Source organism: Actinomadura sp. NBRC 104425, from assembly GCF_030269545.1.
GTDB classification, from domain to species: domain Bacteria; phylum Actinomycetota; class Actinomycetes; order Streptosporangiales; family Streptosporangiaceae; genus Spirillospora; species Spirillospora keratinilytica.
Window position 1 is genome coordinate 131,299 of sequence record NZ_BSTN01000006.1, and the last position, 56,788, is coordinate 188,086.

The following is a 56,788-nucleotide window of genomic DNA, read 5'->3' on the forward strand; positions in this document are numbered from 1 at the left end:
GTGAGTGAGCAGCCGGGCCAGGGCGACGGCGGCAGCGTCCTTCGCCAGGACACCGGCCGGACCCCCGGCGACGACACCGCCCACGGCGGTCCGGCGGGACCGCCCCCCGCGGGCCGTCCCCCGGCGAACGCGCCCGAGGAGCGCACCGGCTGGCGGGCCCTGTGGCTGGGTGTCGGCGCGCTGGTACTGGCGTGGCCGATGTTCCCGGTGGGCCTGGTGCTGGGCGTTGCGTCGCTCGTGGTGGGCGTCAAGGCGCAGCGGCGCGCGCGCCGGCGCAATGTGCTCGCGCCCGGCGCAACCCCCGGCATGGTGCTCGGCGCGGTGGGGCTGGCCATGGCCGCGGCGGCGGCCGCGATGGCGGTGGTGATCGGGCCGGAGACGAGCGGCTACAACGAGTGCATGCTGACGGCCAACACCAGGATCGACGAGGAGGCGTGCCGTGACCGGTACTTCCCCAAGATCGAGGAGAAGCTGAACCTGCCCGAGGGCAGCCTGTCCGGCGCCGTCCTTTCCTGACGCCTCCCCTAGCGGTCCGGTTCGTCCTTCAGGACGTAGATGGCGCCGCCGCGGTTCTCGGTGCGTCCGCGCGGCTCGGACCCGGCGTCGTCGTGGGACGGCCGCCGCTCGTCCTCCTCGGGCTCCGGGGCTCTCGGCTCGGGCGCGTAGGGCCCGGCGGCGTGCCCGTCCCTGTGGCCGTCCGCGTGGCCTTCGCCGTCCCCGCCCCGAGGGGCCAGGTCGGGCAGCGGATCGGCGGTGCGCGGCCTGTTGCGCGGGGTGCGGCGCGGCGCGAGGACGGGTTCGGCCTCCTCGAATTCGAGCGGGTCGGCCGTGTACGGCGACTGCGGGGGCTCGGGCGCGGCGACGGGCCGCGGCGGCTCCTCGTCCGGCACCGGCACGGGCGGCGCCTCCACCGCCTCCACCGCGTCCGGCATCACGGCCGCGGTGGGCTTCGGCCGGCGCCGCACCGCCCGCACCGGCCGCCTGGTGCCGCGGATCTTGCGGCGCCGCTCGGGGCGTCCGGACGACGCCTCGCCGGGGCGGCGCAAAATCAGCCAGTTCGCCGTCCACGCCGCGATCGCCGCCGAGATTCCGATCTCCAGGGCCGCCAGCAGGCCGACCCGCCAGGGCGACGGCCCGACGGTGGCCATCCGGCCGCCGCCGATCGGGCCGCCCGACAGCGCCGCCAGCAGCGCCGCGACCAGGCCCGCCAGCGCCCCGGTCACAAACCCCCACAGCGGCGCCGCCTCGTAGGACCGGCTCGGCATGGACCGCACCGTGAGCACCCCGCCGACGGCGCCCGCGGCGAACGGGGCGGCCAGCACCACCAGGGACGCCAGCGGCGCCGGTCCGGGCTCGGGCAGCGCGGCCAGCGGCGGGAAGGCGGGCATGACGTCCAGGAACACCCCGGTCGGCGACACGCTGGTGCCCGCCCCGACGGAGAAGCCCGGGCCGACGGCGTAGGACATGCCCCAGACCACCGCGTTCGGCAGGAACGCCAGCTCGATCATCAGCAGCAGGACCCCGCCGACGATGCCCGGGGAGAGCATGTCGTACAGCCGGGTCGCCTCGTCGGTGTGCACGGCGAGGGACACGCCGGCCAGCACGGCCCCGGCCGCGAGCAGGACGGCGAGCGCGCCGGCGGCGCCGACCACCAGCGAGCGGGGCCGTTCCGGCAGCAGCCGCAGCAGCGCGCCGAGCCCGGAGCGCACCCGGCGGCCGGCGGCGATGTGGGCGACGGCGGCCCGCGCCGCGCCGAGCCCGCCCGCGATCACGCCGACGACGAAGCAGGCGATCAGGGCCTGCCAGGCGGACGGGCGGATCACCGGCGACCCGGCGGCCAGGGCGAGCAGCCCCGCCAGCAGGGCGTAGGGGACGGCCAGCGCGACCGCGACGTGCGCCACGGCGACGCGCGGGCGGCGCCGCACACCGCCGACCCGGATCATCCAGCCGCCGCTGCGGTACAGCAGCGCGCCCGGGATGACGAGCAGGCCGAGCGGCAGCAGCCCGACGCGGCCGTGCTCGACGGCGACCCCGGCGTGGTGGGACACCAGCCAGAGCGTGACCGCCGTCCGGAACACCCCGGGCATGCCCGCGCCCAGCGCCGTGCGCGGTGCGGCGATCCAGCCGACGAGGGTGACGGTGGTGAGCACGGCGAGCCCGATGCCGATGCACCACAGCGCCCCGACCAGCCCCGTCACATACAGCGGGCGCGACATGGCGGCGTGCGGGGCCGGCCTGCCGGATGCCGACGCCGCCCTGGGCTGCTCGGCGGGCGGGGAGGTCACGCTGCTGTCCGGGCTCACATCGCTCACGGCGTCAATGCTGGCACCCGGGACCCGTGCAGCCGGGGCCTCTCACCCGCCCGGCGTGTCGCCTTGCTGCGGGTTGGTGACGGGCGTGCGCGGGCGTTCGGCCCGCAGGGCGGCGGCCTGCTCGGCGACGGCGAGGTCGTCGGCCGGGACGGCGGCGCGGGCGTCCTCGACGAGCCGCCAGTGGTCGTCTCGGTTCACGGCCCCCATCCTGCCGGACGCCACCGACACAATCCGGCGGCGAGGAGCGGGCGCAAACGGAAGACGCCCGGGCCGCCGGGACGGGCGGCTCGGGCGTCTTTTCCGGAACTGCGACGCGCCCCGTCAGAGGCTCAGAGGCTCTGCATGATCTCGCGCATCAGGCGGGCGGTCTCGCTGGGGGTCTTGCCGACGCGGACGCCGACCTTCTCCAGCGCCTCCTTCTTGGCCTGCGCGGTGCCCGCCGAGCCGGACACGATCGCCCCGGCGTGGCCCATCGTCTTGCCCTCGGGCGCGGTGAACCCGGCGACGTAGCCGACGACCGGCTTGGTGATGTTCTTTTCGATGTACGCGGCGGCGCGCTCCTCGGCGTCCCCGCCGATCTCACCGATCATCACGATGGCGTCGGTCTCGGGGTCGTCCTGGAACGCCTGCAGCGCATCGATGTGGGTGGTGCCGATGACCGGGTCGCCGCCGATGCCGACGCAGGTGGAGAAGCCGATGTCGCGCAGCTCGTACATCATCTGGTACGTCAGCGTGCCCGACTTGGACACCAGCCCGATGCGGCCGGGCGAGGTGATGTCGGCGGGGATGATGCCGGCGTTGGACTTGCCGGGCGAGGCGATGCCCGGGCAGTTGGGGCCGATGATGCGGGTCTTGTTGCCCCTGGACCCGGCGTAGGCCCAGAAGTAGGCGGTGTCGTGCACCGGGATGCCCTCGGTGATCACCACGCACAGCGGGATCTCGGCGTCGATCGCCTCGACCACGGCGTCCTTGGTGAACTTCGGCGGGACGAACACCACCGACACGTCGGCGCCGGTCTCGGCCATCGCCTCGCGGACGGTGCCGAACACCGGCAGCGTGGTGCCGTCGAAGTCGACGCTCTGCCCGGCCTTGCGGGCGTTGACGCCGCCGACGACCTTGGCGCCCGCGGCGAGCATGCGGCGGGAGTGCTTCATGCCCTCCGAGCCGGTCATGCCCTGCACGATGATCTTGCTGTTCTCGGTCAACCAGATGGCCATGCTCATGCACCTGCCGCAGCGAGTTCCGCGGCGAGCCGGGCCGCGTCGTCCATGGTCTCCACCTGCTCGACGCCGGGCAGCGCCGCGTCGCGCAGGATCTTGCGGCCGAGTTCGGCGTTGTTGCCGTCGAGCCGGACCACCAGCGGCCGGTCGACGTTCTCGCCCCGCTCGGACAGCAGCTTGTAGGCGGACACGATGCCGTTGGCCACCGCGTCGCACGCGGTGATGCCGCCGAACACGTTGACGAACACGGCCTTGACGTCGGCGTCCGACAGCACGATCTCCAGACCGTTGGCCATGACCTCGGCGGACGCGCCGCCGCCGATGTCCAGGAAGTTGGCCGGCTTCTGCCCGCCGAACTGCTCGCCCGCGTAGGCGACGACGTCCAGCGTGGACATGACCAGGCCGGCGCCGTTGCCGATGACGCCGACGGTGCCGTCCAGCTTGACGTAGTTGAGGTCCTTGGCCTTGGCGCGCGCCTCCAGCGGGTCGGCGGCGGCCTTGTCCTCCAGGGCCTCGTGCTCGGCCTGCCGGAACCGGGCGTTGTCGTCGAGGGTGACCTTGCCGTCGAGCGCCTTCACCTGGCCGTCGGTGGTGAGGATCATCGGATTGACCTCGACCAGGGTGGCGTCCTCGTCGGTGAACACCGCCCACAGCCGCTCGATGAGGGTGGCGGCGCCCTCCTGGGCCTCGGCCGGCAGCCGGCCCGCCTTGGCGATCTCCAGCGCCTTGGCGCGGTCGACGCCGTCCAGCGCCGACACCGGCACCTTGGCCACGGCGTCGGGGTTGGTCGCGGCGACCTCCTCGATCTCCATGCCGCCCTCGGCGGAGCAGATCGACAGGAAGGTGCGGTTGGCCCGGTCGAGCAGGAAGGAGAAGTAGTACTCCTGCGCGATCGCGCTGCCCTCCTCGACCAGGACCTTGTGGACCGTGTGGCCCTTGATGTCCATGCCGAGGATCTGGCCGGCCAGGGCTTCGGCCTCGTCGGCGTTGTCGGCGAGCTTCACGCCGCCGGCCTTGCCGCGGCCGCCGGTCTTGACCTGGGCCTTGACGACGACCTTCGAGCTTCCCGCGGCGAACAGCTCCTCCGCGGCGGCCCGGGCTTCCTGGGGAGTATGGGCGACCTTGCCGGTAGGCACCGGTACCCCGTACTCGGCGAAGAGTTCTTTCGCCTGATGTTCGAACAGGTCCACGAGGCGTCCCTTGTAACGGATCGACAGCTGATGACCGCGCGAGTGGGGGTGTGCAACACGGGGGTCCGTGGGGCCGCCACACCCTGCGGTCCGCTCCGTCGATGCAGCCTAGCCCCTTACCAGGAGTGACCGGACGCCAGGGGTGAAGGCTCGGCCGGGGCTTCCCGCCCCCGTGTGACGTCAGAGAAGGATGTCCGGTCTCACCGGCCCCCGGAATGTGGCCGGCGTCGCCAGGCCACCGAGACGGCACCTGCGGACGATGCCGCTTTGACCTGCAGGAGGAGGAACCACGGCACGCCCTTTGATGTACTTGTCCTCGCCTTGCGTAATGCGGGGTGAAGAGGGGGAGAACGGGCGGTGGCCGAGGTCCGGGTGGGGGCCGTACTTGACGGCGGTCCGCGCAGGGTGCGACGCGCTGTGGCGCTGCTTCTCGTCGCCGGTCTGGTGGCCACGTGCGGTGCGCGCATGCCCAGCGGCGGCGGGCCCGGGTGGGACAGCCCGGGGCTGGTGGGCGGCGGCGGCTGGCCGTTCGCCGGGGTGCCGCTGGACGCCGAGGAGAAGGACGGCGCCGCGTACCTGCCGGGCAGCTCGGTGGTGCGGCTGCGCGACGGGCGGGTGCGGCTGGTGCCGTTCGGCGCCGAGACGGCGATCACGGTTCCGGCGGACGATCCGCGGGTGGGGCAGGCGGTGCGGTCCGACGGCCTGTGGCTGGCGCACGGCACGGTCCCGGGGCGGACCGCGGCCGAACGGGAGATGGCCGAACGGGCGCTGCTCGACCTGCGCCTGCTGACCCGTCCCAACGGGGCGTCGCTGGCGTCGTGGTACGGGGCGTGGCGGTACGCCTGGCCGCGTGACGCGGCGTTCGCGGCGGCGGCGTTCGCCGTCACCGGGCACGCGTCGGAGGCGCGGCGGGTGCTGCGGTTCCTGGCGCGGGTGCAGACGGACGAGGGCCGGTGGGCGGCCCGGTACCACCCCGACGGCAGCGCGGTGATCGACGGCCGCGCCCCGCAGCTCGACTCGCTGGGCTGGGTGGTGTGGGCGAGCTGGCTCGTCCACACGCACGACCCGGCCGGGGCGGGGCGGCTGCCGGAGCTGTGGCCGATGGTGGTGCGCGCCGCCGACCAGCTGGCCTCCTCGCTGGACTCCGAGGGGCTGCCGCCGCCGTCGTCGGACTACTTCGAACGTTCGCCCGACGCCGAGCAGGACCCGGACCGCCCCACCCTGGGCGTGGTGGGGCCGGTGCTGGCGGGCCTGCGCGCGGCGGCCGACCTGGCGCGCGGCCGCGGCGATCTGGCGCGGGCGTCGCACTGGCGGAACGCCTCGCTGCGGCTGTCGAACGCGCTGGCGCGGCATTTCGCCCCCTACGGCTATCCGCGTTCTCCGATACGGGGCGGCCGCATGGACACCTCTGTGACGTTCGTCGCTCCCCCGTTCGCCCCGCAGGACCCGGGGGTGAGCGCGGCGGTGCTGAACGCGGCCCGGCGGCTCACGCTGCCGAACGGCGGGGTGCTGCCCGGCGAGAAGTGGGCGGGCAACCGGACCGTGGCGTGGACCCCGGAGATGGCGATGTTCGCGTTGTCCGCCGCGTCGTCGGGCCGCGTCCAGGAGGCGCAGGCCCGCCTGGACTGGCTGGCCCGGCACCGCACGTCGCTGGGCGCCCTGCCGGAGAAGGTGGACGCCAAGGGCCGCCCCGCCGGTGTGGCGCCCCTGGGCTGGACGGCGTCCCTGGTGCTGCTGACCCTCACGGCCCTGGAGCGCCCCCTGCCCGTGCCGCCCGCCACCTGACGGAACGTTCCGCGGCGTCCGGGAGGCGAGCAGGACAGCGGTCGCGGCACCCGGCCGCCGAACGGCATTCTTGTAGCCATGACCAAGCCGCTGAACGGAGACTTCTCCACACCGATCGACGACCGCTATTTCGAGGACTACTTGCCGGGCTCGGTGTACGAGTACGGCACCGTGACGGTGAGCGAAGCGGAGATCCTGCAGTTCGCCGAACGCTTCGACCCGCAGCCGATCCACGTGGACCCCGAGTACGCGTCCGGCGGGCCGTTCGGCGGCCTGATCGCCAGCGGCTGGCACAGCGGCGGCATCTTCATGCGGATGTACGCCGACCACTACCTGTCCCGGGTGGCCAGCCTCGCCTCCCCCGGTCTGGACGAGCTCCGCTGGCCCTCGCCGCTGCGTCCCGGCGACACGGTGCGGCTGCGCGCCACCGTCCTGGAGGCCCGGCCGTCGCGGTCCAAGCCCGACCGCGGGATCGTCCGCACCAGGGGCGAGCTGCTCACCGAGGACGGCCGCACCGTGCTCGACCTGGTCGCCGTGAACCTGCTGCTGCGCCGCCCCACCACCGCCTGATCCCGGCCCCGTGCACGTGATCGCCACGCGCTCGGGCCCTGCTGCCGCGGACCGGCCCGGCGCGCCGGGGGCTAGAGCTTCTCGACGGGGGCGTAGCGCAGGACGAGGCGCTTGACCCCGTACTGGCCGCCGAAGTCGATGCTGGCCGCGGCCCGCTCGCCCGCGCCGTCCACCGAGACGACCGTGCCGAGCCCGAACGAGTCGTGGGTGACCTTGTCGCCCGGGGACAGCGACGGGACGGCGCGGTTGCCCGCCGACCGGGTCCCCGGACGGGCCGCCGCCGACGCCAGTGACGAAGACGAGGGGGACGCCGCCGTGCGCTCCCACCGCACCAGGTTCGCCGGCACCTCGGACAGGAACCGGGACGCCGGGTTGACCTGCGGCGCGCCCCACGAGCTGCGCATCGCCGCCCGCGTCAGGTACAGCCGCCGGCGGGCGCGCGTGATGCCGACGTAGGCGAGGCGGCGCTCCTCCTCGAGCTCCTTGGGGTTGCTCATGGCGCGCAGGTGCGGGAAGACGCCGTCCTCCATGCCGGTGAGGAACACCACCGGGAACTCCAGGCCCTTGGCGGTGTGCAGGGTCATCAGGGTGACGACGCCCTGGTCGCCCTCCACGGGCTGCTCGGCGGGCGGCAGCGGGGCGCTCTTGGCGCCGCCGGGGATGGAGTCGGCGTCGGCGACGAGGGCCACCTGCTCCAGGAAGTCGACCAGGCGCCCTTCGGCGGACTCGCCGTCCAGCCGGTCCTCGAACTCGCGGGCGACGGCCTCCAGCTCGTGCAGGTTCTCCACACGGGTCTCGTCCTGGGGGTCCTTGGACGCCTGCAGCTCGGCCAGGTAGCCGCTCTTGCGCAGCACCGACTCGATCATCTCGGCCGGGGTGCGGTCGGGCAGCTCGCCGCGCAGCTCCTCCAGCAGCGCCACGAACTCGCGGACCGCGTTGGCCGAGCGGGTGGCCATGCCCGGCACCTCCTCGGGGCGGCGCAGCGCCCGCCAGAACGAGATCCGCTCGCGGGAGGCGTACGCCTCGACGCAGGCCTCGGCGCGGTCGCCGATGCCGCGTTTGGGCACGTTCAGGATGCGCCGCAGCGAGACGGTGTCCTCGGGGTTGACCAGGACGCGCAGGTAGGCCAGCAGGTCGCGGACCTCCTTGCGCTCGTAGAAGCGGACGCCGCCGACGACCTTGTAGGGCAGGCCGACGCGGATGAACACCTCTTCGAACACGCGCGACTGGGCGTTGGTGCGGTAGAACACCGCCACGTCGCCGGGGCGGGCGTCGCCCGCGTCGGTGAGCCGGTCCACCTCCTGCGCGACGAACGCGGCCTCGTCGTGCTCGTTGTCGGCCACGTAGCCGACGATCGGGTCGCCCTCGCCCTGGTCGGACCACAGCTTCTTGGGCTTGCGGTCGGCGTTGCGCTCGATCACCGCGTTGGCCGCCGACAGGATCGTCTGGGTGGAGCGGTAGTTCTGCTCCAGCAGGATCGTGGTGGCGTTCGGGTAGTCGCGCTCGAACTCCAGGATGTTGCGGATGGTGGCGCCGCGGAAGGCGTAGATCGACTGGTCGGCGTCGCCCACCACGCACAGCTCGGCCGGGCCGAGCCCCTCGTGCCCGCCGTCGGCGGACGCCCCCTCGGGGACGGCGATGGGGGCGGTCAGCTCGCGCACCAGCTCGTACTGGGCGTGGTTGGTGTCCTGGTACTCGTCGACCAGCACATGCCGGAACCGGCGCCGGTAGTGCTCGGCGACCTCCGGGAACGCCTGCAGCAGGTTGACCGTCAGCATGATCAGGTCGTCGAAGTCCATGGCGCCGGCCTGCTGCAGCCGCGCCTGGTACATCTCGTAGGCCTCGGCCAGCGTCTGCTCCATGTGGGTGCCGGCCCGGACCTTGAACGTCTCGTAGTCGATCAGCTCGTTCTTCAGGTTGGACACCTGGGCGCTGAACGAGCGGGGCGGGTAGCGCTTGGGGTCCAGGTCGAGCTCGCGGCAGACCAGGGCCATCAGCCGCTGCGCGTCGGCCTGGTCGTAGATCGTAAAGCCGGAGGGGAAGCCGAGCCGCTTGGCCTCGCGGCGCAGGATCCGCACGCATGCCGAGTGGAAGGTCATCACCCACATCGCGTTGGCCCGCGGCCCCACCAGCGCCGACACGCGCTCGCGCATCTCCGCGGCGGCCTTGTTGGTGAACGTGATCGCCAGGATCTGCCCGGGATGCACGTCCCGCTCGGCCAGCAGGTGGGCGACGCGGTGGGTGAGCACGCGCGTCTTGCCCGACCCGGCGCCCGCGACGATCAGCAGCGGGCTCCCGGAGTGCACGACCGCGGCGCGCTGCTGCGGGTTCAGGCCGTCCAGCAGGGGATTGGCATGCGTGTTCGACATCATGTGCGAGTGTACGGCGCCCGCCCGACGTTCTCGTCCTTTCGCGCGGTCCCGCGGCCCGCGCCGGAAACCCGCGGCCGGCAGCCGTGCGATCAGGTCTTGCGGTGCCCGCGGGCGGCCTCTGCCGCCCGGACGACCGCGCGCAGGTCCGCCCCGGTGGCGGCCATCGACGCGGCGGCGACGGCGCCCTCCACCAGAGGGGCGTCGACGAGGATGACACCGGTCCCGGCGGCCGCCACGAACACCTTGGCCGTCAGAACGGAGCTGCCGAGATCGGCCAGCACCACCACGCCGTCGCCGCCGTCGGCGGTGCGCACCGCCCGTTTCAGCCGCTCCATGCTGGTGCCGAGGCCGCCGTGCTCGTCCCCGCCGGCGGGCTCCACGACGGCCTTGCCGACGCCCATCGCCCGCGCCATCTCGGCGACGCCCTCGGCCAGCTTCCGGCTGTGCGCGAGCACCACGATCCCCACCATCCCGGCCCCCTCAGGCGTGCTCGGACGCCAGGTCGGCGAGCGCCCGGATGAGGAGGGCGGTGGACACGGCGCCCGGGTCCAGGTGCCCGATGCTGCGCTTGCCCAGGTAGCTGGCCCGGCCCTTGCGGGCCTGCATCGGCACCGTGGCCTGCGCGCCGCGTTCGGCGGCGTCCGCCGCGGCCCGGGTGCACTCCGCCAGGTCGCCCCCGGCCGCCAGGGCCTGCTCGTAGGCGGCGACGGCGGGGGCCAGCGCGTCCACCATCGTCTTCTCGCCCTCCTGGGCCTCGCCCAGCTCCTGGACGGTCTCCAGCGCGCCCCGCAGTGCGGCGCCCAGCCTGACCGCGTCCACCACCCCCGCGTCGCCCAGCTCCTTGCCCGCCCGGCGCACCGCCATCCCGTACAGCGGGCCGGACACCCCGCCGGTCGTGGACACGATCGTCCGCCCCGCCACGACCAGCGCGCGGCCGGGCGTGCCGTGCTCGGGCAGCGCCTCCACCGCCGCGGCGAACCCGCGGTCGAGGTTGTGGCCGTGGTCGCCGTCGCCGATCGCCGCGTCCAGCCGGGACAGCCGCTCGGCCTCCGCCGCGATCAATTCGGCCGACCGGCGCACCCAGTCGAGTATGCTCACCGGCCCCACCTCAGGGCTGGGGTCTCGACGGGGGCGTCCCACAGCCGGGTCAGCTCGGGGGTGAGGCGACACACCGTGATCATGCAGCCGGCCATCTCCAGGCTGGTGACGAACGGGCCGACCAGGCACCGCGCCACGGTGGCGCCGTGCCGCGCCAGCCACTCGGCCGCCTCCCCGCAGGCGATGTACTGCTCCATCAGCGGGGTGCCGCCCATGCCGTTGACCAGCAGCGCCACCTCGGCGCCGCGCAGCGGCACGTCCGCGTCGATGGCGGTGAGCGCGGCGTCCACGATCCCGGCGGCCGGGATCTTCGCCACGCGTTCGCGGCCGGGTTCGCCGTGCACGCCGATGCCCAGCTCGATCTCGTTCTCGCCGAGCCGGAACGTCGGCTCCCCGACGACGGGCACCGTGCACGACGACAGCGCCACCCCGAACGAGCGGGTGCGCTCGTTGACCTCCCGCGCCACGTCCGCGACCCGCTCCAGGCGGGCGCCCTCCTCGGCCGCCGCCCCGGCGATCTTCTCGACGAACAGGATGCCGCCGGTGCCGCGCCGCCCGGCGGTGCGTCTGCCGTCGGTCACGGCGACGTCGTCGTCCACCCGCACCGCGGCGACCTCGACGCCCTCCTCCTCGGCCAGCTCGGCGGCCACCCGGAAGTTGAGCACGTCGCCGGTGTAGTTGGCGACGACGTGCAGCACGCCCGCACCGCCGGACGCGGCCAGGGTGGCGGCGAGGATCTGGTCGGGCACCGGCGAGGTGAACACCTCCCCCGGCGCCGCCGCGTCGAGCATGCCGTGCCCGACGAACCCGACCTGCATCGGCTCGTGGCCGGAACCGCCGCCCGAGATCAGCGCGACCTTCCCGGGGCGCGGCGCGTCCGCCCGCACGACCGTCCTGCCCTCCAGGTCCACCCGGAGCGACGGATGCGCGGCGGCCAGGCCGCGCAGCGCGTCGGTGACCACGTCCGCCGGGGCGTTGATGAGTTTGCGCATGTGCGGTTCCCTACCCCTGCGGGCCGGCGCGTCCCAGGTCCGGCCGGTGACCATGGCGGCAGACAGGCGACCTCCGGTTAGGGTGATCTTGTGACGAATGTGCTGGACGACAGTGCGGTACGGCGCGTCCTGGCGGTGATGGCGCATCCGGACGACGTCGACTTCGGCGCGGCCGGGACGGTCGCCGGGTGGACCGCCCGCGGCATCGCGGTGACCTATCTGATCGTCACCGACGGCGACGCCGGAGGGTTGGACCACGGCATGACCCGCGCGGAGATGGGGGCTTTGCGCCGCGACGAGCAGCGCGCCGCGGCCGCCTGCGTCGGCGTCGAGGACGTGCGGTTCCTCGGCTACCCCGACGGGCGGCTGGAGCCGACGCTCGGGCTGCGCCGCGACATCGCCCGGGTGATCCGCCAGGTGCGGCCCGACCGCGTCCTGATGCCCAGCCCGGAACGCAACTACGAGCGGATCCATCCCAGCCACCCCGACCACCGCGCGGTGGGCGCCGCCGCCCTCGACGCGGTGTACCCGGACGCGCGCAACCCCTACGCCTTCCCCGAGCTGCTGGCCGATGAGGGCCTGGAGGCGTGGACGGTGCGGGAGGTGTGGTTGACCGGCGGCCCGGCCGTCAACCACTACGTGGACGTCACCGACGACTTCGACCGTAAGCTGGCGGCGTTGAAGTCCCACGTCTCCCAGACCGCGCACATGGGCGAGGGGCTCGCCGAGGAGCTGCGCGGCTGGCTGGGCGCCAACGCGGCCGCCGCGGGCCTCCCGGACGGCCGCCTGGCCGAGTCCTTCCAGGTGGTCGGCACCGCCTGAACCGACCGCCTGACACGCACAACCCCCGAGGAGTTCCGTGGCCGCCATACTGTTCGACTGCGACACCGGCATCGACGACGCGATCACCCTGCTCTACCTGGCGTCCCTTGTGCGCGCGGGGAAGGCGGAGCTGGTGGGCGTGGGCACCGTGCACGGCAACGTCGACCCCGAGTCCGGCGCCCTGAACTCGCTGCGGGTGCTGGAGCTGGCGGGCCTGCACGAGGTGCCGGTGGCGGTGGGCGCGGCCCGTCCCATGGCGCAGGACGTGCACTACGCGCTGGACTGGCACGGCACCGACGGGCTGGGCGACACCGGGCTGCCCGACCCGGCGGGGCGGCCGGTGGACGAGGCGGCGGCGGCGCGGATCGTGCGGCTGGCCCGGTCGCGGCCCGGCGAGCTGACGCTGCTGGCCACCGGGCCGCTGACCAACCTGGGCGCCGCCCTGCTGCTGGATCCGCAGCTGCCGGCGCTGGTGCGCGAGGTGGTCATCATGGGCGGCGCGTTCGACCACCCGGGCAACGTCACCACGCACGCCGAGGCCAACATCTGGCACGACCCCGAGGCCGCCGACCTGGTGTTCGCCGCGGACTGGCCGATGGTGCTGGTGCCGCTGGACGCCACCCACCCGACCGCGGTCGGCGACGCGTGGCTGGACCGGCTGTCCGCGCACGACTCGGAGGCGGCCCGGTTCGCCACGAAGATCCTGGAGTTCTATGTGGCGGCCTACACGCCGACGCTCAAGCGGCGGGGCGCGGTCATCCACGACGCGCTGGCCGCCATGCTGGCGGTCGATCCGGGGCTCGGCGAGTACGCCGAGCGGCCGGTGCGGGTGGAGCTGCGCGGCGAGCTGACCCGGGGCACGACCGTGTGGGACGCCCGGTCGCTGCCCGCCGAGGACGACCGCCGTCCGGTTCGGGTGGCCGTGGGGTGCGATGTGACGGCCTTCCAGGAACGCCTTCTCGCGTCCATCCTGTCCTTGTGACGGGAGGGCGCATGCAGTACGAGGTCGAGGCCACCGCCACGACCACCGCGGCCGCCGAGACGATCTTCAAGCATCTCAGCGTGGCGGAGGCGTGGAACGAGTGGGGCCGGTTTCCGGCCGCGACGCGGGTCCGCGAGGGCGACGAGGTGCCCAACGGCGTGGGCGCCGTCAGGAAGATCGGATTCGCGCGGGAGAAGGTCGTGGTCTACGACCCGCCCCGGCACTACGCGTACGTCGTGGTGTCGTGGATGCCGCTGCGGGGCTACCGGGCCGATGTGACGCTGGAGCCCAGCGGCCCGTACACGCTCGTCCGGTGGCGTGCGGTGTTCGAGCCGAGGTACCGGATCACGGGGGCGATCGCGCGCCCCGTCATGCGGTGGATCATGGGCTCGTTCGCCCGGCGCCTGGCCTGGCACGCGGGGCATTGCGAGCCGGGCTGCCCGGCCCGCCTGCCCAGCGCGCACTGACCGGTTTCGGCCGCACGGCCGGCCCGTTCCACCGGTAGGGAATACCGGGTTCCGGGCAGGGGTTGACGACTGCCATGACTATCGGTGTCGTGCTGTATCAACCCGCGTCCGGGAACCTTGTCGACGATGTGGTGGCGAAGGCGAAGGAGGCCAAGGCGGCCGGTCTGCGGTCGGCCTGGTTCGCCCAGCAGTTCTCCTACGACGCCATCGGCCTGGCGGGGCTGGTCGGCCGGGAGGTGCCCGGCCTGGCGGTGGGGACGTCCGTGGTGCCGATTTTCGCCCGCCATCCCATCCTGATCGCCGGTCAGGCGCAGACCGCGCAGGCCGCCGCGCACGGGTCCTTCCAGCTCGGGCTGGGGCTCGGGGCGCGGTCGTTCGTGGAGCCGGTGTTCGGCGTCCCCTACGACCGGCCGGTGACCCGGCTGCGCGAGTTTCTGACGGCGTTGCGGTCGCTGCTGGACACCGGCGGCGCCGATTTCCGGGGCGAGACGGTCACCGCGGTCCCGCCGATGCCCGCGGGCGTTCCCGGGGCGGAGCCGTCCGTGCCGGTGCTGGTCGCGGCCATGGGGCCGCAGGCGCTGCGCGTCACCGGGGAGCTGGCCGACGGGACGCTGCCGTTCCTGGCCGGTCCGCGCGCCCTCGGCGAGCACATCGTTCCGGCGATCACGGCGGCGGCGGAGCGGGCGGGCCGTCCGGCGCCGCGGGTCGTCGCGTTCGTGGCCGGGGTGGTGACCGACGACGTGGACGCGGCGCGCGAGGCCGCCGCGCAGGCCATGTCGTTCTACGACCGGGTCCCGTCCTACCAGCGGGTCATCGAGCAGGAGGGCGCGGCCAAGGCGGCGGACCTGGTCGAGATCGGCGACGAGAAGGCGGTGGCGGCGGCGGTCCGGCGCTACTTCGACGCGGGCGCCACCGAGGTGGTGTTCACCCAGACGAACCTGGTGGGAGAGGACGCCCGGGCCCGCACGTGGCGGCTGCTCGGCGAACTGGCGGGCTGATCCCGGTACCGCGCCCGGCCGGCGCTGTGCTGATCGGCGCCGTGCTGATCGGCGCTGCGCCGGCCGGCGGCGACTCACACGAGGCGGCGGGCGGCGGCCCAGCGGGACAGCTCGTGCCGGTTGGACAGCTGGAGCTTGCGCAGCACGCTCGACACGTGGGTCTCGACCGTCTTGACCGAGATGAACAGCTCCTTGGCGATCTCCTTGTAGGCGTAGCCGCGGGCGATCAGCCGCAGCACCTCCCGTTCGCGCTGGGTGAGCCGGTCCAGCTCGGGATCGACGGCGGGCACGTCGGTGGCGGCGAACGCGTCCAGCACGAAACCGGCCAGCCGGGGAGAGAACACCGCGTCCCCCTCGGCCACCCGGGCGATCGCGTCGGTCAGCTCCGGACCGGAGATCGTCTTGGTGACGTAGCCGCGGGCGCCGCCCCGCACCACGCCGATCACGTCCTCGGCGGCGTCCGACACCGACAGCGCCAGGAACCGGGACGGCACCGAACCGTGCAGCCGCCGCAGCACCTCGATGCCGCCGCCCCCGGGCAGGTGCACGTCCAGCAGCACCACGTCCGGCCTGGCCGCGCGGATGACCGACACCGCCTCCTCGACGTCCCCGGCCTCCCCCACGACCTCCACGGCGTCGCCCAGCTCGGCCTTCACGCCGGTGCGGAACATCTGGTGGTCGTCGACCAGGACTACCCGCTTCATGCCTTCTTGATCTCCAGTCGTACCTCGGTGCCCTCGCCCGGCGCCGTGCGGACGATGGCGCGTCCCCCGTTGCGCTCCATACGTCCGATGATGGACTGCCGCACGCCCATCCGGTCCTCGGGAATGGCGTCCAGGTCGAACCCCTTGCCGCGGTCGCGGACGAAGATGGCCACCTGGTCGCCCTCGACCTCCCCGTACACCGACACCGACGGCGCCTCGGCGTACTTGGCCGCGTTCACCATCGCCTCCCGGGCGGCCTGCAGCGCGGCGCCGAGCCGTTCGTCCAGCGCCGTGTCGCCCACGCAGACCACCTCGATGGGGACGCCGTGGTCGTCCTCGACCTCCCCGGCCAGTTCGCGAATCGCGGCGGCGAACGTGCGGTCGGGGTCGGAGCGCGGCTGGTAGAGCCAGGCGCGCAGGGTGCGCTCCTGGGAGCGGGCCAGCCGCTGCACCTCGCGCGGGTCGTGCGCGTTGCGCTGGATCAGCGTCAGGGTGTGCAGCACCGAGTCGTGGATGTGCGCGGCGAGCTCGGCGCGCTCCTGAGAGCGGATGCGCTCGTGCCGTTCGGCGTCCAGGTCCTGCCAGAGCCGCACCACCCACGGGGTGGCGATGACCGCGACGCCGGTCAGGATGATCAGCGTGGCGATCAGGACGGCGCGGGCCTCGCCCGGGTCGACGCGCTGCGCGACGAACCCGCCGATGCCGCCGACCACCAGCGCCAGGCCGAACAGGCTGCGCAGCCACCGCTGCCGCAGCGGCACCACCCAGCGCTGCCGCTGGCCGCGGTCGGCCTGCTGCCACAGCACCGCCACGCCGACGCCCCCGGCGATCAGCGGCCACAGCGCCGCCCGGCCCAGCCCGGTGCCCCAGGTCAGCGCGGACAGGCCGATCGCCACCGCCCCGTAGGCCAGCAGCTGCACCCAGTCGTGGCGGGCCGTGCGGGTCGAGTCCTCCGCGGGCGGCACCAGCAGCCAGAACACCCAGTAGACGGCGATGCCGAGGCCGCTGGCGACCGTCAGCAGCACGAACGCGGACCGGACGACGACCTGGTCGATCCCCAGGTGCGCGGCCAGGCCCCGGCACACCCCGGCCAGCAGCGCCCCGTCGGGGCGCCGCTCCAGCCGCGGCGGGCCGGCCGGCTCGCCCGGCGTCCCGCCGCCCGTCGTCGGTTCCGCGTCCTCCACACATCGATCGTCACACGCCGAACAGACCGGACGCATCCGGGCGGGCCCCCCGATACCCCTGAGGACCTCCTCAGGGTCGGTTCAGGGGCGTCCCGGATACCGCGCGGGCGCGGGCCGCGGCCACGATGGTGACCATGACCGACGAGCGCACCGTGACCGAGCGCCCCACCGCCGCGGCGGACGGCCGCACCCGGCTGTTCCGCGGCCCGGAACGCCGCATCCTGGCCGGCGTGTGCACGGGCCTGGGCCGGCACCTGGGCGTCGACCCGGTGGTGTTGCGCGTGGCGTTCGCGGTGCTCACCCTGACGGGCGGGCAGGGGGTGTGGCTGTACGCGGCGGGCGTGCTGCTCATGCCGGGCTCGCCCGAGGAGGACGCCCCGGCCGAGAAGCTGCTGCACCGCCGCTTCGACGCCGCCGGGGTGCTGTCGATCATGGGCGCTCTGCTGTGCGTGACGACCGGGTTCCAGCTGGTCGGCGGCTGGGTCTCCAGCAACACGATCGCGGTGCTGACGGTGGTCGGGCTGGTGCTGCTGGTCGCGCACGCCCGCGGCGTGGACTTCATGGCGGCCGTGCGGGCCATGCCGGAGCGGGTGCAGGGCCATCCGATGGACGCGCCCGCGCCGCCGGTCGGAGACGGGGTCTCGTTGCGGAAGGACACGCGCGACGACACCGTGGCCGCGCCGGGCGGGGGCCTGCCCGCAGGCATGGTCGATCTCGCCGTCGTCGGGGCGCGGCACCGGGCGGCGCCGGGCCCCGATTCCCCCGTGGACGAGCCGCCGCCGCGCAAGACGCCGCCCGCCGAGGCCGGTAAGAAGATGCCGCCCGTGACCGCCGTGACGCTGCTGGCGGCCCTGGCGGTCGGCGCCGCGACGGTGCCGGTGGTGCGCGCCTACCCGGGCCCGGACGCCGCGCTGATCGCGGGGTCCGCGGCGCTGGGCGTCGTCGCCGTCGGGCTGGTGCTGGGCGGCTGGTTCAACGTCCGCGGCCTGGCCCCGGTGGGGACGCTGCTGACGTTCGCGCTGCTGACGACGTCGGTCGTGGCCGAGGCGCCGCGCGACCTGCGCTACGGCAGCGTCGAGTGGCGTCCGGCCGACAGCACCCGGATCAGCGACGAGTACAAGGTGGGCGTCGGCTCGGCCAGGCTGGATCTGAGCGGCACGCGGTTCTCCCCCGGGCAGCGGGTGACCGTCAGCGTGCAGGTGACGATGGGCGAGCTGAAGGTGACGGTGCCGCGCACCGCCCGCGTCGAGTTGGACGCGCGGGTCGCGCTGGGCGACCTGCAGGTGGACGGCCACACGGTCGCCGGGCCGGGCGCCCGGGCTGTCGAGGTGCTGGAGCCGGAGGTTTCGGGCCGGGCCGCCGCGCCGGTGATCGAGCTGCGGGTGCGCGGGCGGTTCGGGCATGTGGAGGTGACCCGTGCCTGACCGGAGTCCCGCACCGGCCGGCCCGCGCCGCCGCTTCGACCCGAGCGGCCCCGTGATCGGCGTGTTCTTCCTGGTGGTCGCCGCGGTGTGCCTGGCGAACGGGCTCGGCGGGCGGCCCGTCGCCGATCTCGGGCTGCTGATCCCGGCGCTGCTGGTGGGGCTCGGCATGGCCGGCATCGTCCGGGTGCTCACCCGGTCACGCCGCCCGAAGTGATGTAAATCACTCCCTTTCCCGGGAAGACGGGAAGCGGAGATCGATGTTGACTTGTGGCCGTGAGGATCCCCCCGAAGAGCGTCCTGCTCGTGGCCCGGCTGCACGTCGACCTGTGCCGCCTCGCCAGCCTGCTCTGTTTCCGCTGACCGGCCCTCCGCCTGTTTCTCCTCCTCCTTCCCGACCCCTGCCGCATCCCTGAGACGCCCGCGGGCACCGTCGTATCGACGCGCGCCGTTCCGTATCGACGAGCCGTGACCGCCCGATCGCGCGGCGTGCGTTTTTGCGGCGATTGCGCGCCTTCGTTGCGGGGTGCGGTGAAGCTCCCTTGGAGAAGCCTCCATGAACGTACGCGTCTGGAAATGGCAGTTCTGGCAGCAGATCGTGCTGGCCCTCGTCCTCGGCGCCGCCGTCGGCGCCCTGATCAACGCCTTGGGCGACGGCGGGGCGATCGCCGAGGACTGGCTCGACCCGTTCGGCGGCGTCTACGTCAGCCTGCTGAAGGTCGTGGTGGTGCCGCTGGTGTTCGCCGCGATCGTGGTCAGCGTGGGCAGGCTGCGCGGCGTCGGCGGCGTGGCCCGGCTGACCGCCAAGACCCTCGTCTGGTTCGTGATCACCTCGGCCATCGCCACCGCGATCGGCCTGGCCGTCGGCCTGCTGGTGCGCCCCGGCGAAGGACTCGGCCGGCTGGCGTCCGAGAGCGCCGAGACCGACCCGGTCACCTGGACCCAGGTGCTGCAGAACCTGTTCCCGTCCAACATCGTCAACGCCATGTCCGAGGGCAACGTGCTCGGCGTGGTGTCGTTCGCGGTGCTGTTCGGCGCCGCGCTGGTGGCGGTCGGCGAACGCGGCGAGCGGCTGGCCGCCCTGGCCGACGACCTGTACGCGGTGATGCAGAAGATCGTGTGGTGGGTGGTGCGGTTCACCCCCGTCGGGTCGTTCTTCCTGATCGCCTCGGTGGTGGCCACCTACGGCCCCGACTCGCTCGCCCCGCTGGCCAAGTTCACCGGCGCCATCTACCTGGCCGTGGCGATCATGCTGCTGGTCGGCTACCCGGTGCTGCTGCGCGCGTTCGGCCGGGTCTCGCCGGTGAAGTTCCTGCGCAACTCCTGGCCCGCGATCCAGTTCGGGTTCGTGTCGTCCTCGTCGCTGGCCACCCTGCCGATCGCGCAGCGGGTGTCGGTCGAGCGCAACGGGGTGCGCGGCGAGTACGCCAGCTTCGCCCAGCCGCTCGGCGCGACCGTCAAGTTCGACGGCTGCGGCGCGATCTACCCGGCCGTCGCGGCGATCTTCGTCGCCCAGTACACCGGTGCGTCGCTGGGCCTGGCCGACTACGCGCTGATCGCGCTGGCCGGGGTGATCGGGCAGCTCGGCACCGGCGGCACGCCCGGCCCGGCGCTGGTCGCGCTGACCCTGACGCTGACCACCGTCGGCCTGCCGCTGCAGGCGGTCGGCTACCTGATCGCCATCGACAAGGTCATCGACATGGCCCGCACGGCGCTGAACGTGACCGGCCAGCTCACCGTGCCCGTCCTGGTGGCCCGCTCGGAGGGCCTGCTGGACGAGGAGGTGTTCAACGCTCCCCCGGCCGACCTGACCGCTCCCCAGGGCGAGCCCGCCGCCGAGGAAGGCTCGCGCGACAAGGTGCCCGCCACCGCCTGACCGTCCGCGGGCGGTGCCGACCGCACATGCGGCACCGCCCGCCGTCCGGGCTGGGCAGGTCACGCCCCTCCGAGCGTGCGTGCCCGGGACACCGGCGCCGGGGCACGGTGTCCCGCCGCACACGCCAAACCCGTCCCGAGCAGCACCATGCGCAGGGCGCGCTCGGCACCGTCCGCGAGAAGCTCCGCGCAGCGCTCCATGGCCTCGACCTTCGGCATCGGTCCCGGCAGGACGCAGGCGTACGCGTCGATACCGCCGTAGACCAAGTGGGCGTCCGGGCCGATCGCCGCGGCCAGGGCCAGGACGGGTTTGCCGTGCCGTTTGGCGCGCCGGGCCACCTCCCCGGGGAGCTTGCCGCGGGAGGTCTGCCGGTCGATCGCGCCCTCGGCGGTGATGACCAGGTCGGCCGCGGCGAGCGGGCCGTCGAGATCCAGGTGCGCGAGCAGCACCTCGAAGCGGGGCACCAGGCGGCCGCCGACCGCCGCCAGCCCGGCACCGAGGCCGCCGGACGCCCCCGTTCCGGGCGCGCTGCGCAGGTCGATGCCGGTCGGGCCGAGGTCGCGTTCCAGGATGCACGCCCACCGGCACAGGGCCTTGTCGAGCGCGTCGGCCTGAGCGGGGGTGGCGCCCTTCTGCGGCCCGTACACGCGGGCCACGCCCGCCGGGCCGCACAGCACGTTGAACGGGTTGCAGGCGACCACCAGCTCGGTGCGGGCCAGCCGGGGGTCGAGCCCTGACGGGTCGATCCGCTCCAGCCGCGCCAGTGCGGCGCCGCCGCGCGGCAGCTCCCGTCCGGAGGCGTCCAGCAGGCGGGCTCCGAGGGCCTGCAGGGCGCCCGCCCCGCCGTCCGAGGTGCCGGAGTCGCCGCAGCCGACCAGGATGCGGGCTGCTCCGGCGTCCAGCGCGTGGGCGATCAGCTCCCCCACCCCGGCGGTGGTGGTGCGGCCGGGGTCGCGCGCGTCCGGCGGCACTAGGCGCAGCCCGGCCGCGGCCGCCATCTCCACCAGGGCGGTGCGCGGTCCCGGCCACCCCAGGATCGCGTAGTGCGCGTCCACCGGGGTGCCCGTGGGCCCGGTGCCCCGGTGCGGCACGAGCCGGCCGCCGCTGGCCGCCGCCAACATGCGGGCCGTGCCCTCGCCGCCGTCGGGCAGCGGGATCGCGGTGATCGAGGCGTCCGGCGCCGCGCGGTGGACACCGCGGGCGATCAGCGCGGCGACCTCCTCGGCGGCCAGCGACTCCTTGAACCCTCCGGCGGCGATGACGATGCGCACCCGAAGTCACTCCTCACCGGGGGTTCAGCGAAGGGGCAGGCCGAGCGGCGGCCACACCCACAGGGCGAAGGCGAGGACCAGGGCGGCGGTGACGGGTCCCACCACCGCGGCGGTCCGCATCAGGTCGCGGGAGGTGTAGGTGGGGACGCCGCCGACGGTGTCGAACAGCGCCACGGGCTTGGCCGAGGACGGCAGCGTCTGGCAGAACCCGGCGGCGGCCGTCGAGGCGAACGCGGCAGCCGCCGGTGCGACGCCCGCTTCGGACGACGCGGCGATCACCAGCGGGACCAGCACGCTGGAACGCGCGGACCGGGACTGCAGCACCAGATGCGCGGCGGCGCTCACCGCGACGACGACGGCCAGGAACAGCCAGGCGGGCGGCAGGGCGGGTCCGGTCGCGGCGCCGAAGACCGCCCCGCCGAGCCAGCGGGCGGCGCCGGACGTCGTCACCGCCATGCCCATCGCCGTGGTGGCGGCCAGGAAGACCAGCAGGCGCCACGGGACGGCGGCCGGCGCCTCCTTCAGCCGCATCGTGCCCAGCCCCGGCGCGACGGTGGCGACCGCGCCGACCAGCGCCACCACCGCCGGGTGGACGCCGTGCAGCGGTTCGGTGCACCACGCCGCGACCACCACCGCCAGCAGGGCGGCCGAGCGGGCCTACGGCGCGGTCAGCGGGCCCGTCACCCGCACGCCCGCCGCCTCGCCGACGTCCTTCGCGCGGATGCTCATCGGGCGGCGGCGGTCGTCGCGGGTGGTGGTCAGCAGCAGGATCAGCTCGGCGGCCAGGTGCGAGGACACCAGGGCGAGGGGCGTACCGAGCAGCAGCCAGCGCGTGAAGCCGATGCGCTCGCCGGTGGCGTCGGCGAGGATCTCGACGGTGATCAAGTGCGCGCCCGCGCCGACCAGGGTGGCGACGGCCGACAGCAGGATCACCGTCGGGAACAGCAGGGCCAGCGCGAGCACCATGCGGCGCCGGTCGCCGAGCGTGCGGGCGAGCGCGACGAACACCGGCAGCGCCAGCGCCGCCCGCCCGGACGTGGCGGGTATCGCGAACACGGCGGCGACCAGCGCGGCCGTGGTCAGGTGCACCAGTGCGCGGGCGCTGCGCGCCCCGGCCACGACGGCGGCGGCCGCCCGGGTGGCCAGCCCGGTCCGCGCCACCCCGCCGGCGATCACGAACGCGCAGACCAGCAGCAGGACGGTCGGTCCGGCGGCACCGCTGAAGAACGCCCCCGGCTCCAGCACCCGGGTGAGGACCAGGGCGAGCCAGGCGGCCAGCGCCACCAGCACGTCGTCGACCCGGCCGAACATCCACAGCAGCGTCGCCACGGCGAACACCGCCAGCGTGACGCGTCCCTGGGCGCTCAGCCCCGGGCCCGGGCCCAGCGCGAGCCCTGCGCACACCACCACGGCCGCCACCGCCAGCAGGCCGTACCGCAACGCGCCGGATCTGGCCGGGACGGTGCCGGCCGTCCGCTCCGGGGTCGCCGCGGTCGTGTCCGGCACGTTCGGGCTCCTTCGCCATGCCGCCGGGTCGTGACGGTCAGCCGGCGCCGTCGGACCTCGGCGGGCTCGTGGGCCTCATACCGCCGAGTGTTCCGCCCGCGGAACAAACCCGTGACAAAGCGGGGATGAAGGTTGCGTCATCCGCCGGGTGTCAGCGGGATGCGAGACCGGCGTGCAGGCTGATCGCGTACGCGGGGCCGGGGTTGGTCAGCTCGTGCGTGCGGGCGGAGCCGCGCACCTGCACCCGGTTGGCGCGCAGCGGGCGCTCGGTCACGCCGTCGGCGGAGATCGACACCTCGGCCAGCTCGCCGGCCAGCACGGTGCTCACCTCCACGCCGTCGTGGTCGTGCACGTCGGTGCGGTGGCCGGGCGGCCAGGTCGTCAGCCAGAGCTTGACGCCGTCGCCGCCGTCGCCGCCGTTCAGGGGCACCCGCACCGGGCGGCCGGGCTCGAACCGCACCAGATGCCACCACTCGGCGGGGCGGGCGGCCAGGGCGCCGACGCGTGCGGCGAGCTGCCCGACCGTCGGGGGACGCGGGGTGATCGCGCGGCCGTGCGGGTCGTCCTGCCCGCGCATCGACAGATCGGGAACCACGTCGAGGTTCACGGAAGAGAGTCCTTCGTCGTATTCGGCTGGTCGTATTCGGCAGAGGGCAGCCGGGTCGGCTGGAGATCAGCGACAACACGAAGGACACAGACACAGCGCGCTGGCCACGCGGCGCAGGGCCACGGGGCTGCCGACGAAGGATCGCGCTGTCATGGCGTCTAGAACACCGTCGCCGCGGGGCATTGTCAAGTCGATCGCCAGAACACGTGCGTTCACGGAGCCGTCATGTTCGGGCCCGCGGACGTACCGAGAAACAGGAGAACATGCCGCCCGTTAGACAAACCCCCTGAAATGGAGCGATGGATGGTGCTCGACCGGCGAACCGTGCTGCGCGGAAGTCTGCTCACCGGCGGCGGGGCGGCGCTCGGCCTGCTGCACGGCGGAACGGCGTCCGCGGCCCCGGCCGGCCCGGCGTCGCCGGCCCTGCTGCGGGCCCGCCCGCGGCTCACCCACGGCGTGCAGAGCGGCGACGTGACCGCCCGCGAGGCGGTCGTGTGGGCCCGTTCCGACCGGCCCGCGCGCATGCTCGTGGAGGTCGGCCGCCGTCCCGACCTGCGGGACGCCCGGACCGTCCGCGGCCCGCTGCTCACCCCGGACACCGACCTGACCGGCAAGACGCTGCTGCGCGGCCTGCCCCCGGGCGAACAGCTGTACTACCGCGTCAGGCTGGCCGACCCGGACCGGCACGCGCTGCTGTCGGAGCCCGTCGACGGACGGCTCCGCACGGCGCCGCGCACCCGCACGGACATCTCGTTCGTGTGGTCCGGCGACCTGGCGGGCCAGGGCTGGGGCATCAACCCCGACCTCGGCGGCTACCGCATCTTCAACGCCATGGCCGCGACCGACCCCGACTTCTTCCTGTGCAGCGGCGACTACGTCTACGCCGACGGGCCGCTGGCCGAGACCGTGACGCTGCCGGACGGCCGCACCTGGCGCAACATCGTCACCGCCGAGAAGAGCAAGGTCGCCGAGACCCTGGCCGAGTACCGGGGCCAGTTCCGCTACAACCTGGAGGACGCGGCGCTGCGCGCGTTCAACGCCCGCGTCCCGATGGTCTACCAGTGGGACGACCACGAGGTCACCAACAACTGGTACCCCGGCGAGATCCTGGACCTGCCGCAGTACACCGAAAAGCGCGTGGACGTGCTGGCCGCCCGTGCCCGCCGCGCCGCGTTCGAGTACATGCCGATCAAGGGCGACCGCGTCTACCGCAAGCTGTCCTACGGGCCGCTGCTGGACGTGTTCGTCCTCGACATGCGCACCCACCGGGACCGCAACGGCGCCAACGACTCCTCCACCCAGCGCAACGGCATCCTGGGCGCCGAGCAGGTCGCCTGGCTCAAGCGCGAGCTGCGCGCCTCCCGCGCCGTGTGGAAGGTCATCGCCTCCGACATGCCGATCGGCCTGGTCGTCCCGGACGGCACCGCCTTCGAGGCCATCGCCCAGGGCGACGACGGCGCCCCGCTCGGCCGCGAACGCGAGATCGCCGACCTGCTCTCGTACGCCAAGCGCCACAAGGTCCGCAACATGGTGTGGCTGACGGCGGACGTCCACTACACCGCCGCCCACTACTACGACCCCTCCAAGGCGGCCTTCACCGACTTCGACCCGTTCTGGGAGTTCGTGTCGGGCCCCCTGAACGCGGGCGCCTTCGGCCCGAACACCCTGGAGAACACCTTCGGCCCGCAGCTGAAGTTCCAGAAGGTCCCGCCCCGGGCCAACACCTCCCCGGCGGAGGGCTACCAGTTCTTCGGCCAGGTCGACATCGACGCCGCGTCGGCGGCCATGACCGTCCACCTGCGGGACCTGGACGGCACCTCGCTCTACTCCGTCACTCTGAATCCCCGCCGCTAGCGTCCCGGAGGGGTGAAGCGGAACGGGGCGGCCGGACGCCCGGGGACGGAGGTCGGCGCCGCCAGGACGCGGCCGTCGGCGGCGTCCTCGGGGCGGTCGCCCAGGCCGTACCGGGCCGTGGTGAGCACGACCCGGTACGGCGGTTCCGGGGTCAGGCACACGCTGGTGGGCTGCTCGGCGGGCACCGGCAGCACCGCGAGCCGCTCACCGGACGGCGCGTAGCGGTGGACCTGCGCCGCGCCCCAGACCGCCGACCACAGGCAGCCCTCGCCGTCGACGGTCATCCCGTCCGGCTCGCCGTCCGGCACGCGCGCGAAGACCTCGCGTTCGCCGAGGGCGCCGGAGGCGGGGTCGACGGGGATGCGGTAGATCACGCCGAGGGCGCTGTCGGCGAGGTACATGGTCCGGCCGTCGGCGGTGAAGGCGGGCCCGTTGGGGATGGTCAGCCCGCCCATCGCCGCGGTGACCGTCCCGTCGCGGTCCACCCGGTAGAGGGTTCCGGCGCCGCGCGTGCCGTCGTAGGCCATGGACCCGGCCCAGAACCGGCCGTGCGGGTCGGCAGCGCCGTCGTTCATCCGCATCGCCGTGGGCGCGCCGTCCTCCGGGCGCGCGAGCCAGCGCACGTCCTGGTCGGCGCCGGTCGCGGGGAGCAGGGCGATGCCGGTGCCCGCGGCGGCGATCCAGCCGTTCCACCCGTCTGCGGCCTCGACGGGGGCGACGGCGCCCAGCGGGAACGGCAGGCGGGCCACCAGCACGGTGGGTTCGAGCCGGTACAGGCGCCCGGCCAGAAGGTCGACGGCGACGAGCCCGTCGGCCGTGGCGCGCAGCCCCTCCCCCAGTTCCCAGGGGCCCGCGCCCTCCACGGCGGTCCAGGGTCCGTCCAGGACGGTCATCGCAGCGCAGCTCCTTCCGGCAGGCCGATCAGGTCCAGTTCGTCACGGTAGGGCAGGCCCTCCCAGTCTCCGCGGGTGGACACCGCGAACGCGCCGACGGTGTGGGCGCGCCGCAGCCGGCCCTCCACATCCAGGCCGTCGAGGAGACCGGAGAGGTAGCCGGCGGCGAAGCCGTCCCCGGCGCCGATGGAGTCGACCGCCTGGACGGCGTGGGCGGGCACCGCACGGGTCCCGGCGGCGGTGTAGGAGCACGCTCCCGCCGCTCCGTCCTTGACGACGACCTCGGTGGCGCCGCCGTCCAGGAGCCGGGCCGCGACCGCTTCGGGGGAGTCCCCGGGGCCCAGGAGCATCAACTCGTCCGGGGAGGCGATGACGTGGTCGGCCTGCTCCGCCAGCGGCGCCAGCGTCCGCGCCGCCTCCGCCCTCGTCCACAGCCGGGTCCTGTGGTTGACGTCCAGGCTGATCCGGGCGCCGTGCTCGCGAGCCAGGGCGAACGCCGCCCGGACGGCGTCCCGGCAGGACGGGCCGAGCGCCGGGGTGATCCCGGTGAGGTGCACGATCGCCGGCTCGTACGGCGCCGCCGCGACGTCCTGCGGGGACAGCCGGGACCCGGCCGAGCCGGCGCGGACGTAGTGGACGCGGGTCACGTCCGGCAGCCGCTGCTCGAACATGATCAACCCGGTGGGCGCGGCGTCGTCCCGGCGCACCGCGGAGACGTCCACGCCCTCGGCGGCCAGCGTCCGCACGACCAGACGGCCGGGCTCGTCCGCGCCGACCCGCCCGAGCCAGGCGGCGCGGTGGCCGAGGCGGCTGAGGCCGATGGCGACGTTGCTCTCCGCGCCCGCGATGCTGGCGGTGAACCCCGAGCCCAGCGCGATCAGGCCGGTGGCGCGCAACGCCATCATCGTCTCCCCGACGGTGAGCACGTCCACCCGCGTCACTGCTGCGCCTCCCGTACCGGTCCGGCCGCGGCGGCCACGGCGGTGAACGCGCGGGCGCGGCGCCGCAGGGCGTCCAGGTCGCCGCCCGAGGGGGCGTCGCCGCACAGCGGCGACCCGACCCCGACCGCGAGCGCGCCGCACTCCAGGTACGCCGCGGCCTCCCGCTCGCCGACCCCGCCCACCGGGACGAACGGCACGTCCGGGAACGGGCCGCGCAGCGCGTCGAGGTAGCCGGGCCCGTGCGCGCTCGCCGGGAACAGCTTCACCGCGGTCGCCCCGGCGGTCGCCGCCGCGGCCACCTCCGTGGGCGTGAGCGCCCCGGCCAGCACCGGCAGGCCCAGCCGCAGCGCCTCGTCGACGCCCGCGCCCAGCGACGGCGTCACGATGTAGCCGGCGCCGGCGTCCCGGGCCCGCCGCACGTCTTCGCCGGTCAGGGCGGTGCCCGCGCCGAGCATGACGGCGCCGCCCGCGGCGCGGGCGATGTCCTCGATCGCGCCGAGGGCGTCCCGGCCGCTCAGCGAGACCTCGATCAGCGGGATCCCCGCCTCGGCCAGCACCAGCGCCGTCCGCACCGACGCCGCCCGGTCCGCGCCGCGCACGATGGCCACCAGCCGGTGCCGCCGCAGCGCCTCCGCAAGCCCGCCGCCCGTGCTCATCTCGCCCCTCACCATTCCGCGTGCCCTCCGTCGGGGTGCCGCCACAGCGGCGGCCGCCACCGGTGCCCGGTCCGGTCGGCCCGGCGGACCGCGGCCTCGTCGATCTCGATGCCCAGGCCGGGCGCCTCCCAGCGTTCGATGGCGCCGTTCACGAACGCGAACGGCGACCGGTCGGCCATGTAGTCGAGCAGTTCGGCGGTGCCGGAGTTGTAGTGGATGCCGATGCTCTGCTCCTGGATGAGGAAGTTCGGCGTGGCGAAGGCGACCTGCAGGCTCGCCGCCAGCGCCAGCGGCCCCAGCGGGCAGTGCGGGGCGAGCAGCGCCCCGTACGTCTCGGCCAGCGAGGCGATGCGCCGCACCTCGGAGATCCCCCCGGCGTGGGACAGGTCGGGCTGGACGACCCCCACCCCGGCCCGCAGCGCGGGCAGGAAGTCCGTGCGCGAGTACAGCCGCTCGCCGCACGCGATGGGGGTGGTCGTCGCGGCCACCACGTCGGCGAGCCGGTCGGTGTACTCGGGCAGCACCGGCTCCTCGACGAACATCGGCCGGTACGGCTCCAGCAGCGGCACCAGCCGGCGCGCCGCCGGCACGCTGATCCGGCCGTGGAAGTCGACGGCCACGTCGTTGCCGTCGCCGATCGCCGCCCGCACGGCCGCGACCCGCCGGACGATCTCGTCGGTCTCCCGCGCGGTCGGCAGCGGCGACACCCGCCCCGAAGCGTTGATCTTCACCGCGGTCAGCCCGGCCTCGATCTGGGCCGCGGCCTGCTCGCCGACCTGCGCGGGCTCGTCCCCGCCGACCCAGCCGTACACCCGCACCCGGTCGCGGACCGCGCCGCCGAGCAGCTGGTGCACCGGGACGCCGAGGGACTTGCCGAGGATGTCCCACAGCGCCTGGTCGAGCCCGGCGACCGCGCTCGACAGCACGGGCCCGCCCCGGTAGAACGCCGCCTTGGTCATCGTCTGCCACAGGTCCTCGACGCGCCGCGGGTCGGCGCCGATCAGCAGGTCCGACAGCTCCTCGACGGCGGCGCGGACGGTCTCGGCCCGCCCCTCCACGACCGGTTCGCCCCAGCCGACGAGGCCCTCGTCGGTCGCGATCCGGCAGAACAGCCAGCGCGGGGGGACCAGGAAGGTCTCCACCCGGGTGATCTTCACGTTCGGTTCTTCCCTCCGGTGCCGTCACGGCCTCGGTACCGTCACGACGAGTTCTTGGTGATGCTCCAGCCGCCGTCCACGAACAGGGACACGCCGGTGATGAACGAGGCGTCCGGGCCGGCCAGGAACGCGACCGCGGCGGCGACCTCCTCCGGGCGGCCGAGCCGTCCGGCGACGGTCTCGGCGGCGCTGCGCTCGCGGTCCCGCTCGCCGATCTGCTCCCACTGCGCGGTGAGGACCGGGCCCGGCAGCACGGCGTTGACCCGCACCGCGGGGCCGTACTCGACGGCGAGCTGCCGGGTCAGCCCGGTCAGTCCCGCCTTGGCCGCCGCGTACGCGGGCCGCCCCGGCAGCCCGAAGGAGGCGTGCACGGACGACACGATCACGACGGATCCGCGGCCGCCGGCGCGCAGGTCGGCCACGGTCGCCCGCACCCCGAGGAAGGTGCCGGTGAGGGTGACGTCGAGCTGCCGGTGCCAGGACTCCAGGGACAGCTCGTGCGCCGCGCCGGGCTCGTAGTGCAGGGCGTTGGACACCAGCACGTCGACGGGGCCGAGCGTCTGGCGGCAGGCGCGGACGGCCCGCTCCCAGTCGCCGGGGTCGCCGACGTCGCAGTGCACGCCGAGCGCGTCGGCTCCGTCGGCGGCCAGTTCCTCGGCGACCCGGTGGACCTCCGGGGACACGTCGAGCAGCGCGACGCCGTACCCGTCGGCGGCCAGCCGCCGCGCGGTCGCCGCGCCGATGCCCCGTGCCGCTCCGGTGACGACGGCCACCGGGCGCGCGGCGGCGTCCGGCTGCACGCTCCTGTCACCCCCGGTCATGGCGTCTCCGGTCTTGCCGTCTCCGGTCATGGCGCCTCCACCCGTACGCGGATGCCGAGGGAGGTGCCGGCGCCGGGGTCGAGCCGCGTCCACGGGCCCAGCGCCTCGCACTCGACGATCCGGGCGGGCGGGTTGAGTCCGCCGAGGTGCTCCAGCGGCCGGTCCAGCGGGTGCTCCATCCACACCTCCGCGCGGGATCCGCCGTCGGGGTATTCGGCGTCGGCGGGCACGTCCCATTCCGTGGTGAGCAGGCGGCCGTCACGGGCGTAGGTCAGCCGCCCCGTGGCGCCGGGGAAGCCGAGCTTGCCGACGACGTCCTGGGCGGGGATCTCCAGCAGTTCCGTCCCGTCCGCCGCGTCCGCGCCGGCCCGCATCCAGGCGGGTGCGGCGGTGCCGACGGCCAGTTCGACCGGGTCGGCCGAGCCCGCCGCGACCTCCACACGGGCGACCCCGCCGCCGGGGTACTGGGTGACGTTCCACAGGGCCCAGCGCACCGGCGCGGACGACTCGTTGACGGCGGTGAGCCGCAGCTCGTAGGAGGCCCGCCCGGCGTCGAGCCGGATCTCGCGGCGGATCCGCAGGCCCGTGCGCGGGTCGTGGCCGCTCTCCAGCGTCACCGCCGCGCCGTTCTCCCACTCGCGGACGGCGGCCGTGTAGGGACCCGAGTCCAGGACGGGGTCGGGCGGCCCGGCCCACTCCCGCGGCGACAACCATCCCTGCGGCGCGGGCCAGGTCTTGTCGCCGCCGTAGTTCGCCCAGTTCGCCATCGGGCCCGACGTGGGGGCGGGGCGGTGGCCGCCGACCGGGTGCAGCCGGTCGTCCAGCAGCTCGGGATTGCGCCACAGCAGTTCGGCGCCCTCGTGGACGAGGCTCAGCAGGCGGCCGCCCAGACGCGGCACGACGCCCAGCCGCAGGTGCCCGTTGTCGAGCCACACCACCTCGTACGGGCCGGACTCGTCCGTCCGGACCCGCACGCCCGCGGGCGCGCCCCCGCTCACGACGCCTCCGGGGCGGCGTCGTCCGGCACCAGGACGACCTTGCCCTTGCTCGCGCCCGCGGCCAGCGCGTACGCCTCGCCCGCCCGCGAGAACCCGAAGACGTCGCTCACGACCCGCTCCGGCCGCAGTCCCCAGTCGACCAGGTTCCGCGCCAGCTCGCTCATCGCCGGGAGCGAGGTGACCCAGGAGGCGTGGATGGTCAGCTGCTTGTGCAGGAGGGTGTCGGACACTTCGGTGTGCAGGTCGCCGCCTTCGCCGACGAGCGACACGTGCCCCCACTCGGCCGCCGCCTCCAGCGCCAGGCTCCGGCCGGGCCGGGTGCCGGAGCAGTCGATGGTCACCGCCGCCCCGCCGCGTCCGGTGAGGTCGGCGACCGCCTCGGCCGCGCCGTCGCCGGCGGGCAGCACGGCGTCGAAGACGCCGACCGTCTCGGCCCACGCGCGGCGCGCCTGCGACGGCTCCACGCCGATGACCTTGCGGGCGCCCATGCCGCGGCCGATCATCCCGGCCGCCAGCCCCACCGGGCCGAGCCCGATTACCAGCAGGTCGCCGTCGCCGCTCATCCCGGCGCGGCGCAGCCCCTCGTAGGCGGTGCCGAAGCCGCAGGCGATCAGGGCGCCGTCGACGTAGGACAGCTCGTCGGGCAGCGGCACGCAGGTCCGCTCCTCGGCCAGCAGGTACGGGGCGTGCCCGCCGTCGCGCTGCCACCCGTAGGACTCGCGGCCGCGCCCGCAGCTGATGTAGTGCCCGCGGCGGCAGTTGTCGCACAGCCCGCAGCCCACGATGTGGTAGACGATCACCCGGTCGCCGGGGCCGAAGCGGTGCACGCCGGGCCCGGCCGCCACGATCCGCCCGGACGGCTCGTGGCCTGCGATCACGCCGCGGTAGGCGGGGCCGTCCACGCCCCGGTAGCCCTTGTAGCCGCGGTAGATGTAGCCGATGTCGCTGCCGCAGATCCCGGACGCGCCGATCTCCACCAGCACCTGCCCGTGCCCCGGCCGGGGCACGTCGTGCTCGCGCAGTTCGGCGGTGCAGTCGCCGGGCAGGAAGACGCCCCGCATGGTGTCCGACACGGCACCGGTTCCGGTCGTCGAAGTCATGGTCACCGCCGGTTTTCTCAGGAGGTCGGGGTGGTGCGGCCGCGGCGCGCGACGATCACGTTGACCAGCACGGCGCCGACGATGATCACACCGCGCACCACGTTCTGCAGGAAGGAGTCCACGCCGAGCAGCACCAGCCCGTTGCCGATCACGGTGATGAACACCACGCCCAGCAGCGTGCCCAGCATCCCGCCGCGGCCGCCGGCCAGCGCGGTGCCGCCGATCACGACCGCCGCGATCACGTCGAACTCCAGCCCGGACGCGGCGCCGCCGCTGCCCGAGCCCAGCCGCGCGGCCAGCAGGATGCCGGTGACCGCCGACAGCAGGCCGGTGGTGGCGAACAGCAGCACCCGCACCCGGGTGAGGTTGATGCCCGACAGCCGCGCCGCACCGGCGTTGCCGCCGATCGCGTACACCGACCGGCCGTACGGGGTGAACCGCGCCACGTAGGCGAACACCGCGAACAGCACCAGCATGATGACCGCCGCGGTCGGCACGCCCAGCACGTCGCCGCCCAGCACGTCGAACGCGCCGCTCTCCGGCAGGGTCACCGGCAGCGCGTCGGTGAGGTAGAGGCCCAGGCCGCCGAGGACGCTCCACACCCCCAGCGTCGTGATGAACGACGGCACGTCGAACACGGCGCGCAGCCACCCCGCCGCCGCGCCCCACAGCAGGCCGAGGACCAGCGTGAGCGCGATCGCGCCCCACACGCCCAGTCCCCATTCGGCGCTGCCCTTGGCGACCAGCACCGAGGAGAACGCCACCGCCGGGCCGATGCTGATGTCGATCTCCCTCGCGATGATGACGAGGGTGACGCCCCAGGCGGCGATGCCGATGGTGGCGGCGTCGCGCAGCATGCCCAGCTGGTTGTGCACCGACAGGAAGCCTTCGGCGGAGCTGCCGAGCGCGATGTACAGCACCGCGATGGCGGCCAGCAGGCCGATCTCGTTCAGCTGGTGCGCCCGCCCGGCCAGCAGCCGGGCCGCCGCGCCGCCGGCGGGCGCGCCGGGCGGCGCGGCCCGGCCGGTCTGTGCGGTGGTCATGTGATTCGCTCTCCTCGGTTGTGGGGTGGGGGCGCGGCTCAGGCGGCCATCGCGGCGGACAGGACGGCGTCGACGGTGACGTCCGCGCCGGTGAACTCGGCGGCGACCGTGCCGCCGCGCACCGCGATGACGCGGTCGCAGACCAGCGGCAGCTCCTCCAGCTCGCCGGACACGAACAGCACGGCGGCGCCCCGGTCGGCCAGCTCGCGGACCAGCTGGTAGATGGCCTCCTTGGCCTCCACGTCGACGCCGCGGGTGGGCTCGTCCAGCAGCAGGATCCGGCTGCCGGCGTGCAGCCACCGGCCGATGACGGCCTTCTGCTGGTTGCCGCCGCTGAGGGCGGCGATGGGGGTGCGGCTCGACGCGGCGGCGATGGACAGCCGCCCGATCAGCTCGCGGGCGGCCCGGGCGACCCGGGACGGCCGCACGGACAGGCTCGTGCCGACCGCGCCGTAGTCGGACATCACCATGTTCTCGCCGACGCCCATCAGCGGGACGATCGCCTCGCTCTTGCGGTCCTCGGGCGTCAGCCCGACGCCCCGACGCTTCATGCCGGCGGGCGTGACGCGGGGCACCGGTTCCCCGTCCACCCGGACGGTCCCGGCCGCGATCGGCGCGAACCCGGCGACGGCGCGCAGTATCTCGGTGCGTCCCGAGCCCATCAGCCCGGCCAGCCCCAGGATCTCGCCGGGGTACAGGTCGAAGGAGACGTCCACGACCTTGGGCGGCACGCGCAGGCCGGACACCGACAGCAGCGGCGTGCGGGTGCGGTCGACCGTACGCGACTGGGGCCGTACGGCCGCCTCGTAGGTCGAGCCGAGCATCATCGCGACCGCCTCGTCGGTGGAGGTGGTGGTCAGGTCGACGGTGCCGACGACCCGGCCGTCGCGCATCACGGTGGCGGTGCGCGCGATCCGCCGGATCTCGTCGAGCCGGTGGCTGACGTAGATCACCGCGACACCGCTGTCGGCGATCCGCCGCACAGCGTCCAGGACGATCTCCACCTCGGCGGCGGCCAGCGCGCTGGTGGGCTCGTCCAGGATCAGCAGCCGCGGTTCGCGGCGCACCGCCCGGCAGATCTCCACGAGCTGCTGCTCGGCGAGCGGAAGCGTGCCGACCTGGGCGTCGGGGTCGATGTCCAGCCCCAGCCGGTCGAAGATCTCCCGTGCGGCGCGGCGCATCGCGGCGTGGTCGACGCGGCCCGCGGCGGTGCGCGGCCAGTGGCCGAGGAACAGGTTCTCCGCCGCCGTCATCCCCGGGACCAGGCTGAGCTCCTGGTGGACGGTCTGCACGCCGAGCTCGCCGGCGCGCTGCACCCCGCCGTCGCCCAGCGGCCGCCCGCCGATCTCCACGGTGCCGGCGTCGGCCCGCTCGACGCCCGACAGCACCCGGATCAGCGTGGACTTGCCCGCGCCGTTGCGGCCGAGGAACGCCCGCACCTCCCCGGCCTCGATCTCCAGGCTCGCGCCGGTCAGCGCCCGGACTCCGGGGTAGTGGCGGGTGACGTCGGCGACGCGTACCAGCGGGGTGCTCATGACTGGTCCTTCTCTCGGCTGCTCGGACGGTCTCGGCGACGGCACGGTCGCGCGGGGCGGCAGGGCCTTGCGGGGCGGCGGGCGCGCGGCCTACGGGATGCCATCGGGGTGCTCCCGGAGCCAGCGGGCGCCGTCCTGCGCGCCCAGGTAGCGGTCGACGGGCGCCGGGATGATGAACCGGCCCGGCGGGCGGCCGGCCAGCACGTCCTGCGCGGCCTTTCCGGCCAGCTGCCCGACCTTGATCCCGGAGATGTCCGCCACGCCCTTGAGGACCCGTCCGTCCTGCAGCTTCTTGGCCGCGTCGACGGACATGTCCCCGCCGAACACCACGGTCTTGCCGATCCGGCCGCGGGTCTCGACCGCCCGGACCGCGCCGAGCGTCTGCGAGCCCGCCTCGCCGTAGAACGCGTCGAGGTCGCGGTGGGCGATGAGGAGCTGCGTGGCCCGCTCCACGGCCTCGTCCAGCTGGAGGCCCTGCTGGCTGGCGACGATCCGCGCACCCGGCACCTTCGCCTTCAGCGCCCGCTCGAAGCCCTCGCGCCGCTGCACGCAGACCTCGAACTGCTCGCAGTTGATGATCCCGACCTGCGGGTCGCGGATGCCGGCGCGCAGGAAGTGGTCGGCCATCTGCTCGCCGCTGACCCGGCCGAACTCCTCCGGCGAGCCGAGCACGAAGGCGCGCACGTACTTGCGGGCCTGCGCGTCCTCGATGCAGGTGTTGTAGCAGATCACCGGGACGCCGCTCTCCTTGGCCAGCCGCATCGCCGGAACCGACGCGGTGGCCGAGGCGGGCGAGACGATCAGCGCGTCGGCCTTCGCCGAGCTCATCGTGTTGATGAACGAGCTCTCCCGGGACGGGTCCGACTGGATGTTGATCTGCAGCAGCTGCGGCCCGCGGCCCTGCCGGTCCAGCGTCGCGCGCAGCCCGCGCTTGACGCCCGCGTAGTAGCCCTCGGCGTTGAGGTAGACGACGCCGATCCGGCCGTTCTCGCCCACCCGGCCGCCGCACGCGGCCGTGACCGCCAGGACCGCGGCCGCCACGAGCACGGCCAGGATCCGGCGCTTGGCATGGTTCATCGACGCATCTCCTCGAACATGCAGGTCGTCCACCACGGGTGTGTCCGCCGACACTGTTTAACGCCCAGGTCGCACGGCTGTCAAGAATAATTATTAATTTATGATTACTAGGCGACGGGGCGATGCCGCTAGGGTGCTCGCCGACGGCCGGAACGGAGGGACCTCGTGGCCCGGTACACCGAACGCGGACTGCACGGGCAGACCGTGCAGGAGATCGCGCGCCGCATCCTCACCGGCGAACTGCGGCCCGGCGACACCATCGACCCGGCCGCCCTCGGCGCCGAGCTGGACATCAGCCTCACCGCGCTGCGCGAGGCGCTGAAGGTGCTGGCCGCCAAGGGTCTGGTCGCCTCCCGCCAGAAGCGCGGCACCTACGTCCGCCCCCGCTCCGACTGGAGCCTGCTGGACCCCGACGTCATCCGCTGGCAGTTCGCCAACCGCAGCGACGCCGCCTTCCTGGAGAACCTCGCCGAGGTCCGCGGCATCATCGAGCCCCAGGCCGCCCGGCTGGCCGCGCTGCGCCGCACCGACGAGGACCTCGCCGCCCTGGACGACGCCCTGGCCGCGATGGGCCGGGCCGACGGCGACGCCGCCCTGGCCGTCCAGGCCGACCTGGCCTTCCACCGCGCCCTGCTCACCGCCACCCACAACGAGCTCCTGGAGCGGATGGAGATCGTCATCGAGGTCGGGCTGGCCGAGCGTGACCGCCTGGTGCACGGCGTCGGCCGCCACGACGACCCGGTGCCCAGCCACCGCGCCGTCCTCGAGGCCGTCCGCGCCGCCGCGCCGGACCGGGCGGAGGCGGCCATGCGGGACCTGCTCGCCAAGGCCCGCCGCGACCTCGACACCATCCGCGAAAGCTGACCGGCCGGCCCACCCCGTCCGGGGGGGGCTTGGGCGCGGGGCGCTTCAGGGATCGGCATGACGCTGGTCAGGTATATGCCGGACAAAGGCTGAACAGGCCAGAAGACGGCAAGGATGCTTTCAGGGCGGAATGACGCCTCTCATGAGTGCGCGTGCCGGGGGAACGGTCGCGGCAGTGTTCGGTCGATTCATGCGCAACCGTGGAGGTGTGATGTCGATCTTGCGTGTTGTGCCGGTCGCCGGGGCCGTTGTCGCCTTTTCGGCCGCTGGTATGGCGCCCGCAGCGGCGCAACAGGACGTGTCGGCCCGGGACAAGAAATGGCTTGTGCAGGCCCACCAGGGAAATCTGACAGAGGTCACGGTGGGCACGATCGCGCAGAGGAAGGGCAAGTCAAAGGCCGTGCGCTCACTCGGGGCCATGCTGGTGAGCGACCACTCCAAGCTCGACAGGGCGGTCCAGGACACGGCGCGCAGGCTCGGCGTCTCGCTGCCGGCGGAGCCGTCGACCGCGCAGAAGGCACTGGCGGCCAGGCTGAACGCCATGCACGGCAAGGCGTTCGACCGGGCCTGGCTGAACGCCCTGATCAAGGACCACCGGGACGATCTGGCCGCCGCCCGCGAGGAGGTGCGCCTGGGGACGGCGGCCGAGGCCCAGCACCTGGCCACGGTGAGCTCCCCGGTTTTCCGCAAGCACCTGAACATGCTGTTGCGGGCACGTGAGGCCGACCCGCCGGGCCACGTCGCGGCCGGCAGCGGCGGCTTGGCGACGGCCGCTCCGGACGGGCGGCCCCTCGCGCTGGGATACGGGCTGCTTTCCGCAGGGTTGCTGGTGACGGCGGGCGGTGCCCTGCTGTGGAGGCGTCCCGTGCCGTGGAGGGGTTGACGATCGCAGGTGTGGTGAGCGCCGTACTCGGCGCGGCGCTCACCGTCTGCGGCGCCGCCCTCGTCATGCGCCCCGCCCCGCGGGTGACACCGCAGGCGCTGGACGCCGGCACGGTCCCCACGGCGGTCGGCGGACCGGCGACGCACCCCGCTGCGGCCGACACCGGCTCGCCACCGGTCCGACTGGAGATCCCCGACCTGCGGGTGCGGGCCCGGGTGCTGCCCGTCGGCGTCCGGCCCGACGGAACCCTGGAGGTGCCGCCGTCCGCACGCGACCTCGGCTGGTGGCGAGGCGGAGCCGCACCCGGCTCGGCCACCGGCACGGTCGTCATCGCCGGTCACGTTGACACCGCCAGGGAAGGCCCGGGGGCATTGTTCGGACTCAGGGGCGTCCGGATGGGCGGCCGGATCAATGTGCGCAGCGCCGACGGCCGGACGCGCGATTACCGGATCGTGGCCCGGCGCGCATATCCGAAACAGCGGCTTCCCCATTCGGTATTCGCCCAGGACTCGCCCGCTCGATTGGTTCTCATCACCTGCACCGGCTCATTCGACCGCCGCACGTCCAGCTATTCGCACAATCTCGTCGTCTACGCCCAGCCCGACTGACCTTCTGATCTGCGAGAAACGGCGGCCGTCGCGGGAATGCGGCGGTGAGCGGCGCTCCGGCTGCGCGGAGAATGGTCACCACCGTCACCGGCGCAGCTCCGCGGGGGCTCGGATGAGCCGCGCGGCCACCGGCCCGGTCCGCGAACGCGTGAAAGATCCGCGTGCGTGCGGACATGTGGTGTGGTGACCGACGCCGTCCCCAGGAAGGCGAACCCCCATTGGACGAAGACGAGTTCGCCGCCGTCTACGCGGAGAACTACCGAGCACTGTTCGGCTATGCCCTGCGGCGCTGCGAGTCCCCGGACGACGCCGCCGACGTGGTGGCCGAGACGTTCACCATCGCCTGGCGGCGGGCGGACGACCTGCCGCCCGGCGACGAGGCCCGGCTCTGGCTGTACGGAGTGGCGCGCAGGGTGCTGGCCAACCACCGCCGAGGCGAACTGCGGCACGCGGCCAAAACGGCGATGCTGCGCGACGAACTGGCCGCCGCACCGTCCCTCACCCCGGCGCCCATGGACGGCACCCCCGTCGCGCAGGTGTTCCGCGCCCTTCCGGAACGAGACCGGGAGCTGCTGTCCCTGGTCGCATGGGAGGGGCTGAGCCACGCGGAGATCGCCAAGGTCCTCGGCTGCTCGCGCAATGCGGTGAGCAGCCGGCTGCACCGCGCCCGCAAACGCTTCGCCCGCGCGCTGCGCGCCGCCGGCGTGGACGAGGTACCGGCCGTCCGCAACACACGCTTGGAGATGGAAGGAAACCGACGGTGACCACGCCCGAAATCGACGAGCTGGTGGCCCGCCTGGCCCCCGGATACGACGACCGAGCCGCGGAACCGGCCTCGCCGGGAGCCCGCGCCCTGCTCGCGGCGATCACGGCGGAGCCGCGGGCCGCGGCCCGGCCGCGGCGCCGCCGGTACGGGCGGTACGCGGCCGGGTTGGTCGCCGCTACCGCCGTGGCCGCCGGCGCGGTCGTCGCGCTGGACGCCGGCGGGCCCGGCCCCGTCCGCGGCTACGCCAACGCCGCCGTGGACATCCGGCGCACGGACGACACCTACCGGGTCCACGTCAAGGACGTCTACGCCGACCAGCGCCAGTTCCGGGAGGCGTTCGCCCGGCTCGGCCTCGACGTGACCCTGTCGATCGTGCCGGTGTCCCCCGGCCGCGAACGGAAGATCATCCGCTTGGGGGGCGCCTCCCGCACCGGAGCCGACGGCACGCCTGGCAGCATCCAGATCGCCACCGTGCTGGACTGCCCGCCCGGCCGGGGCACCGCCTGTCCGCTGACCGTGGAACTCAGCGGCGAGGCGGTCCGGTGGCAGGCGACCGAGATCGTCATCGGCCGGACGGCCCGACCCGGCGAGGTCTACCGCGACCAGCACCCCGCGGCGGGTGACAACCCGCCGAGCCTGCGGCTGACCGGCCGCACCGTCGCCCAGGCCCTCGCCCGGCTGCGCGCACGGCACATGACCGCCGCCTACCTGATCGGGGAGTTCAAGAAGGACGGTTCGGGCAACTACTACTCCCCGCCGGCCGACTGGCGGCCGGAGGGCGGCCGACACGTCGCGGGCGCGTGGATGCGCAGCTCCGACTCGGTCACCCTGCTGGTCGCCCCGCGGCAAGGCGACCCCGGCCCCGATCCTTCTCGTCCCGCCCCCTTCTGACCTACCGGGGCCGGCCGGGACGGGCCGCCCAGCGCCCGTCCCGGCCGGTGAGGGGATGTACCAAACGAAAGCAAATTGAGGGTGGCGGGGGGTGGTACGGGGGTTACGGGTCGGCTTACGTTCGTTGCGTCGCCTTCTTCCGAGCGACGGAGGTGGCCCCGATGCCGTGGCCGGTCCAGCGTGCTCCTCGTGCTCCTCCCCCAGGGGACGTCTTCCCACCCCAACCGAGACGTCCCTGGGAGAAGGAATGCCACGTGTCCGCGTCGAGGTCGACGGTGCGACGTACGAGGACGACGTCGAACCGCGCCTGTTGCTCGTCCACTACCTGCGTGACCGGTTGGGGAAGGTCGGCACCCCGATCGGCTGCGACACCACCAACTGCGGCGCCTGCACCGTCCTGATGGACGGGTTGAGCGTCAAGAGCTGTTCCGTGCTGGCCGTGCAGGCCGACGGCCGCGAGATCACCACGGTCGAGGGGCTGGGGATCGACGGCGTGCTGCACCCCCTGCAGCGGGCCTTCCACGAGGAGCACGCGCTGCAGTGCGGCTTCTGCACCCCCGGCATGATCATGGCGGCGCTCGACCTGCTGCGGGAGAACGCCGACCCGTCCGACGAGGAGATCCGGGAGGGACTCGAAGGGAACCTGTGCCGCTGCACCGGCTACCAGAACATCGTGCGGGCGGTGCGCCGCGCGGCCGGTGAGATGCGCACCCCGGCGCGGGACCGGGAGGTGACACCGTGACCGTCCAGGAGATCGGTTCCCCGCGCCGCAGGAGCGAGGACGCGCGGCTGATCACCGGCCGCACCCGCTGGACCGACAACATGCAGCCCATGGGGACGCTGTACGTGGCGTTCCTGCGCAGCCCCATGGCGCATGCGCGGATCAACGCGGTGGACGTGTCGGCGGCCAAGGCCCGTCCCAACGTCGTCGCCGTGCTGACGGGGGCGGACTTCGCCGACGAGCAGGGCTCGCTGCCGTGCGCGTGGCCCGTCACCGAGGACATGAAGCACCCCGCGCACCCCCCGATGGCCGTGGACGAGGTGCGGTACGCAGGGGAGCCGGTGGCGTGCGTGGTGGCACGCGACCGGTACACGGCGGCCGACGCGTTGGAGGACATCGACGTCGACTACGAGCCGCTGCCCGCCGTCACCGACATGGAGGAGGCGCTCAGGGAGGGCGCCGATCTCGTCCACGAGGACCTTGGCACCAACAAGTGCTACACGTGGGTGTACGAGAACGGCGACCTGGACGCGGCGATGCGCGACGCCCCCGTGGTGATCGAGCGCCGGTACGTCCAGCAGCGGCTCATCCCGACGGCGATGGAGCCCCGGGCCGTGCTGTGCGTGCCCGAGGGCGACGGCTTCACGGTGTACTCGGCCACGCAGATCCCGCACATCCTGCGGTTGATGCTGGCGACGGTCACCGGTATCCCCGAGCACCGGCTGCGGGTCGTGGCCCCCGACGTGGGCGGCGGGTTCGGCTCCAAGCTGCAGGTATACGGGGAGGAGGTGCTGTGCCTGCTGCTGGCCAGGCGGCTGGGCCGTCCGGTCAAGTGGACCGAGTCGCGCAGCGAGGGCAACATGGCGGTCCACCACGGACGCGACCAGATCCAGCGGCTGACGCTGGCCGCCGAACGGGACGGGCGCATCCGCGGGCTGAAGGTGGACCTGCTGGCCGACATGGGCGCGTACCTGATGCTGGTCACGCCGGGCGTGCCGCTGCTGGGCGCGTTCATGTTCAACGGCATCTACAAGATGGACGCCTACTCGTTCACCTGCACGGGCGTGTTCACGACGAAGACGCCGACGGACGCCTACCGGGGCGCGGGCCGTCCGGAGGCCACGTTCGCGATCGAGCGGCTGATGGACGAGCTCGCCGCCGAGCTGGGCCTGGACCCGATCGAGGTGCGGCGCCGCAACTGGATCCGGCACGAGGAGTTCCCGTACGAGACGATCTGCGGGCTCACCTACGACTCCGGCGACTACGAGGCGGCCACCGACAAGGCGCTGCGGCTGTTCGAGTACGACAAGCTGCGCGCCGAGCAAAGGGACCGGCGCGAGCGGCGCGACCCGGTGCAGCTGGGCATCGGCGTCTCGACCTACACGGAGATGTGCGGGCTGGCGCCGTCGCGGGTGCTGGGGTCGCTGTCGTACGGCGCGGGCGGCTGGGAGCACGCGTCGGTGCGGGTGCTGCCGTCCGGCAAGGTCGAGGTGGTCACCGGGTCGTCGGCGCACGGCCAGGGCCACGAGACGGCGTGGGCGCAGATCGCCGCGGACCGGCTCGGTGTGCCGTTCGAGGATGTCAAGGTGCTGCACGGTGACACGGCGGTGTCACCCAAGGGCATGGACACCTACGGGTCGCGGTCGCTGGCGGTCGGCGGTGTCGCACTGTACGGCGCCTGCGACAAGGTGATCGAGAAGGCCAAGAAGGTGGCCGCGCACCTGCTGGAGGCCGACGAGAACGACCTGGAGTTCTCCGGCGGGCGCTTCCGGGTGCGGGGCGTGCCCGACGGCGGCCGCACCCTGCAGGAGATCGCGATGGCCGCGTTCGCCGCGCACGACCTGCCGGAGGGCCTGGAGCCGTCGCTGGACGCCGACCTGACCTTCGACCCGGAGAACTTCTCCTTCCCGCACGGCACGCACCTGTGCGCCGCCGAGGTCGACACCGAGACGGGCATGGTGCGGCTGCGTTCGTACGTGGCCGTGGACGACGTCGGCAAGGTCGTCAACCCGCTGATCGTCGAGGGGCAGGTGCACGGCGGGCTCGCCCAGGGCATCGCGCAGGCCCTGTACGAGGAGGCCGTGTACGACGAGGAGGGCAACCTGACCACCACGACGATGGCCGACTACCTGGTGCCGTCGGCGGCCGACCTGCCGGAGTTCGTCACCGACCGCACCGAGACCCCGGCGACGTCCAACCCGCTGGGCGTCAAGGGGGTCGGCGAGGCCGGGACGATCGCGTCCACCCCGGCGGTGGTCAACGCGATCGTCGACGCACTGCGCCCGTACGGCGTGCGGGACGTGCCGATGCCGTGCACGCCCGAACGGGTGTGGCGGGCGCTGCGGGGCGAGCGCGAACCCGCGGGGGACGCGCGTCCGGGCGCGGCCGGAGGGCTCGGCTCGGCGCAGGGAGGTGACGCCCGATGATCCCGGCGACGTTCGACTACGCGCGGCCCGGCACGGTCGAGGAGGCGTGCGCGGCGCTGGCCGAGGCGGGCGAGGACGCCAAGGTGCTGGCGGGCGGGCAGAGCCTGATGCCCCTGCTGCGGCTGCGGCTCGCCTACCCCGACGCGCTGATCGACCTTGACCGCGTGGCCGCGCTGCGGGAGATCCGCGACGAGGACGGCGCGCTGTTCATCGGCGCGATGGCCACCCACCACCAGGTCATGCGGGACCCGCTGGTGCGCGCGCACGCCCCGCTGATCGCCAAGGCCACCGCGACGGTGGCGGACCCGGCGGTGCGGCACCGCGGCACGTTCGGCGGGGCGCTGGCGCACGCCGACCCGGCCGGGGACCTGCCCGCCGTGGCGCTGGCGCTGGACGCGACGTTCCTGGCGGTGTCGGCCGAGCGCGGCGAACGCGAGATCGCGGCGGCGGACTTCTTCGTGGACTGGATGACCTCGGCGCTGGAGCCGGACGAGATCCTGGTCGGCGTCCGCGTGCCGAAGCTGGGCGCGGGCTGGGGCGTGCACTACGAGAAGTTCCACCGCACCGCGCAGGCGTGGGCGATCGTCGGGGTCGCGTGCGCGGTGCGGCGCGAGCGAGGCGCGGTCGAGGCCGCCCGGGTCGCGCTGACCAACATGGGGCCCACGCCGGTGCGCGCCGCCGAAGTGGAGGACTTCATCGCTGGCCGCACGGTCTCGGAGAGCTCTTTCCGGGAGGCCGGCGAACGGGCCGCCGCGGGCACGTCCCCGCCCGGTGACCTGCACGGTTCCTCCGAGTACCGCGCGCATCTGGCCCGCGTGCTCACCGCCCGCGCCCTCACCGCCGCCGCGTCGGCGTGACGCCTGCGGCCGGGGCCCGCGCCCGCCGCTGACAATCCGGGCGCGGGCCCCGAGGGCCGCGGGTTATCCACAGGCACAGGGGTATCTGGCGTCTGTGCGGTGCGCGGTCGTAGGGTCGCAGTCAGGCCCCCTGAACGCGCCCCCGAACGAAAAGGACCGTGATCATGGAGCTCGACCACGAATTCACCGTCCCCGTACCGGTGGATCGCGCCTGGTCGGTACTGCTCGACGTGGAACGGGTGGCCCAGTGCGTGCCGGGCGCGACGCTGGAGTCGGCCGAAAACGGGGAGTACACCGGGCGGCTGCGGGTGAAGGTCGGCGCCATGACCGTCACCTACCGCGGCACGGCGCGGATCGTGGCGGCCGACGAGTCCGCGCGCACGGTGACGATCGAGGCGTCCGGCAAGGAGGCCCGCGGCCCGGGCACCGCGTCGGCGACCGTCCAGGCGCGCCTGCACTCCGTGCCCGATGAGGGGGCGGCCGGGCCGGGAGGGGGCGGCACCACGCGCGTCACCGTGCACACCAAGCTGAACGTGACCGGGCGCCCCGCCCAGTTCGGCCGCAACATCCTGTCCGAGGTCGGCGCCAAGCTGATCGGACGGTTCGCCGACACGCTGGCCAAGGAGCTGGAGTCGTCCGAGGAGAGCGGCGCACCGGCGGCCGAAGACATCGTCGACCAGCAGGGCGCCGCCCAGAAGGCCAAGGAGGTGCAGGAGCAGAAGAACGAGCCGCGAACACCCACCGAGGCACCCGAACCCACCCCGGCCGAGGGCGCCGCCCCGCCGCAGATCGAGCCCAAGCCCATACCGCAACAGCGGCCCCCGTCGGAGACCAGGCGAGAGCATCCGGCGGCCGGCGCCCAGCCGCGCCGCGAGCAGGAGCCGATCGACCTGCTGGAAGTGGCGGGGCCGTCGGTGGCCAAACGGGCCGTCCCAGCGATCGCTGCCGTGGTCGCGGTGCTGCTGGCCGCCCGCTTCCTGATACGCCGCCGCAGGCGCAGAAACCGCCGCTAACCCGAACGACGGCACGAAACAAACGCCAACACAACCGACAGCCCACCCAACACCACAGCGGACAGCACAACTGCCGGCCGCCCGTTCCTTAGCGCGTCGCCACAGGCACAGAAGGCGCCGCTAACCTGAGCGTCGGGGCGGGACGATCGCCAACACAGTCGACAGCGCACCGAACGGCACAGCGGGCAGCACATACCGGTAGTCGAAGTCGGCGGTGGCGGCGGGCACGACCAGCAGCCCCACCGCCACCAACCACGGCAGCAGAGCGCGGCGCACAGCCCCACGGCGCACCCGCGCCAGAGCCCGGCAGGACGACAACGCCCATCGCCGACCTGATCCAGGGCAACGCCCCCACCGACGCCCCAGAGCCGCTCGCCCTCGACCGACCGGCGCGGCCACCCCCAGCCTCGCCGGTGGACGCGCGGCCCCTCTCCCCACCACCAGCCACGGCAGCAGGGCGCGGCGCACAGCCCCGCGTCGGCCAGCAGCGGCGGCACGCGCCCGCACAAGAGCCCGGCGGAACACCAACGCTCGTCGGCGGCCTGATCCAGGGCAACACCCCCACCGACGCCCCAAAGCCGCTCGCCCTCGACCGACCGGCGCGGCCACCCCCGATCTCGCCGGTGGACGCGCGGGGCCTGCCCCCGTCGCCATCGCGACCGCCGCGACGGCCAGCATGACGCCCAGTCCGATGCCCGGCAGGTACACGCGGTGCTGGTAGGCGCGCATCCATCCGGCGTAGGGCTCCACGACGCGCACCGGCCGGACGCGGTGGGTGTAGGCGCGGGCGACCTTGGCCTGGCGCCTGCTGAGATGAAGCGGCCTGGCCGGGAACTCGTACTTGCGGAAGGTCGGCAGTTGCGGGTACACGGTCCGCTTCCACCAGAACGCGCGCAAGGTGTCCCGCACGACGACGCGGGCGTAGTCGGCGGGCTGGGCGCGGATCGCCGCCCACGCGAACTCCCCGGCGCGCTCGTTCGAGCCCATCTTGCCGCCGGGGGCGCGGAAGAACGGCGACTGCCTGGTCCACAGCACCGCGAACGCGGGTGCCACGCCCGGGGGCGGCGTGCGCGGGCACAGGTCGAGCAGGCCGGGACGCGGCCTGATGACCGAGCAGTCGGCGAAGTCGACGGTGCGGCTGTAGAGGAAGACCTTCTCGGTGCCGGTCAGCGCGAACCGGCCGTGCACGACCTTGAACCACGCGGCGTACAGCAGCAGCGGGACGGCGAACGACACCACCAGCACCGCCGCGGGCCGCCACGGCACGCCGGAACGCAGCACCAGGAGCCATGCCAGGACGATCGCCAGCAGGGGCAGGCCGACCGACCGTGTCGTCCCGGCCAGGCCGAGCAGCAGACCGCCCGCGGCGGCCGCCCGCACGCCGACCCGCGCGTTCCACAGCAGCACCACGACCGCGGCGACCAGCAGGAACGTGAACAGCGTCTCCGACAGCAGCAGGTGTTCGAGCTGGATCTGGTACCCGTCGAACAGCACCGGCAGGGTCGCCGCCGCGCCCAGCAGCCCCGGCCGCAGCGTCCGGCCGGGCCAGGCCGCCCGCGCGTGCCGCCATACCAGCGCGTACAGCAGCACCGCCGTCAGCAGCCCGAGCAGGTGCTGGACGGCGACCACCGCGAACAGGCTGTGCAGCGGACGCAGCACCAGCAGCATGACCCCGTACGCGCTCGCCCGCGTGATCGACGGCTCCAGCGTGACGGCCACGCGCAGGTAGCCGACCGAGTCGCCGAACCACAGCCCCGTGGGGTATCCGGCCAGCGCGACCGCCCGTACGGCCAGGCCCGCCGCGAGCACCGCGGCGACGGGCCAGTGCCGCCTGGCGGCGGGCACCGCTCCGTCGGGCAGACGCTGCCGCACCGCCCGGCCGATCGCGCCCATCTGCGATACCCCCTCCGGTCAGGGGTCTGTTCCCCGGGGGTGCGGCCGGTATCGCCATGGCCCGCACTGCGTCCGCCAAAAGGGCGTCAACCACGGCGCGTGCGATGGCCGCGGCGGGTCGCAATCGGTGCGCTGGTGACCGTGGACACCATCGAGATTCAGCGGGTCGTCGACATCGAGGACGACAACTGGTGGTACCGCGAGCGCCGCGGGATCATCGCCCGGGAGCTGCGCCGGATCGGCGTGCCCGGGCAGGCCGTGGACATCGGCGCCGCGGGCGGCGGCAACACCAGGGTGCTGATGGAGCATGGCTGGCAGGCGGTGGCGATCGACTCCGCCCCCGCCGCCGTGGACCTGTGCCTGGCCCAGGGCATCGTCGCCTACCTCGGCGACGCCCGGTTCCTGCCGCTGCCGTCGGCGACCTACGACCTGGCGCTGGCGCTCAACGTGCTGGAACACGTGGACGACGACCGCGCCGCCGCCGCGGAGATCGCCCGGGTGCTGCGTCCCGGCGGGACCGCGCTGGTCGCCGTGCCCTGCGACATGCAGCTGTGGTCGGCGCACGACGTGGCGCTGGGCCGCGTGCGCCGCTACGCCCGGGCGGACCTGGCCGGGGTACTGGAGGGCGCCGGGCTGCGGGTGGAACGGCTGTGGAACTGGAACGTCCTGCTCCGCCCGCTGGTGCGGTGGCGGCGGCACCGCACCCGGTACTGCGAGGACATGGCGGACGCCCCGCCCGTGGTGAACGAGCTGCTCAGCCTGGTCAGCGCCGTGGAGCGGCGGCTTCCGGTCCGGTCGTGGCCGGGCGTCACGCTGTTCGCCCGCGCCTACCGCCCCGACTGACCGCCCGGCCGGCATCGGAACATGCGCCGGGCGCCCGGGAGGAGTCCTCCCGGGCGCCCGGCGGTCACCACATCAGCCGAAGACGCGGTCCACGACGCGGGCGGTGGCCTTGCCGTCGTCGAGGGGGCAGTGCCGGTCGGCGAACGACCGGTAGGCGTCGGCGTGCTCGGCGACGACGCGGTCGAGGTCGCGCAGCGCCGCGATCACCTCCTCGCCGGTGCGCAGCAGCGGGCCCGGCGCGTCCGCCTCGAAGTCGAAGTAGAAGCCGCGCAGCTCGTCGCGGTAGCTCTCCAGGTCGTAGGTGAAGAACAGCATGGGCCGTCCGGTGATGGCGAAGTCGAACATGACCGACGAGTAGTCGGTGACGAGCACGTCGGTGATCAGCAGTAGCTCCTGCATCTCCGGGTACACCGACACGTCGAACACGAAGTCGCGGCCCACCTCGGGCACCCGGTCGACGATGTTGGGGTGGCGGCGGACGAGCACGACGTACTCGTCCCCCAGCTCCTCGTGCATGCGGTGCAGGTCGAGCTTGAGCTCCAGCTTGTAGCGGCCGCGCGAGTAGTACCGGTCGTCCCGCCAGGTCGGCGCGTACAGGACCACCTTGCGGCCCTCCGGCACGCCGATCCGGCGGCGGACCGCGGCGGCGATCTCCTCGCGGCCGTCGGCGTGGAACAGGTCGTTGCGGGGGTAGCCGGTCTCCAGCACCTCGCCCTCGTAGCGGAACGCGCGCCGCAGGATCGGCGTGCACCACGGGCTCGGCGACACCAGGTAGTCCCACTGCTCCACCTCGAGCGCCAGCCGCTCGTGGTAGTCGCGGGTCGCGAACCGCACCCTCTCGATGTCGAACCCGATGCGCTTGAGCGTGGCGCCGTGCCAGGTCTGCAGGACCTTCTGGCCGGGGCGGCGGCGGAACCACGTCGGCACGTGGCTGTTGGTGACGATGTACGCCGAGCGCGCGAGGGCCTCGACGTAGTCGCGGCCGCCCCGGCGCACCGGCGTGACACCCTCGGGCAGCTCCACCTGCCCGTCCCGGACGCTCCAGAGGAACTCCAAGTCGCACTCGCGGCGCCGCAGCTCCTCCAGGATCGCCCGGGGGCTGCAGGAGTACTGGCGCCCGTAGTAGCTCTCGAAGAACACCTGCTGCCGGATCGGCTGCTCGCACAGTTCCGGGTAGACGCGTTCGGTGAGCAGGCGCTGCCCCTTGCGGCTGCGTTCCTCGGGGGGCAGGTCGCCGTCGACGCGCAGGACGGGCGTCAGCTCCCGGCTCGCGTCCAGGTGCAGGTCGCGGCCGTCGCGCGTGCGCGTCATCGGCAGCAGCGAACGCAGCCCGTTGCCGACCTGGACGGGCGCGTCGCGAGTGCCGCCGTCGTGGTCGAGCCGCACGTACAGCTGGTAACGGCCCTTGGGCAGCGGCAGCGTCCCGGCCAGGGACTCCACCCGCCACGGGTCGAACTCGGCCTCGAACCTGCCGGCGTCGTGGGTCAGCGGGAACACCCGCTCCTCGACGCGTCCCCCGGCGCGCAGGACCAGGGCGGTGGGCAGTTCGGAGCGGGCGGGCAGGTCCCCGGCGATGCGCAGCGGCCCGTCCGCCTCCCACTCCAGCACGTCCATGACCGGGCGGACGGCCCGTTCGTGGATCTCCAGATGCCCGGTCTTGGACCGGACGGCCGCGATCTCCCGGTCGCCCGCCGTGTCGTGCCGCAGCAGCCGCGACACCTCCGGCAGGATCACCGGGGTGCGGGTGCCGTCGGAGCCGACCAGCTCGACGCTCCACTGCGTGGTGTCGCCGAACGCCATCGCCTCGGGGCTGCCCGCCGGGAACCCGGGCGGCGAGGCGACGGGCGCCGCGAAGTCGCGCATCGGCAGCCGCGCGGTGAAGCCCGTCCCGTCCCGGTGGCGGGTGAGCGGGTAGCGACGCGGGGCGCAGCCCGGCCACCGGGTGGCGAGCAGGTGGCTGCCCCACAGCAGGGCGGTGGGCGCCTCGCAGGTCAGCTCCAGGACACCGTCGGCCAGCCGCATGTCACTCGCGATGACGGCGTCGTCGCCGGTGCGCAGGACGAGTTTGCCGCCCTTGACCCACTCGGGCCGCACCCACACCCCGCCCACGCGGTGCGGCTCCAGCCACCGGGCCGCCGCCGACGGCGTGCCGAGCTCCTCCCGCCGGAAGATCCCGCGGTTGTGCATCCACAGTTCGACGCGCCACGACCCGCCCTTGTCCAGCACCTTCGCCGGGTCGACGGTGATGCGGTAGCCGCTCCAGTCCGACCCGTCGTCGTCCCCGGCCCGGTCGATGGTGGTCAGCCGCAGCGGCAGGCGCTGCCCGGTGTCCTGCGACACCAGCCAGGCCAGCAGCTGCTGCTGCCAGCGCTTGCGGGGCGGCAGCCACCGCAGCCTGGCCCGGCCCTCGATGACGAGCCGGTCGCCGTTCCAGCTCACCGACTCGACCTTCTGCCGTACCCGCAGCTCCTCGTCCAGCCGGTAGACGTGGTCGGGCACCCCCACCCGGGGGTCGTTGAGGAACGGGTAGTCGCCGTAGAAGCGGACGCCGCGCCGCACCACCCCGGCCTCGGCCATCTCGCGGCTCTTCTCGAAGGTCAGCACCTCCAGCAACTCCGGCAGCATGCGGCGCTCCACCAGATGCCACTTGAGCCGCTCGAACGCCCGCAGCCCGCCGACGATCTCCGGGTCGCAGTCGCGCAGGTAGGCCCCGGCCAGGTCGAGGAACCGCTGCCGGTAGGCGTCGCCGCCCTCGTCCAGCACCTGCAGGAAGAGGCGCAGGTCGTCGGCCAGGACGACGCGGTCCCAGCGGCGCTTCTGCTCCGGCAGCCCCCGGTCGAGCAGGAACCGCCCGACCGCCCGCACCGCCTGCACGCGGTGCTCCAGCGCGTCGCCCTCGGTGCGCTTCTGGGTGATGGAGCGGTCCTCGCCGGGACGGATGCGCCACAGGTAGACGGGGCCCTCCAGGACGTCCACCGCCCCGGCCAGGTAGTGCGCGCTGACCGCGATGAGAATGTCCTCGTGCAGCACGCCCTCGGGGAACTCCAGGCCCTGGGCGTCCCAGAACGAGCGGCGCCACAGCTTGTTGGTGACCAGCCGGTCCACGAGCAGTTCCTCGTGCCGGGTGACGTGCGTCCGCTGGACGGTGTGGCGGAACGCGCGGCGGTGCATCGGCGACTGGCGCACGCCGTCGGCGTCGAAGCGGCGCACGTTTCCGGCGGCGAAGTCCGACCCGGACTCGGTCAGGCTCGCCAGCAGGTACTCCAGCGCGTACGGGGGGAGCATGTCGTCGCCGTCGACGAACCCCAGGAACTCGCCCCGCGCCGCGGCCAGCCCGGCGTTGCGCGCCGCCCCCAGCCCCTTGTTGTCCTGGGTGAGCAGGCGGAACCGGGAGTCGACGGCGGCGAATTTGGCGGCGATGCGCCCGCCGTCGTCGGTCGACCCGTCGTCGACCACGACGACCTCCAGGTCGCGGTACGTCTGCGCGGCCAGCGACCGCAGGCAGGCGTCCAGGTACGGCGCGACGTTGTAGATGGGCACCACAAGGCTGATCGTCGGAGCCAATTGCGCTCTCCCGTGCTGTACGGAGAATGACCGGGCGTGTCGAGGACTCGGACGGCGACCGGCTGAACCCGTCCCGGCAAAGCCGAGGGCGCGCACGTCGCCATGCCAACCAGCATGAACGCGCCGAGTAGCCGATAACGCCGGTATCGCGATGCCCGAACCGTCGCCTGACACAGACTTGACCCGCCCCAAACCCAACCCGCCGAGCCGCGCCCACAACACCGCCTCGCAGCCGGGCAGGGCCGAGCAGCCCCGCCGGGTTGGCGTCAGCCGGCAGCGCGGCTCGGTGTCGCCCGGCCGCGAAGTGTCTCGTCCGGGCCGTCGGGGTGGACGCGGACGGCCGTGCCCGCCTCAGTGACAGCGGTGCGCAGGGTACGGGCGAGCACCTCGAACTCGTCGCCGCGCGGGGACGTGGCGCGGTAGGCCAGCCCGATCCGCCGATAGGGGGCGGGCTCGGCGAACCGGTACAGGTTGAGGCCGGGCGCGCGGCGCGTCTCCACGGGCAGCGCCGTCTCGGGGACGAGCGTCACCCCCAGTCCGCCTGACACCAGCTGCACCAGCGTGGCCAGGCTCGTCGCGTAGGTCGCGGCGGCGGCCCGTGCGCCGACCTCACGGCACACGTCGAGCGCCTGGTCACGCAGGCAGTGCCCCTCGTTCAGCAGGATCACGTCGAGATCCTTGAGCGCGTCGGTCGGCAGCGGGTCCTCGCCGGGCACCGGCCGGGACGCGGGCGCGACCAGCACGAAGTCCTCGTCGTAGAGCGGAAGCTCCACCAGGCCCTGGACGGGTGCGGGTAGCGCGAGCAGCACCACGTCCAGGCGTCCGGCCACCAGTTCGGCGACGATGTGGTCGGTCTGCTCCTCGCGCACCGACAGTTCCAGCTCGGGGAACTCTTCGGACAGCCTGGGCAGCACCACGGGCAGCAGGTAGGGCGCGACGGTGGGGATCACGCCGACGCGCAGCGGCCCGACCAGGGGGCCTCGGACCGCGTGCACCTCCTCCACGAGCCGGTCGAGCTCGGCCAGCACCAGCTCGGCCCGGCGCGCCACCCGCTCGCCGGCCGGGGTCAGCAGCACCCGGCGCGTGGTGCGCTCCACAAGCCGTGTACGGAGAGTGTCCTCCAGCGCCGCCACGGCCCCGGAAAGCGCGGGCTGGCTCATCCGCAGAGCCGCCGCCGCATCCCGGAAGTGCAGGTGCTCGGCGAGCGCCAGAAACGCCCTGAGCTGGGCGATCGTCGGCCTGCTGATGGTGGTCTCCTGTGGGGTCACGAGAGAGGGGACGGTATGAGCTTACCCGTCACCCTGCGTGACCTCTGTCACATTCGGGCCCTCAGGAAACAGCAGTACCGCTGCCCGAAACCTGCGCCGAGTGAAAGCAATCAGTTATCACGGCAATAAGGAGCGGCGATCCTCACGGCAGAAAAGGACAGCCCGGACTCACGGACGCCGTCACGATCGCCGGCAGTGCGGTCGAGCCGAAAGGACGTCAGCCGCCGTCCTTCGAGCCGGCGAGAGAGGCGAGGAGGGCGAGTTTGTCCGCGCTCTCGCTGCCCGCGTCGGCGTAGTAGAGCACAAGGAGGAGCCCCTCGACGGGGAGCTTGTCGCGATGCAGCCGCAGCTCGCCGACGATCGGGTGCACCACGGTCGTCGTGCCGCCTTCGAGCCTCCGCACGTCATGGCGCGACCACAGCTCCCGGAAGCGCCCGCTGGCCAGCGACAGCTCGCCGACGAGCTCCACGAAGCGGGGGTCGTCGGCATGGGCTCCGGCCTGCTCGCGGAACGCGGCGACGAGTTCGGCCGCCGAGGTGGCCCAGTCCTTCTGGAACGCCTGCTCCTCGGGGGCCAACAGCAGCGAACGCAACCGGTTCTGCCCCGGCCGCAGCCGCGGCGAGAGCGCGGTCGCGAGCTCGTTGGCGGCCAGGACGTCGAAAGTGCGTCCCTCGACGAACGCTGGCACGCCGACCGCGGCCAGCAGGTGGTGCAGCCGCGCGGGGACCCGTTCCGGCGGCGGGCGGCGCCTCCGCGTCCGCGTCGGGGGCGCGGCGAGATCGAACAGGTAGCCGCGCTCGGTCTCGTCGAGCCGCAGCACCCGCGCCAGCGCGTCGAGCACCTGGGGCGAGGGATGGGTGTCCCGGCCGCGTTCGAGGCGCAGGTAGTAATCGGCGCTGATGCCGGCCAGCATCGCGACCTCCTCGCGACGCAGGCCGGGCACACGGCGCCGTCCGCCTGCCGGGATGCCCGCCTGCTCCGGAGAAACCAGGGCCCGCCGCGCCTTCAGGTAGGCGCCGAGCCGGTTCCTCTGTGCTTCCTCGGGCATCTGGGCACCTCAGTCTCGAGTGCGGCCGGGCAGCGTGGCGAGGGCCTGCGAACGCTGCGCAACGAGCTCATCGTAGGTGCCGTCGCGCTCGGCCCATCGGTGCGTGAGAACGCGCTGCACGAGGATCTCGCGGGGCGTGGGGTCCTGCGCGAGCAGTTCCATGACCTCCGCCCCGTAGGCGTCCACGGGGAGCGCGTTCGGGTTGCCGCTCCCGATGCTCGTCGCGACCGCCGGCGGCACCAGTTCGGCGACCTCGACGCCGGTGCCCGCGAGCTGTGCGCGCAGGGCCTCGCTGTAGGCGTGCACCGCCGCTTTCGACGCGCCGTACGTCGGCATCAGCGGGAACGGGAGGAAGGCGATTCCGGAGCTGACCGTGATGATCGTGCCGGCGCCGCGGGCGAGCAGATGCGGAGTGAAGGCGTCGATGACGCGGATGGTGCCGAGCAGATTGACGTCGATGATGTTCTGGGCGGTGGCGAAGTGCGCCGGGTCCCGCAAATCCTCCGGCGCCGTGGTCCCCGCCATCGTGACGACGGTGTCGAGTTCGGGATGCTCCTTCAACACGTCGTCGCGGGCTCGGGCCACCGAATCGGCGTCGGTGACGTCGATCTCGACCGCGCCGAGCCCCTCGGCGGCGAGCTGGGCCAGCACCTCGGTGTTACGGCCGCCGACGACCACGGTGCTGCCCGCCGCACGGAACCGGCGCGCCAGTTCCAGGCCGATCCCCGAACTCCCACCGACCATGAATACGGAACGCGTGGCGATGTCCATGCCTCCGACGCTAGGACGACCGTGCGTCGCCATGGGAGGTCCTCTCAGGCCCCCGGCTCGCGGCTCCCTCCGGTGATCCGGCATCGGTCTTGAGACTTTTCCGGCCGCGTCCCCTTCTCCATCGCCCCCTCCGCTTCAGAGGGGCCCTCGCCGCCCTGCCCGGGTCAGGCCACCGCCGCCGTCGAGGTCCGGCGCCCGTGAGCTCGGCCGGGCCGTGTCATCGATCGGCGCGAAGCCCGGCGAGATGAATGCGGATGAAGCGGCGCCATGCGGCTTCGTCTCCGTCCGGCGAGGCCGCGACCACTCCTCGTATGGCGATGATGAGCGCTTTGATGTCCTCACCGGTCACGTCCGGCGCGAGGTAGCCGACGGCGAGTTCAGGGTGAGCCGCCGGATTCTGTCCGCCGTCGCGTCCACCTCGTCGCTGGAAACCCGATCGGCCAGTGCGGCCGCGTAACGGCGCTTCTCCGCGTTGAAGGCGAACACGAAATCGAGGAACCGTTCGAGCCCGGCGCCGGGGTCCGAGTCCGCGAGCGCGGCCGCGGCGGCTTGGTCGATCTCCTCGGTGAGAAGTCGCGCTATGGCGTCGAGGAAAGCGTCCTTGCTCGCGAACCGCCGGTAGATCGTGCCGACGCCCAGGGCGGCACGGGCCGCGATGGACTCCATGCTCGCCTGCGGTCCCTGCTCGGCGAAGACCTCGCGGGCCGCGTTGATGACGATCGCGTCGTTGCGCAGCGCGTCCCGGCACGGAGGCGTATCCGAGGAGTTCCGCCGTGGAGCCATCGCCGTCAATGCACTCAGATGAATCTACATTTATTTTCATATAGTGGACATGTATTCCGCTTTGTAGGGTTGGACCGTCCATTGCGATCCCGGTTGTGAGCGCCGATCGGAGCTAGTGGACAGGAGACGGCGCCAAATGCCGGTGTCGGTTGGCGGCGAAGCCGAAGAGCAGCGGTGACCCGTGAACGGTTGGTGCCGCTGCGCCGCGAGCCTGGCCCCCCGAGACGCTCTCCAAGGGCGGGCCGGACCGGCACCTGGAGTCGCCGACACACCACCGAGGACATCGGATTCACGTGACCAACGGCGTAGGGAACCCCTGACGCCCGCAAAGCTGCGGCAGCGCCGACACACCCCGCGGAACCGGCCCCGGAGCGGTGCTCCATCCCGCCGAGCCGCAAGTGGCCCACCGGCGCGAACACACGCCACCGTCGGCCTGATCCACGACGTTCATGGGCCCTGTCGATCGGTTGGGTCTGCGTTACCGGGGGCGCCGCGTCCATCAGCGCACCATGGTGTGGAACCTTTGACCTGCGCTGGGTGGACAAAACGCATCTTCTACCGCATACCGCGGTTTGCTCTGAGTAGCCAGATGAATGCGTATAGTGTCCCAGGCATGCCAAGTCAGGCCCACGACATACCGGCCGAGCTGTTCCGATGGTCCCCCCGGATCGCCGGACACCTCCTGACCGAAATGGGAATAAAGATCTCCGAGATCCACGACGCCTCGGAGGTCTCCGAATCATGCACCGACCACAAGACCAGCGAATACATGGCCGACGCCGCCGTCCTGCTCAAAACCCAGGACGGCCCCTGGGGCGTGGTCGTCGAGGTGCAGCGCAACGACAGACTCCACGACAAGCAGTACACCTGGCCGCTGTACCTGGCCACACTCCGCGCCCGCCACGAATGCCCCGCCACCCTCCTGGTGATCGCCCCCCAACCCGCGGTCGCCCGGGCATGCGCGGCCACCATCGAGACCGGCCACCCCGGATACGACCTCACCCCCCTGGTGCTGCGCCCCGAACACGTCCCGGTGATGACCGACCCCGACGCCATCGCCGCCGAACCGGCCATGGGCGTGCTGTCGGCGATGTTCCACGCCGGCCCCGACGACACCCTGGACGCCATCGTCCACGCACACGACAAGATCGCGGAAAAGGACCGAGCGGTCGCCCGCCGTTACCATGACTGGGTGAGCGCGCTGATCCCCGAGGCGGTCCGCAAGTCGCTGGAGGAGAAGATGAAGACCGAGTCCCGCTGGTACAGCGAAACCGCCCAAGCCTGGATCGCCGAAGGCAAGGCCCAAGGAATCGCCGAGGGGGAAGCCGTAGGGGAAGCCAAGAGCGTGCTGCTGATCCTGGAGGCCCGCGGCATCACGGTGACGGACGAGCAGCGGCAGCGGGTCCTCACATGCACGGACCTCCAGCAACTGGAGACATGGGTCCGCCGAGCCGCCACGATCTCCTCAGCCGACGAACTGTTCAACTGACACGACAGACACAAACGTCCAACACGGCCTGAGCCGCGAGGCTCAGGCCGCTGGCGTCCCCGGCATGGGCGAGCAGGCGTCGTCGCGGTGCAGTCGACGACATGCTCAGACGTCCGGAAAGACCCTGAGGGAGAAGATGAGGACCGAGTCCCGCTGGTACAGCGAAACCGCCCGAGCCTGGATCGCCGAAGGCAAGGCCCAAGGAATCGCCGAAGGCAAGGCCCAAGGAATCGCCGAGGGGGAAGCCGTAGGGGAAGCCAAGAGCGTGCTGCTGATCCTGGAGGCCCGCGGCATCACGGTGACGGACGAGCAGCGGCAGCGGGTCCTCACATGCACGGACCTCCAGCAACTGGAGACATGGGTCCGCCGAGCCGCCACGATCTCCTCAGCCGACGAACTGTTCAACTGACACAACGAGCACGAACATCCAGCACGGCCTGAGCTGCATAGCTCAGGCCGCTGGCGTGCCCGGAGCGGGCGAGCGGGTGGCGCAACGGCCGGCTCGGCAAGGAGCGCGAGGTGGCTGGGAACAGCCTCGGGGAGTAAATGAGGGCCGAGCGTCGCTGGTACAGCGAAGACGCCCGAGCCTGCCGCGACACGTAACCGTCTCAGGGAGGTCAATTCCGGGGTTTCGGGTGATGGTGGGTT

53 protein-coding genes and 1 pseudogene are annotated in these 56,788 nt (G+C 73.6%); 24 read left to right on the top strand and 30 right to left on the bottom strand.

Annotated elements, in window-relative coordinates; translation table 11 throughout:
- On the top strand, positions 1-516 hold the full coding sequence (locus QSK22_RS11950) for a DUF4190 domain-containing protein (RefSeq protein ID WP_285494161.1): 516 nt from the start codon (positions 1-3) through the stop codon (positions 514-516).
- A gap of 8 nt (positions 517-524) precedes the next feature.
- Here the strand turns inward: QSK22_RS11950 and QSK22_RS11955 are convergent, their stop codons facing one another.
- The 4 genes from QSK22_RS11955 to sucC all read right to left on the bottom strand — a co-directional run bounded on the left by QSK22_RS11955 (position 525) and on the right by sucC (position 4,722).
- Positions 525-2,312 carry a cell division protein PerM gene (locus QSK22_RS11955; protein ID WP_285494162.1) on the bottom strand — a complete coding sequence of 596 codons (1,788 nt, stop codon included), beginning with the start codon at positions 2,310-2,312 and terminating at the stop codon, positions 525-527.
- Positions 2,313-2,354: 42 nt separating this feature from the next.
- Positions 2,355-2,510, bottom strand: coding sequence for a DUF4240 domain-containing protein (locus QSK22_RS11960; RefSeq protein ID WP_285494163.1), 156 nt, complete (start codon positions 2,508-2,510; stop codon positions 2,355-2,357).
- Positions 2,511-2,641: 131 nt separating this feature from the next.
- The gene (gene sucD / locus QSK22_RS11965) at positions 2,642-3,529 is read right to left on the bottom strand and encodes a succinate--CoA ligase subunit alpha (protein ID WP_285494164.1); all 888 of its coding nucleotides are present in this window, start codon (positions 3,527-3,529) and stop codon (positions 2,642-2,644) included.
- 2 nt (positions 3,530-3,531) lie between these two features.
- Entirely contained in the window at positions 3,532-4,722 is a 1,191-nt protein-coding gene (sucC, locus tag QSK22_RS11970) for an ADP-forming succinate--CoA ligase subunit beta (protein WP_285494165.1), read from the bottom strand.
- 417 nt (positions 4,723-5,139) lie between these two features.
- Here sucC and QSK22_RS11975 point away from each other — a divergent pair, with 417 nt between their 5' ends.
- Together QSK22_RS11975 and QSK22_RS11980 are read left to right on the top strand one after the other, a co-directional pair.
- A complete protein-coding gene (locus QSK22_RS11975; protein ID WP_285494166.1) occupies positions 5,140-6,507 on the top strand; it encodes a glycoside hydrolase family 15 protein in 1,368 nt (455 codons plus the stop codon).
- Positions 6,508-6,585: 78 nt separating this feature from the next.
- Positions 6,586-7,077, top strand: coding sequence for a MaoC family dehydratase (locus QSK22_RS11980; protein WP_285494167.1), 492 nt, complete (start codon positions 6,586-6,588; stop codon positions 7,075-7,077).
- Positions 7,078-7,148: 71 nt separating this feature from the next.
- Here the strand turns inward: QSK22_RS11980 and pcrA are convergent, their stop codons facing one another.
- The 4 genes from pcrA to dhaK form a co-directional block, all read right to left on the bottom strand.
- Complete coding sequence (gene pcrA, locus QSK22_RS11985) at positions 7,149-9,446, bottom strand: DNA helicase PcrA (RefSeq protein WP_285494168.1); 2,298 nt, start codon at positions 9,444-9,446, stop codon at positions 7,149-7,151.
- 92 nt (positions 9,447-9,538) lie between these two features.
- On the bottom strand, positions 9,539-9,919 hold the full coding sequence (locus QSK22_RS11990; protein WP_285494169.1) for a PTS-dependent dihydroxyacetone kinase phosphotransferase subunit DhaM: 381 nt from the start codon (positions 9,917-9,919) through the stop codon (positions 9,539-9,541).
- Positions 9,920-9,929: 10 nt separating this feature from the next.
- Entirely contained in the window at positions 9,930-10,547 is a 618-nt protein-coding gene (gene dhaL / locus QSK22_RS11995; protein WP_285494170.1) for a dihydroxyacetone kinase subunit DhaL, read from the bottom strand.
- Entirely contained in the window at positions 10,544-11,539 is a 996-nt protein-coding gene (dhaK, locus tag QSK22_RS12000) for a dihydroxyacetone kinase subunit DhaK (protein ID WP_285494171.1), read from the bottom strand. The genes dhaL and dhaK overlap by 4 nt, the downstream gene beginning before the upstream one ends.
- Before the next feature lie 99 nt (positions 11,540-11,638).
- On the opposite strand from dhaK, the gene QSK22_RS12005 reads away from it, so the two are divergent.
- From QSK22_RS12005 to QSK22_RS12020, 4 genes are all read left to right on the top strand, one after another.
- The gene (locus QSK22_RS12005; protein WP_285494354.1) at positions 11,639-12,361 is read left to right on the top strand and encodes a PIG-L deacetylase family protein; all 723 of its coding nucleotides are present in this window, start codon (positions 11,639-11,641) and stop codon (positions 12,359-12,361) included.
- Between the two features lie 37 nt (positions 12,362-12,398).
- Positions 12,399-13,343, top strand: coding sequence for a nucleoside hydrolase (locus QSK22_RS12010; RefSeq protein WP_352231438.1), 945 nt, complete (start codon positions 12,399-12,401; stop codon positions 13,341-13,343).
- Between the two features lie 11 nt (positions 13,344-13,354).
- On the top strand, positions 13,355-13,810 hold the full coding sequence (locus tag QSK22_RS12015; RefSeq protein WP_285494173.1) for an SRPBCC family protein: 456 nt from the start codon (positions 13,355-13,357) through the stop codon (positions 13,808-13,810).
- Positions 13,811-13,899: 89 nt separating this feature from the next.
- Positions 13,900-14,808, top strand: a complete 909-nt coding sequence (locus tag QSK22_RS12020) for a TIGR03564 family F420-dependent LLM class oxidoreductase (protein ID WP_285494174.1) — start codon at positions 13,900-13,902, stop codon at positions 14,806-14,808.
- A 74-nt stretch (positions 14,809-14,882) separates the two neighbouring features.
- Here the strand turns inward: QSK22_RS12020 and QSK22_RS12025 are convergent, their stop codons facing one another.
- Both QSK22_RS12025 and QSK22_RS12030 read right to left on the bottom strand, forming a co-directional pair.
- The gene (locus QSK22_RS12025; RefSeq protein ID WP_285494175.1) at positions 14,883-15,512 is read right to left on the bottom strand and encodes a LuxR C-terminal-related transcriptional regulator; all 630 of its coding nucleotides are present in this window, start codon (positions 15,510-15,512) and stop codon (positions 14,883-14,885) included.
- Positions 15,509-16,696: a PspC domain-containing protein gene (locus tag QSK22_RS12030; RefSeq protein WP_285494176.1), complete on the bottom strand. Its 1,188-nt coding sequence runs from the start codon at positions 16,694-16,696 to the stop codon at positions 15,509-15,511. Before QSK22_RS12030 ends, QSK22_RS12025 begins: the two co-directional genes overlap by 4 nt.
- A 134-nt stretch (positions 16,697-16,830) precedes the next feature.
- Here QSK22_RS12030 and QSK22_RS12035 point away from each other — a divergent pair, with 134 nt between their 5' ends.
- From QSK22_RS12035 to QSK22_RS12045, 4 genes are all read left to right on the top strand, one after another.
- Positions 16,831-18,120, top strand: coding sequence for a PspC domain-containing protein (locus QSK22_RS12035; protein ID WP_285494177.1), 1,290 nt, complete (start codon positions 16,831-16,833; stop codon positions 18,118-18,120).
- Complete coding sequence (locus tag QSK22_RS12040; protein ID WP_285494178.1) at positions 18,113-18,334, top strand: hypothetical protein; 222 nt, start codon at positions 18,113-18,115, stop codon at positions 18,332-18,334. Before QSK22_RS12035 ends, QSK22_RS12040 begins: the two co-directional genes overlap by 8 nt.
- Positions 18,335-18,393: 59 nt before the next feature.
- A complete protein-coding gene (locus QSK22_RS33740) occupies positions 18,394-18,480 on the top strand; it encodes a putative leader peptide (RefSeq protein ID WP_352231443.1) in 87 nt (28 codons plus the stop codon).
- A gap of 193 nt (positions 18,481-18,673) precedes the next feature.
- Entirely contained in the window at positions 18,674-19,993 is a 1,320-nt protein-coding gene (locus tag QSK22_RS12045; RefSeq protein ID WP_285494179.1) for a dicarboxylate/amino acid:cation symporter, read from the top strand.
- 59 nt (positions 19,994-20,052) lie between these two features.
- On the opposite strand, the gene QSK22_RS12050 is transcribed toward QSK22_RS12045, so the two are convergent.
- The 3 genes and pseudogenes from QSK22_RS12050 to QSK22_RS12060 all read right to left on the bottom strand — a co-directional run bounded on the left by QSK22_RS12050 (position 20,053) and on the right by QSK22_RS12060 (position 23,377).
- A complete protein-coding gene (locus QSK22_RS12050; protein WP_285494180.1) occupies positions 20,053-21,264 on the bottom strand; it encodes a glycerate kinase family protein in 1,212 nt (403 codons plus the stop codon).
- Between the two features lie 24 nt (positions 21,265-21,288).
- A pseudogene (locus QSK22_RS12055) lies at positions 21,289-22,770 on the bottom strand (SLC13 family permease).
- Between the two features lie 151 nt (positions 22,771-22,921).
- The gene (locus tag QSK22_RS12060) at positions 22,922-23,377 is read right to left on the bottom strand and encodes a cupin domain-containing protein (RefSeq protein ID WP_285494181.1); all 456 of its coding nucleotides are present in this window, start codon (positions 23,375-23,377) and stop codon (positions 22,922-22,924) included.
- A 303-nt stretch (positions 23,378-23,680) separates the two neighbouring features.
- Here QSK22_RS12060 and QSK22_RS12065 point away from each other — a divergent pair, with 303 nt between their 5' ends.
- On the top strand, positions 23,681-25,231 hold the full coding sequence (locus tag QSK22_RS12065) for an alkaline phosphatase D family protein (RefSeq protein ID WP_285494182.1): 1,551 nt from the start codon (positions 23,681-23,683) through the stop codon (positions 25,229-25,231).
- On the opposite strand, the gene QSK22_RS12070 is transcribed toward QSK22_RS12065, so the two are convergent.
- The 10 genes from QSK22_RS12070 to QSK22_RS12115 all read right to left on the bottom strand — a co-directional run bounded on the left by QSK22_RS12070 (position 25,228) and on the right by QSK22_RS12115 (position 35,452).
- Positions 25,228-26,124 (bottom strand): SMP-30/gluconolactonase/LRE family protein, encoded by an 897-nt coding sequence (locus QSK22_RS12070; RefSeq protein ID WP_285494183.1) that lies wholly within the window; start codon positions 26,122-26,124, stop codon positions 25,228-25,230. The two genes, QSK22_RS12065 and QSK22_RS12070, sit on opposite strands and share 4 nt — an antisense overlap.
- Positions 26,121-27,065 carry a sugar kinase gene (locus QSK22_RS12075; RefSeq protein ID WP_285494185.1) on the bottom strand — a complete coding sequence of 315 codons (945 nt, stop codon included), beginning with the start codon at positions 27,063-27,065 and terminating at the stop codon, positions 26,121-26,123. Before QSK22_RS12075 ends, QSK22_RS12070 begins: the two co-directional genes overlap by 4 nt.
- Positions 27,062-27,721 carry a bifunctional 4-hydroxy-2-oxoglutarate aldolase/2-dehydro-3-deoxy-phosphogluconate aldolase gene (locus QSK22_RS12080; protein WP_285494186.1) on the bottom strand — a complete coding sequence of 220 codons (660 nt, stop codon included), beginning with the start codon at positions 27,719-27,721 and terminating at the stop codon, positions 27,062-27,064. The genes QSK22_RS12075 and QSK22_RS12080 overlap by 4 nt, the downstream gene beginning before the upstream one ends.
- Before the next feature lie 8 nt (positions 27,722-27,729).
- Positions 27,730-28,878, bottom strand: coding sequence for a galactonate dehydratase (dgoD, locus tag QSK22_RS12085; protein WP_285494187.1), 1,149 nt, complete (start codon positions 28,876-28,878; stop codon positions 27,730-27,732).
- A gap of 41 nt (positions 28,879-28,919) precedes the next feature.
- Positions 28,920-29,729 (bottom strand): SDR family NAD(P)-dependent oxidoreductase, encoded by an 810-nt coding sequence (locus QSK22_RS12090; RefSeq protein WP_285494188.1) that lies wholly within the window; start codon positions 29,727-29,729, stop codon positions 28,920-28,922.
- Positions 29,726-30,697, bottom strand: a complete 972-nt coding sequence (locus tag QSK22_RS12095; protein WP_285494190.1) for a DUF4380 domain-containing protein — start codon at positions 30,695-30,697, stop codon at positions 29,726-29,728. Before QSK22_RS12095 ends, QSK22_RS12090 begins: the two co-directional genes overlap by 4 nt.
- On the bottom strand, positions 30,694-31,797 hold the full coding sequence (locus tag QSK22_RS12100; protein ID WP_285494191.1) for a zinc-dependent alcohol dehydrogenase family protein: 1,104 nt from the start codon (positions 31,795-31,797) through the stop codon (positions 30,694-30,696). The genes QSK22_RS12095 and QSK22_RS12100 overlap by 4 nt, the downstream gene beginning before the upstream one ends.
- 17 nt (positions 31,798-31,814) lie before the next feature.
- The gene (locus QSK22_RS12105; RefSeq protein WP_285494192.1) at positions 31,815-32,840 is read right to left on the bottom strand and encodes an ABC transporter permease; all 1,026 of its coding nucleotides are present in this window, start codon (positions 32,838-32,840) and stop codon (positions 31,815-31,817) included.
- Between the two features lie 38 nt (positions 32,841-32,878).
- Positions 32,879-34,375 (bottom strand): sugar ABC transporter ATP-binding protein, encoded by a 1,497-nt coding sequence (locus QSK22_RS12110; RefSeq protein ID WP_285494193.1) that lies wholly within the window; start codon positions 34,373-34,375, stop codon positions 32,879-32,881.
- 90 nt (positions 34,376-34,465) lie between these two features.
- On the bottom strand, positions 34,466-35,452 hold the full coding sequence (locus QSK22_RS12115; protein ID WP_285494194.1) for a substrate-binding domain-containing protein: 987 nt from the start codon (positions 35,450-35,452) through the stop codon (positions 34,466-34,468).
- A 165-nt stretch (positions 35,453-35,617) separates the two neighbouring features.
- Here QSK22_RS12115 and QSK22_RS12120 point away from each other — a divergent pair, with 165 nt between their 5' ends.
- From QSK22_RS12120 to QSK22_RS12160, 9 genes are all read left to right on the top strand, one after another.
- Positions 35,618-36,316, top strand: a complete 699-nt coding sequence (locus QSK22_RS12120; protein ID WP_285494195.1) for a FadR/GntR family transcriptional regulator — start codon at positions 35,618-35,620, stop codon at positions 36,314-36,316.
- Between the two features lie 211 nt (positions 36,317-36,527).
- Complete coding sequence (locus QSK22_RS12125) at positions 36,528-37,199, top strand: DUF4142 domain-containing protein (RefSeq protein WP_285494196.1); 672 nt, start codon at positions 36,528-36,530, stop codon at positions 37,197-37,199.
- Positions 37,196-37,807, top strand: coding sequence for a class F sortase (locus QSK22_RS12130; protein WP_285494197.1), 612 nt, complete (start codon positions 37,196-37,198; stop codon positions 37,805-37,807). The genes QSK22_RS12125 and QSK22_RS12130 overlap by 4 nt, the downstream gene beginning before the upstream one ends.
- Positions 37,808-37,980: 173 nt before the next feature.
- On the top strand, positions 37,981-38,571 hold the full coding sequence (locus QSK22_RS12135; RefSeq protein ID WP_502872299.1) for an RNA polymerase sigma factor: 591 nt from the start codon (positions 37,981-37,983) through the stop codon (positions 38,569-38,571).
- Positions 38,568-39,464 carry a hypothetical protein gene (locus tag QSK22_RS12140; RefSeq protein WP_285494199.1) on the top strand — a complete coding sequence of 299 codons (897 nt, stop codon included), beginning with the start codon at positions 38,568-38,570 and terminating at the stop codon, positions 39,462-39,464. Before QSK22_RS12135 ends, QSK22_RS12140 begins: the two co-directional genes overlap by 4 nt.
- 247 nt (positions 39,465-39,711) lie before the next feature.
- Positions 39,712-40,206 (top strand): (2Fe-2S)-binding protein, encoded by a 495-nt coding sequence (locus QSK22_RS12145; RefSeq protein WP_285494200.1) that lies wholly within the window; start codon positions 39,712-39,714, stop codon positions 40,204-40,206.
- Entirely contained in the window at positions 40,203-42,611 is a 2,409-nt protein-coding gene (locus QSK22_RS12150; protein WP_285494201.1) for a xanthine dehydrogenase family protein molybdopterin-binding subunit, read from the top strand. Before QSK22_RS12145 ends, QSK22_RS12150 begins: the two co-directional genes overlap by 4 nt.
- Positions 42,608-43,468, top strand: coding sequence for an FAD binding domain-containing protein (locus QSK22_RS12155; protein WP_285494202.1), 861 nt, complete (start codon positions 42,608-42,610; stop codon positions 43,466-43,468). Before QSK22_RS12150 ends, QSK22_RS12155 begins: the two co-directional genes overlap by 4 nt.
- Positions 43,469-43,632: 164 nt before the next feature.
- Positions 43,633-44,481 (top strand): SRPBCC family protein, encoded by an 849-nt coding sequence (locus QSK22_RS12160; protein ID WP_352231439.1) that lies wholly within the window; start codon positions 43,633-43,635, stop codon positions 44,479-44,481.
- 120 nt (positions 44,482-44,601) lie between these two features.
- Here the strand turns inward: QSK22_RS12160 and QSK22_RS12165 are convergent, their stop codons facing one another.
- The gene (locus QSK22_RS12165; protein ID WP_285494204.1) at positions 44,602-46,374 is read right to left on the bottom strand and encodes a hypothetical protein; all 1,773 of its coding nucleotides are present in this window, start codon (positions 46,372-46,374) and stop codon (positions 44,602-44,604) included.
- A 135-nt stretch (positions 46,375-46,509) separates the two neighbouring features.
- Here QSK22_RS12165 and QSK22_RS12170 point away from each other — a divergent pair, with 135 nt between their 5' ends.
- Positions 46,510-47,217 (top strand): class I SAM-dependent methyltransferase, encoded by a 708-nt coding sequence (locus QSK22_RS12170; RefSeq protein WP_352231440.1) that lies wholly within the window; start codon positions 46,510-46,512, stop codon positions 47,215-47,217.
- Between the two features lie 72 nt (positions 47,218-47,289).
- Here the strand turns inward: QSK22_RS12170 and QSK22_RS12175 are convergent, their stop codons facing one another.
- The 6 genes from QSK22_RS12175 to QSK22_RS12200 all read right to left on the bottom strand — a co-directional run bounded on the left by QSK22_RS12175 (position 47,290) and on the right by QSK22_RS12200 (position 54,651).
- A complete protein-coding gene (locus QSK22_RS12175; protein WP_502872300.1) occupies positions 47,290-51,003 on the bottom strand; it encodes a bifunctional glycosyltransferase/CDP-glycerol:glycerophosphate glycerophosphotransferase in 3,714 nt (1,237 codons plus the stop codon).
- A gap of 44 nt (positions 51,004-51,047) precedes the next feature.
- A complete protein-coding gene (locus QSK22_RS12180) occupies positions 51,048-52,049 on the bottom strand; it encodes a LysR substrate-binding domain-containing protein (RefSeq protein WP_285494206.1) in 1,002 nt (333 codons plus the stop codon).
- 217 nt (positions 52,050-52,266) lie between these two features.
- Positions 52,267-53,097 carry a helix-turn-helix transcriptional regulator gene (locus QSK22_RS12185; protein WP_285494207.1) on the bottom strand — a complete coding sequence of 277 codons (831 nt, stop codon included), beginning with the start codon at positions 53,095-53,097 and terminating at the stop codon, positions 52,267-52,269.
- Between the two features lie 9 nt (positions 53,098-53,106).
- Positions 53,107-53,868, bottom strand: a complete 762-nt coding sequence (locus QSK22_RS12190) for an SDR family oxidoreductase (protein ID WP_285494208.1) — start codon at positions 53,866-53,868, stop codon at positions 53,107-53,109.
- 217 nt (positions 53,869-54,085) lie between these two features.
- On the bottom strand, positions 54,086-54,217 hold the full coding sequence (locus tag QSK22_RS12195; RefSeq protein WP_285494209.1) for a hypothetical protein: 132 nt from the start codon (positions 54,215-54,217) through the stop codon (positions 54,086-54,088).
- The gene (locus QSK22_RS12200) at positions 54,214-54,651 is read right to left on the bottom strand and encodes a TetR/AcrR family transcriptional regulator (RefSeq protein WP_285494357.1); all 438 of its coding nucleotides are present in this window, start codon (positions 54,649-54,651) and stop codon (positions 54,214-54,216) included. Before QSK22_RS12200 ends, QSK22_RS12195 begins: the two co-directional genes overlap by 4 nt.
- Positions 54,652-55,342: 691 nt before the next feature.
- Here QSK22_RS12200 and QSK22_RS12205 point away from each other — a divergent pair.
- Positions 55,343-56,140 carry an RpnC/YadD family protein gene (locus tag QSK22_RS12205; protein ID WP_285494210.1) on the top strand — a complete coding sequence of 266 codons (798 nt, stop codon included), beginning with the start codon at positions 55,343-55,345 and terminating at the stop codon, positions 56,138-56,140.
- Between the two features lie 136 nt (positions 56,141-56,276).
- The gene (locus QSK22_RS12210; protein ID WP_285494211.1) at positions 56,277-56,549 is read left to right on the top strand and encodes an RpnC/YadD family protein; all 273 of its coding nucleotides are present in this window, start codon (positions 56,277-56,279) and stop codon (positions 56,547-56,549) included.
- Positions 56,550-56,788: the final 239 nt, after the last annotated feature.

Excerpts from the sequence above, each read along its gene's own strand:
- QSK22_RS12115 (WP_285494194.1), bottom strand. The coding sequence starts at position 35,452 with ATGAACCATGCCAAGCGCCGGATCCTGGCCGTGCTCGTGGCGGCCGCG.
- QSK22_RS12210 (WP_285494211.1), top strand. The coding sequence starts at position 56,277 with ATGAGGACCGAGTCCCGCTGGTACAGCGAAACCGCCCGAGCCTGGATC.
- QSK22_RS12160 (WP_352231439.1), top strand. The coding sequence starts at position 43,633 with ATGGAGCTCGACCACGAATTCACCGTCCCCGTACCGGTGGATCGCGCC.
- QSK22_RS12065 (WP_285494182.1), top strand. The coding sequence starts at position 23,681 with ATGGTGCTCGACCGGCGAACCGTGCTGCGCGGAAGTCTGCTCACCGGC.
- QSK22_RS12080 (WP_285494186.1), bottom strand. The coding sequence starts at position 27,721 with ATGAGCACGGGCGGCGGGCTTGCGGAGGCGCTGCGGCGGCACCGGCTG.
- QSK22_RS12110 (WP_285494193.1), bottom strand. The coding sequence starts at position 34,375 with ATGAGCACCCCGCTGGTACGCGTCGCCGACGTCACCCGCCACTACCCC.
- QSK22_RS12025 (WP_285494175.1), bottom strand. The coding sequence starts at position 15,512 with ATGAAGCGGGTAGTCCTGGTCGACGACCACCAGATGTTCCGCACCGGC.
- QSK22_RS12015 (WP_285494173.1), top strand. The coding sequence starts at position 13,355 with ATGCAGTACGAGGTCGAGGCCACCGCCACGACCACCGCGGCCGCCGAG.
- QSK22_RS11980 (WP_285494167.1), top strand. The coding sequence starts at position 6,586 with ATGACCAAGCCGCTGAACGGAGACTTCTCCACACCGATCGACGACCGC.
- QSK22_RS12135 (WP_502872299.1), top strand. The coding sequence starts at position 37,981 with ATGTGGTGTGGTGACCGACGCCGTCCCCAGGAAGGCGAACCCCCATTG.
- QSK22_RS12155 (WP_285494202.1), top strand. The coding sequence starts at position 42,608 with ATGATCCCGGCGACGTTCGACTACGCGCGGCCCGGCACGGTCGAGGAG.
- QSK22_RS11990 (WP_285494169.1), bottom strand. The coding sequence starts at position 9,919 with ATGGTGGGGATCGTGGTGCTCGCGCACAGCCGGAAGCTGGCCGAGGGC.
- QSK22_RS12125 (WP_285494196.1), top strand. The coding sequence starts at position 36,528 with ATGTCGATCTTGCGTGTTGTGCCGGTCGCCGGGGCCGTTGTCGCCTTT.
- sucD (WP_285494164.1), bottom strand. The coding sequence starts at position 3,529 with ATGGCCATCTGGTTGACCGAGAACAGCAAGATCATCGTGCAGGGCATG.
- QSK22_RS12190 (WP_285494208.1), bottom strand. The coding sequence starts at position 53,868 with ATGGACATCGCCACGCGTTCCGTATTCATGGTCGGTGGGAGTTCGGGG.
- QSK22_RS12165 (WP_285494204.1), bottom strand. The coding sequence starts at position 46,374 with ATGGGCGCGATCGGCCGGGCGGTGCGGCAGCGTCTGCCCGACGGAGCG.
- dhaK (WP_285494171.1), bottom strand. The coding sequence starts at position 11,539 with ATGCGCAAACTCATCAACGCCCCGGCGGACGTGGTCACCGACGCGCTG.
- QSK22_RS12090 (WP_285494188.1), bottom strand. The coding sequence starts at position 29,729 with ATGACCGGAGACGGCAAGACCGGAGACGCCATGACCGGGGGTGACAGG.
- QSK22_RS12200 (WP_285494357.1), bottom strand. The coding sequence starts at position 54,651 with ATGGCTCCACGGCGGAACTCCTCGGATACGCCTCCGTGCCGGGACGCG.
- QSK22_RS12035 (WP_285494177.1), top strand. The coding sequence starts at position 16,831 with ATGACCGACGAGCGCACCGTGACCGAGCGCCCCACCGCCGCGGCGGAC.
- pcrA (WP_285494168.1), bottom strand. The coding sequence starts at position 9,446 with ATGTCGAACACGCATGCCAATCCCCTGCTGGACGGCCTGAACCCGCAG.
- QSK22_RS12105 (WP_285494192.1), bottom strand. The coding sequence starts at position 32,840 with ATGACCACCGCACAGACCGGCCGGGCCGCGCCGCCCGGCGCGCCCGCC.
- QSK22_RS12205 (WP_285494210.1), top strand. The coding sequence starts at position 55,343 with ATGGGAATAAAGATCTCCGAGATCCACGACGCCTCGGAGGTCTCCGAA.
- QSK22_RS12185 (WP_285494207.1), bottom strand. The coding sequence starts at position 53,097 with ATGCCCGAGGAAGCACAGAGGAACCGGCTCGGCGCCTACCTGAAGGCG.
- QSK22_RS12070 (WP_285494183.1), bottom strand. The coding sequence starts at position 26,124 with ATGACCGTCCTGGACGGACCCTGGACCGCCGTGGAGGGCGCGGGCCCC.
- QSK22_RS12045 (WP_285494179.1), top strand. The coding sequence starts at position 18,674 with ATGAACGTACGCGTCTGGAAATGGCAGTTCTGGCAGCAGATCGTGCTG.
- QSK22_RS12145 (WP_285494200.1), top strand. The coding sequence starts at position 39,712 with ATGCCACGTGTCCGCGTCGAGGTCGACGGTGCGACGTACGAGGACGAC.
- QSK22_RS12100 (WP_285494191.1), bottom strand. The coding sequence starts at position 31,797 with ATGACTTCGACGACCGGAACCGGTGCCGTGTCGGACACCATGCGGGGC.